Annotated in this window: 55 protein-coding genes (2 of these 55 only partly in view); 5 read left to right on the top strand and 50 right to left on the bottom strand. The window is 71.3% G+C overall.

Annotated features, from left to right (window positions below; all coding sequences use genetic code 11):
* The 14 genes from gltB to ABRP24_RS09825 all read right to left on the bottom strand — a co-directional run.
* On the bottom strand, positions 1–2,670 hold the 5' portion of the coding sequence (gene gltB / locus ABRP24_RS09760; RefSeq protein ID WP_371836748.1) for a glutamate synthase large subunit. 1,935 nt of this gene lie to the left of the window's left edge; the window shows 2,670 of its 4,605 coding nt (coding positions 1–2,670); the start codon lies at positions 2,668–2,670; the stop codon falls past the left edge of the window.
* A 218-nt stretch (positions 2,671–2,888) separates the two neighbouring features.
* Complete coding sequence (gene lgt, locus ABRP24_RS09765) at positions 2,889–3,875, bottom strand: prolipoprotein diacylglyceryl transferase (RefSeq protein ID WP_349848618.1); 987 nt, start codon at positions 3,873–3,875, stop codon at positions 2,889–2,891.
* A gap of 96 nt (positions 3,876–3,971) precedes the next feature.
* Positions 3,972–4,766, bottom strand: coding sequence for a tryptophan synthase subunit alpha (gene trpA, locus ABRP24_RS09770; RefSeq protein ID WP_349848620.1), 795 nt, complete (start codon positions 4,764–4,766; stop codon positions 3,972–3,974).
* Positions 4,763–5,977 carry a tryptophan synthase subunit beta gene (gene trpB, locus ABRP24_RS09775; RefSeq protein ID WP_071244754.1) on the bottom strand — a complete coding sequence of 405 codons (1,215 nt, stop codon included), beginning with the start codon at positions 5,975–5,977 and terminating at the stop codon, positions 4,763–4,765. The genes trpA and trpB overlap by 4 nt, the downstream gene beginning before the upstream one ends.
* A gap of 127 nt (positions 5,978–6,104) precedes the next feature.
* On the bottom strand, positions 6,105–6,890 hold the full coding sequence (gene trpC, locus ABRP24_RS09780; protein WP_301630504.1) for an indole-3-glycerol phosphate synthase TrpC: 786 nt from the start codon (positions 6,888–6,890) through the stop codon (positions 6,105–6,107).
* Positions 6,891–6,909: 19 nt separating this feature from the next.
* On the bottom strand, positions 6,910–7,149 hold the full coding sequence (locus ABRP24_RS09785; RefSeq protein ID WP_017887200.1) for an HGxxPAAW family protein: 240 nt from the start codon (positions 7,147–7,149) through the stop codon (positions 6,910–6,912).
* A complete protein-coding gene (locus ABRP24_RS09790) occupies positions 7,146–7,844 on the bottom strand; it encodes a Trp biosynthesis-associated membrane protein (protein WP_349848623.1) in 699 nt (232 codons plus the stop codon). The genes ABRP24_RS09785 and ABRP24_RS09790 overlap by 4 nt, the downstream gene beginning before the upstream one ends.
* Complete coding sequence (locus ABRP24_RS09795; protein ID WP_138803567.1) at positions 7,841–9,385, bottom strand: anthranilate synthase component I; 1,545 nt, start codon at positions 9,383–9,385, stop codon at positions 7,841–7,843. Before ABRP24_RS09795 ends, ABRP24_RS09790 begins: the two co-directional genes overlap by 4 nt.
* Positions 9,382–9,780: a phosphoribosyl-AMP cyclohydrolase gene (gene hisI / locus ABRP24_RS09800; protein WP_349848625.1), complete on the bottom strand. Its 399-nt coding sequence runs from the start codon at positions 9,778–9,780 to the stop codon at positions 9,382–9,384. The genes ABRP24_RS09795 and hisI overlap by 4 nt, the downstream gene beginning before the upstream one ends.
* Before the next feature lie 25 nt (positions 9,781–9,805).
* Complete coding sequence (hisF, locus tag ABRP24_RS09805; protein ID WP_111056405.1) at positions 9,806–10,576, bottom strand: imidazole glycerol phosphate synthase subunit HisF; 771 nt, start codon at positions 10,574–10,576, stop codon at positions 9,806–9,808.
* A complete protein-coding gene (gene hisG, locus ABRP24_RS09810) occupies positions 10,573–11,412 on the bottom strand; it encodes an ATP phosphoribosyltransferase (RefSeq protein WP_349848628.1) in 840 nt (279 codons plus the stop codon). The genes hisF and hisG overlap by 4 nt, the downstream gene beginning before the upstream one ends.
* A 70-nt stretch (positions 11,413–11,482) precedes the next feature.
* Entirely contained in the window at positions 11,483–11,746 is a 264-nt protein-coding gene (locus ABRP24_RS09815) for a phosphoribosyl-ATP diphosphatase (RefSeq protein WP_111084162.1), read from the bottom strand.
* A 101-nt stretch (positions 11,747–11,847) separates the two neighbouring features.
* A complete protein-coding gene (gene rpe, locus ABRP24_RS09820) occupies positions 11,848–12,507 on the bottom strand; it encodes a ribulose-phosphate 3-epimerase (RefSeq protein ID WP_259572441.1) in 660 nt (219 codons plus the stop codon).
* 47 nt (positions 12,508–12,554) lie between these two features.
* Positions 12,555–13,157, bottom strand: a complete 603-nt coding sequence (locus ABRP24_RS09825; protein ID WP_349848631.1) for a TetR/AcrR family transcriptional regulator — start codon at positions 13,155–13,157, stop codon at positions 12,555–12,557.
* 62 nt (positions 13,158–13,219) lie between these two features.
* On the opposite strand from ABRP24_RS09825, the gene ABRP24_RS09830 reads away from it, so the two are divergent.
* Positions 13,220–13,864, top strand: coding sequence for an NAD(P)H-binding protein (locus ABRP24_RS09830; RefSeq protein ID WP_349848633.1), 645 nt, complete (start codon positions 13,220–13,222; stop codon positions 13,862–13,864).
* 27 nt (positions 13,865–13,891) lie between these two features.
* Here the strand turns inward: ABRP24_RS09830 and ABRP24_RS09835 are convergent, their stop codons facing one another.
* Both ABRP24_RS09835 and fmt read right to left on the bottom strand, forming a co-directional pair.
* Entirely contained in the window at positions 13,892–15,460 is a 1,569-nt protein-coding gene (locus tag ABRP24_RS09835; protein ID WP_349848635.1) for a transcription antitermination factor NusB, read from the bottom strand.
* Positions 15,457–16,392 (bottom strand): methionyl-tRNA formyltransferase, encoded by a 936-nt coding sequence (gene fmt, locus ABRP24_RS09840; RefSeq protein WP_349848637.1) that lies wholly within the window; start codon positions 16,390–16,392, stop codon positions 15,457–15,459. The genes ABRP24_RS09835 and fmt overlap by 4 nt, the downstream gene beginning before the upstream one ends.
* Before the next feature lie 134 nt (positions 16,393–16,526).
* Between fmt and ABRP24_RS09845 the strand changes: the two genes are divergently transcribed.
* Positions 16,527–16,982 (top strand): DUF4383 domain-containing protein, encoded by a 456-nt coding sequence (locus tag ABRP24_RS09845; protein ID WP_349848639.1) that lies wholly within the window; start codon positions 16,527–16,529, stop codon positions 16,980–16,982.
* 124 nt (positions 16,983–17,106) lie between these two features.
* On the opposite strand, the gene ABRP24_RS09850 is transcribed toward ABRP24_RS09845, so the two are convergent.
* From ABRP24_RS09850 to ABRP24_RS09960, 23 genes are all read right to left on the bottom strand, one after another.
* A complete protein-coding gene (locus ABRP24_RS09850) occupies positions 17,107–19,089 on the bottom strand; it encodes a primosomal protein N' (RefSeq protein ID WP_349848641.1) in 1,983 nt (660 codons plus the stop codon).
* An 8-nt stretch (positions 19,090–19,097) separates the two neighbouring features.
* Positions 19,098–20,309, bottom strand: coding sequence for a methionine adenosyltransferase (metK, locus tag ABRP24_RS09855; protein ID WP_349848643.1), 1,212 nt, complete (start codon positions 20,307–20,309; stop codon positions 19,098–19,100).
* Between the two features lie 5 nt (positions 20,310–20,314).
* Positions 20,315–20,578, bottom strand: a complete 264-nt coding sequence (gene rpoZ / locus ABRP24_RS09860; RefSeq protein WP_017887186.1) for a DNA-directed RNA polymerase subunit omega — start codon at positions 20,576–20,578, stop codon at positions 20,315–20,317.
* A 27-nt stretch (positions 20,579–20,605) separates the two neighbouring features.
* Entirely contained in the window at positions 20,606–21,529 is a 924-nt protein-coding gene (gmk, locus tag ABRP24_RS09865) for a guanylate kinase (protein ID WP_349848645.1), read from the bottom strand.
* On the bottom strand, positions 21,526–22,410 hold the full coding sequence (gene pyrF, locus ABRP24_RS09870; protein WP_349848647.1) for an orotidine-5'-phosphate decarboxylase: 885 nt from the start codon (positions 22,408–22,410) through the stop codon (positions 21,526–21,528). Before pyrF ends, gmk begins: the two co-directional genes overlap by 4 nt.
* 11 nt (positions 22,411–22,421) lie before the next feature.
* Positions 22,422–25,715: a carbamoyl-phosphate synthase large subunit gene (carB, locus tag ABRP24_RS09875; protein ID WP_110858972.1), complete on the bottom strand. Its 3,294-nt coding sequence runs from the start codon at positions 25,713–25,715 to the stop codon at positions 22,422–22,424.
* Complete coding sequence (gene carA, locus ABRP24_RS09880; protein ID WP_071244767.1) at positions 25,715–26,914, bottom strand: glutamine-hydrolyzing carbamoyl-phosphate synthase small subunit; 1,200 nt, start codon at positions 26,912–26,914, stop codon at positions 25,715–25,717. The genes carB and carA overlap by 1 nt, the downstream gene beginning before the upstream one ends.
* Positions 26,911–27,474: a hypothetical protein gene (locus tag ABRP24_RS09885; RefSeq protein ID WP_051596738.1), complete on the bottom strand. Its 564-nt coding sequence runs from the start codon at positions 27,472–27,474 to the stop codon at positions 26,911–26,913. Before ABRP24_RS09885 ends, carA begins: the two co-directional genes overlap by 4 nt.
* Positions 27,471–28,829 (bottom strand): dihydroorotase, encoded by a 1,359-nt coding sequence (locus ABRP24_RS09890; RefSeq protein ID WP_349848651.1) that lies wholly within the window; start codon positions 28,827–28,829, stop codon positions 27,471–27,473. The genes ABRP24_RS09885 and ABRP24_RS09890 overlap by 4 nt, the downstream gene beginning before the upstream one ends.
* Positions 28,826–29,800 (bottom strand): aspartate carbamoyltransferase catalytic subunit, encoded by a 975-nt coding sequence (locus ABRP24_RS09895; RefSeq protein WP_173034010.1) that lies wholly within the window; start codon positions 29,798–29,800, stop codon positions 28,826–28,828. The genes ABRP24_RS09890 and ABRP24_RS09895 overlap by 4 nt, the downstream gene beginning before the upstream one ends.
* A complete protein-coding gene (gene pyrR / locus ABRP24_RS09900) occupies positions 29,800–30,366 on the bottom strand; it encodes a bifunctional pyr operon transcriptional regulator/uracil phosphoribosyltransferase PyrR (RefSeq protein ID WP_349848653.1) in 567 nt (188 codons plus the stop codon). Before pyrR ends, ABRP24_RS09895 begins: the two co-directional genes overlap by 1 nt.
* Before the next feature lie 57 nt (positions 30,367–30,423).
* Complete coding sequence (gene nusB / locus ABRP24_RS09905) at positions 30,424–30,876, bottom strand: transcription antitermination factor NusB (protein WP_027465744.1); 453 nt, start codon at positions 30,874–30,876, stop codon at positions 30,424–30,426.
* Between the two features lie 11 nt (positions 30,877–30,887).
* A complete protein-coding gene (efp, locus tag ABRP24_RS09910) occupies positions 30,888–31,451 on the bottom strand; it encodes an elongation factor P (protein WP_027465745.1) in 564 nt (187 codons plus the stop codon).
* A 110-nt stretch (positions 31,452–31,561) separates the two neighbouring features.
* Positions 31,562–33,253 carry an AarF/UbiB family protein gene (locus tag ABRP24_RS09915; RefSeq protein ID WP_349848656.1) on the bottom strand — a complete coding sequence of 564 codons (1,692 nt, stop codon included), beginning with the start codon at positions 33,251–33,253 and terminating at the stop codon, positions 31,562–31,564.
* A 328-nt stretch (positions 33,254–33,581) separates the two neighbouring features.
* Positions 33,582–34,679: a 3-dehydroquinate synthase gene (gene aroB, locus ABRP24_RS09920; protein WP_027465746.1), complete on the bottom strand. Its 1,098-nt coding sequence runs from the start codon at positions 34,677–34,679 to the stop codon at positions 33,582–33,584.
* Positions 34,676–35,323: a shikimate kinase gene (locus tag ABRP24_RS09925; RefSeq protein ID WP_349848658.1), complete on the bottom strand. Its 648-nt coding sequence runs from the start codon at positions 35,321–35,323 to the stop codon at positions 34,676–34,678. The genes aroB and ABRP24_RS09925 overlap by 4 nt, the downstream gene beginning before the upstream one ends.
* A complete protein-coding gene (gene aroC, locus ABRP24_RS09930; protein WP_027465748.1) occupies positions 35,320–36,540 on the bottom strand; it encodes a chorismate synthase in 1,221 nt (406 codons plus the stop codon). Before aroC ends, ABRP24_RS09925 begins: the two co-directional genes overlap by 4 nt.
* Positions 36,541–36,583: 43 nt before the next feature.
* Positions 36,584–38,008, bottom strand: a complete 1,425-nt coding sequence (gene mltG, locus ABRP24_RS09935) for an endolytic transglycosylase MltG (RefSeq protein WP_349848661.1) — start codon at positions 38,006–38,008, stop codon at positions 36,584–36,586.
* A gap of 231 nt (positions 38,009–38,239) precedes the next feature.
* Positions 38,240–38,683 (bottom strand): Holliday junction resolvase RuvX, encoded by a 444-nt coding sequence (gene ruvX / locus ABRP24_RS09940; protein ID WP_259410961.1) that lies wholly within the window; start codon positions 38,681–38,683, stop codon positions 38,240–38,242.
* Between the two features lie 8 nt (positions 38,684–38,691).
* The gene (gene alaS, locus ABRP24_RS09945) at positions 38,692–41,349 is read right to left on the bottom strand and encodes an alanine--tRNA ligase (RefSeq protein WP_111023067.1); all 2,658 of its coding nucleotides are present in this window, start codon (positions 41,347–41,349) and stop codon (positions 38,692–38,694) included.
* A 59-nt stretch (positions 41,350–41,408) separates the two neighbouring features.
* Positions 41,409–41,591: a hypothetical protein gene (locus ABRP24_RS09950; protein WP_027465751.1), complete on the bottom strand. Its 183-nt coding sequence runs from the start codon at positions 41,589–41,591 to the stop codon at positions 41,409–41,411.
* A 123-nt stretch (positions 41,592–41,714) separates the two neighbouring features.
* On the bottom strand, positions 41,715–42,344 hold the full coding sequence (gene rpsD / locus ABRP24_RS09955; protein WP_017887166.1) for a 30S ribosomal protein S4: 630 nt from the start codon (positions 42,342–42,344) through the stop codon (positions 41,715–41,717).
* A 234-nt stretch (positions 42,345–42,578) separates the two neighbouring features.
* The gene (locus ABRP24_RS09960) at positions 42,579–43,931 is read right to left on the bottom strand and encodes a replication-associated recombination protein A (RefSeq protein ID WP_083404133.1); all 1,353 of its coding nucleotides are present in this window, start codon (positions 43,929–43,931) and stop codon (positions 42,579–42,581) included.
* 129 nt (positions 43,932–44,060) lie between these two features.
* Between ABRP24_RS09960 and ABRP24_RS09965 the strand changes: the two genes are divergently transcribed.
* Both ABRP24_RS09965 and ABRP24_RS09970 read left to right on the top strand, forming a co-directional pair.
* Positions 44,061–44,873: a peptidylprolyl isomerase gene (locus ABRP24_RS09965; RefSeq protein ID WP_027465753.1), complete on the top strand. Its 813-nt coding sequence runs from the start codon at positions 44,061–44,063 to the stop codon at positions 44,871–44,873.
* Between the two features lie 113 nt (positions 44,874–44,986).
* Positions 44,987–46,219 carry a DUF349 domain-containing protein gene (locus tag ABRP24_RS09970; protein ID WP_173034022.1) on the top strand — a complete coding sequence of 411 codons (1,233 nt, stop codon included), beginning with the start codon at positions 44,987–44,989 and terminating at the stop codon, positions 46,217–46,219.
* A 99-nt stretch (positions 46,220–46,318) separates the two neighbouring features.
* On the opposite strand, the gene ABRP24_RS09975 is transcribed toward ABRP24_RS09970, so the two are convergent.
* Genes ABRP24_RS09975 through ABRP24_RS09995 form a run of 5 tightly spaced genes read right to left on the bottom strand, consistent with a single transcriptional unit; the run spans position 46,319 to position 49,584 of the window.
* The gene (locus tag ABRP24_RS09975) at positions 46,319–47,281 is read right to left on the bottom strand and encodes a bifunctional riboflavin kinase/FAD synthetase (RefSeq protein WP_111056390.1); all 963 of its coding nucleotides are present in this window, start codon (positions 47,279–47,281) and stop codon (positions 46,319–46,321) included.
* A gap of 8 nt (positions 47,282–47,289) precedes the next feature.
* On the bottom strand, positions 47,290–47,745 hold the full coding sequence (locus tag ABRP24_RS09980; protein ID WP_027465756.1) for a hypothetical protein: 456 nt from the start codon (positions 47,743–47,745) through the stop codon (positions 47,290–47,292).
* A 45-nt stretch (positions 47,746–47,790) separates the two neighbouring features.
* Positions 47,791–48,156, bottom strand: a complete 366-nt coding sequence (locus ABRP24_RS09985; protein WP_017887160.1) for a hypothetical protein — start codon at positions 48,154–48,156, stop codon at positions 47,791–47,793.
* A complete protein-coding gene (gene truB / locus ABRP24_RS09990; protein ID WP_301565445.1) occupies positions 48,153–49,115 on the bottom strand; it encodes a tRNA pseudouridine(55) synthase TruB in 963 nt (320 codons plus the stop codon). Before truB ends, ABRP24_RS09985 begins: the two co-directional genes overlap by 4 nt.
* Positions 49,116–49,137: 22 nt before the next feature.
* Entirely contained in the window at positions 49,138–49,584 is a 447-nt protein-coding gene (locus ABRP24_RS09995; protein ID WP_051596740.1) for a hypothetical protein, read from the bottom strand.
* Between the two features lie 52 nt (positions 49,585–49,636).
* Between ABRP24_RS09995 and ABRP24_RS10000 the strand changes: the two genes are divergently transcribed.
* A complete protein-coding gene (locus ABRP24_RS10000) occupies positions 49,637–50,563 on the top strand; it encodes an A/G-specific adenine glycosylase (protein WP_371836749.1) in 927 nt (308 codons plus the stop codon).
* Here ABRP24_RS10000 and rbfA read toward each other — a convergent pair.
* The 6 genes from rbfA to ispG form a co-directional block, all read right to left on the bottom strand.
* Positions 50,560–51,033: a 30S ribosome-binding factor RbfA gene (rbfA, locus tag ABRP24_RS10005; RefSeq protein ID WP_071244776.1), complete on the bottom strand. Its 474-nt coding sequence runs from the start codon at positions 51,031–51,033 to the stop codon at positions 50,560–50,562. The genes ABRP24_RS10000 and rbfA overlap by 4 nt on opposite strands.
* A 113-nt stretch (positions 51,034–51,146) precedes the next feature.
* Positions 51,147–53,996 (bottom strand): translation initiation factor IF-2, encoded by a 2,850-nt coding sequence (gene infB, locus ABRP24_RS10010; RefSeq protein ID WP_138803585.1) that lies wholly within the window; start codon positions 53,994–53,996, stop codon positions 51,147–51,149.
* A 74-nt stretch (positions 53,997–54,070) separates the two neighbouring features.
* Positions 54,071–54,382 carry a YlxR family protein gene (locus ABRP24_RS10015; protein WP_031259737.1) on the bottom strand — a complete coding sequence of 104 codons (312 nt, stop codon included), beginning with the start codon at positions 54,380–54,382 and terminating at the stop codon, positions 54,071–54,073.
* A gap of 68 nt (positions 54,383–54,450) precedes the next feature.
* Complete coding sequence (gene nusA / locus ABRP24_RS10020) at positions 54,451–55,446, bottom strand: transcription termination factor NusA (protein WP_027465762.1); 996 nt, start codon at positions 55,444–55,446, stop codon at positions 54,451–54,453.
* Positions 55,447–55,649: 203 nt separating this feature from the next.
* Positions 55,650–57,401: a proline--tRNA ligase gene (locus ABRP24_RS10025; protein WP_027465763.1), complete on the bottom strand. Its 1,752-nt coding sequence runs from the start codon at positions 57,399–57,401 to the stop codon at positions 55,650–55,652.
* Between the two features lie 42 nt (positions 57,402–57,443).
* On the bottom strand, positions 57,444–57,671 hold the 3' end of the coding sequence (gene ispG, locus ABRP24_RS10030; RefSeq protein WP_173034028.1) for a flavodoxin-dependent (E)-4-hydroxy-3-methylbut-2-enyl-diphosphate synthase. The gene runs 927 nt beyond the window's last position; 228 of the gene's 1,155 nt are visible here — the last part of the coding sequence; its start codon lies off the right edge, out of view; it ends in the stop codon at positions 57,444–57,446.

Genomic DNA, 57,671 nt, shown 5'->3' on the forward strand with positions numbered 1-57,671 from the left:
CTCGATCGACTCGACCTCGTCGAGCGCGATGGGCTTCCGGGCGCCCTGCTTGAACCGGAACAGCCCGCGGAGCGTCATGAGCTGCTCGGACTGGTCGTCCACGGCGCTCGAGTACTCGCGGAAGATGTCGTACCGGCGGGCACGCGTGGCGTGCTGCAGGCGGAACACCGTGTCCGGGTTGAACAGGTGCGGCGGGCCCTGACGGCGCCACTGGTACTCGCCACCGATCTGCAGCCGCTCGTGGGAGAGCACGGCACCGTCCTGCGGGTACGCCTGGGCGTGCCGCTCGGCGTTCTCCTTGGCGATGACGTCGATGTCGACGCCGCCCAGGATCGACGAGGTGCCCGTGAAGTACCTGTCGACGAACTCCTGGCTGAGCCCGACGGCCTCGAACGCCTGCGCACCGGCGTAGCTGGACACCGTGGAGATGCCCATCTTCGACATGATCTTCAGCACGCCCTTGCCGAGCGCCTTGATGACGTTCTTGACGGCCTGCTCCGGGGTGATCCCGGGGATCATGCCGGCGCGGACCAGGTTCTCGCAGGTCTCCATCGCCAGGTACGGGTTGATCGCCGAGGCGCCGTACCCGATGAGGGTCGCCACGTGGTGGACCTCGCGCACGTCGCCGGCCTCGACGATGAGCCCGACCTTCATGCGCTGCTCGGTGCGGATCAGGTGGTGGTGGACCGCGGCGAGGAGCAGGAGGCTCGGCACCGGTGCCTGCTCGGAGTTGCCGTCGCGGTCGGACAGCACGATGAACTGCTTGCCGGACTCGATCGCGGCGTCGACCTCGTCGCACACGGCGGCGATGCGCTTCTGCATCGCCTTCTCACCGGCGTCGACGCGGTACAGGCCCTTGATCGTGACGGTCAGGTGGCGACCCGACTCGGTCTCGAAATGCTGGACTTTGGCGAGCTGGTCGTTGTCGATCACCGGGAAGTCGAGCGTGATCTGCTTCGCGTGCTCGGGACCGGCGGAGAGCAGGTTGCGCTCCGGACCGAGCCCCATCCCCATCGAGGTGATGACCTGCTCACGGATCGAGTCGAGCGGCGGGTTGGTCACCTGCGCGAACTGCTGCGTGAAGTAGTCGAAGAGCAGTCGCGGACGCTCCGACAGCACGGCGATCGGGGTGTCCGAGCCCATCGCACCGAGGGGTTCGGCCCCCGCTGCCGCCATCGGGCGCAGCAGTATCCGGACCTCTTCTTCGGTGTACCCGAACGCGCGCTGCCGGCGGGTGACCGAGGCCGGGGTGTGCACGATGTGCTCGCGCTCCGGCAGGTCGTTGAGGTTGATGCGGCCGGCTTCGAGCCAGTCGCCCCAGGGACCCGAGGCGGCGAGTTCGCGCTTGACCTCGTCGTCCTCGATGATGCGGCCGGCCTCGGTGTCCACCAGGAACATCCGGCCCGGACGCAGGCGCCCCTTGCGCACGACCTTGGCGGCCGGCACGTCGATGACCCCGGTCTCGGAGCCCATCACGATGAGGCCGTCGTCCGTGACCAGGAAGCGTCCGGGGCGCAGGCCGTTGCGGTCGAGGGTGGCGCCGACGAGCGAGCCGTCGGTGAAGGTGATCGCGGCGGGGCCGTCCCACGGCTCCATGAGCATCGAGTGGTACTCGTAGAACGCGCGGAGGTCCGGGTCCATCCCGACCTGGTTCTCCCACGCCTCTGGAACCATCATCGACACGGCGTGCGGCAGGGTCCGGCCGGTCAGGGTCAGCAGCTCGAGGACCTCGTCGAACGAGGCCGAGTCGCTCGCCCCCGGGCTCACGATGGGCAGGAGCGGGGCCATGTCGCCGAGCAGTTCGCTCTCGAGCTGCGACTGGCGGGCGCGCATCCAGTTGCGGTTGCCGCGCACGGTGTTGATCTCACCGTTGTGGGCGATCGTCCGGAACGGCTGCGCGAGCGGCCACGACGGGAACGTGTTGGTGGAGTAGCGCGAGTGCACGATCGCGAGCTTCGACGCGAAGCGCTCGTCGCTGAGGTCCGGGTAGAACGGCTCGAGCTGCAGCGTCGTGACCATGCCCTTGTAGACCATGGTGCGGCTCGACAGCGACACGAAGTACAGGTCGTTGTCGTGCTCGGCGCGCTTGCGGAGCCGGAAGGCCTGGCGGTCCAGCGCGATGCCGCTCCACGAGGCACCGTGCACGTCGTGCCGGATGGAGGCGACGAACAGCTGCTCGAACGCCGGCATCGCGGCACGGGCGAGCGTTCCGAGGACCTCCGGACGCACCGGGACCTCGCGCCACCCGAGGACCTTCAGGCCCTCTTCGCGGGCGAGCCGCTCGACGGCACCCTTCACCGCGTGGCGCGCGTCGTCGTCCAGGGGCAGGTAGGCGGTACCGACGGCGTACTCCCCCGCGGCCGGCAGCTCGAAGGGCACGACGGCCCGGAGGAACTCGTCGGGCACCTGGCACAGGATGCCCGCGCCGTCACCGGTGCCCGCGTCGGAGCCCACGGCACCGCGGTGCTCGAGGTTCCGGAGCGCACCGAGCGCCGCGTCGACGATGTCGTGACCGGGTGTGCCGCGCAGGGTCGCGACCATCGCGAGTCCGCAGGCGTCCTTCTCGTTCGCCGGGTCGTACATGCCCGTGGCGTCCGGGATCGCGGAGAAGCGGCGGTGCGGCGGCACGAGGCTCGTCGGTGCCGAGGGCTGGGTTGGCTGGAGCGCCATGGGGAACCGTCCTCACGAGGAAGTGGAACAGGGACAGCGGTGGCCCGGTGGTGCGTTCCGCCCGAGCGGGCGGGACTGGTGCCCGTGCCCGCCGTCAGTGAGTTGCCCTGCCGGCCGGCGAGGTTGCTGGGCCCCGCTTGTGGCGGAGACCGTCTGGTGCTGCTGCTGGTGCTGCACGTGACCGGTGGTCGTCGGGAGCGGGTGCTCCCACCACGGGATCAGCGAGTGGTCGTGACCGGTTCGTCGCTCGAGACGCCGTCTGCTGCGTCGTCGTCGTGCTCCGAGAAGGTGTCCTCGGAGTCTACAACGGAGGTCGGACGGGGCCCGCGACCCGGCAGGTACGGGCTCGGCTCCTTGCCGGTGTGCCGGCGGCTCTGCACCACGAAGATCAGGATGCCGATGACGACCGCGGCGAGGGCCACCCACACGTTGGTGCGGACCCCGAAGAAGGTCTCGCTCGTGTCGACGCGGATGGACTCGAGCACCGAGCGTCCGGCGCCGTACCAGATCAGGTACAGGCCGAGGACCTTGCCCCACTGCAGCGTGAACTTGCGCGCGAGGAACAGGATGACGACGACACCGAGGACGTTCCAGATGATCTCGTAGAGGAACGTCGGGTGGAACAAGGTGCCCTCGGGCAGACCCTTCGGGAACGCGGCGTTGCTCGAGTCGATCTCGAGGCCCCAGGGAAGGCTCGTCGGCATGCCGAAGAGTTCCTGGTTGAAGTAGTTGCCCAGGCGGCCGAACGCCTGTGCGAGCAGGACGCCCGGAACTACGGCGTCGATGAACGACGTGAAGCGCAGGCCCACCTGGCGGCAGCCGATCCACGCGCCGACCGACCCGAGGATGAGCGCGCCGAAGATGGCGAGCCCGCCCTCCCAGATGTACAGGAAGGACAGCGGGTCGATGCCGGGGCCGAAGTAGTCGGACACGTGGGTGAACACGTGGAAGAGGCGACCGCCGATGATGCCGGCGGGCACGGCCCAGATCGCGATGTCGATGATGATCCAGCGCTCGACGCCGCGGGCGTTGAGTCGGCGGTTCGCCAGGACGACCGCGGCCACGATCCCGATCAGGATGCAGATCGCGTACGCGTGGATGCGGAAGTCGAGGGGCAGCGACCAGCCGAACGCGTCGCGCAGCCAGGCGGTCAGGTCGAAGTACTGCCAGGCGGTGCTCGGGCTCGGGATGCTCAGGAGGGGCATGGAGGTGCTGTCGCCTTTCGGAACTGACGGGGCGCGGTCGACGTGGCGTCGGCCTCGCTCACTGTAGCGCGGGTCGCGGGCCCGACAGGAACTGGACTAGCGGCGGCGGGCGCCGGTGGCGAGGTCGGCGGCACGGTCGGCCACACCCTGCACACCGAGGTCGGCCAGCGCGCGGACGAACGCGGACCCGACGATGGCGCCATCGGCGTACTCGAGCACCTCGCCGACCTGCTCGGCCGTCGAGATCCCGAGACCCACGCAGGTGCGCTCGACCCCGGCGTCGCGCAGACGCGACACCACCGTGCGTGCGGCGACGTCGACGCCGGCCCGGGCACCGGTCACACCCATCGTCGAGACGGCGTAGACGAACCCACGGCTGGCCTCGACCGCCTGGCGCATGCGCTCGTCCGACGAGGACGGTGCGGCGAGGAAGACCCGGTCGAGCCCGGTGCGCTCGGAGGCCTCGGTCCACGCGGAGGCCTCGTCGGGGATGAGGTCGGGCGTGATGAGGCCGGCGGCTCCGGCGGCGACGAGGTCGTCGGCGAAGCGGTCCACGCCGTAGCGCAGCACCGGGTTCCAGTACGTCATGACGAGCACCGGCACGTCGGCCCGCTCGGTGATCTGCTGCACGGCGTCGAAGACCTGTGCGACCCGGAAGCCGTTCGCCAGGCTCTCCTCGGCCGCCCGCTGGATCACGGGGCCGTCCATCACCGGGTCGGAGTACGGCAGGCCGAACTCGATGACGTCCACGCCGTTCTCGGCGAGGGCGACGGCGGCGTCGACGCTGGTCTGCAGGTTGGGGTACCCGGCGGGCAGGTAGCCGACGACGGCTCCGGCGCGCTCGGCGTTGGCGGTGTCGATCGTCGTGGCGACGGTCCGGTTCGTGATCACAGCTGCACCGCGTTCTCGTCGAGGATGCCGAAGTAGCGACTGGCGGACGCGACGTCCTTGTCGCCCCGGCCGGACAGGTTCACGAGCACGACGCCCTCGGGGCCGAGCTCCTTGCCGAGCTTCATGGCACCGGCGAGGGCGTGGGACGACTCGATCGCCGGGATGATCCCCTCGGTCTGGCTCAGCAGGCGGAACGCCTCCATCGCCTCGGTGTCGGTGATCGGCTGGTACTTCGCGCGGCCGATCGACGCCAGGTACGCGTGCTCCGGTCCGACGCTCGGGTAGTCGAGTCCGGCGGAGATGCTGTGGCTCTCGATCGTCTGGCCGTCCTCGTCCTGCATCAGGTACGACTTCGCGCCCTGCAGCACGCCCTCGCGACCGAGCGTGATGCTCGCCGCGTGCCGACCGGTCTCGACGCCGTCGCCGCCGGCCTCGAAGCCGTGCAGTGCGACGGACTCGTCGTCGAGGAACGCCTCGAAGATGCCCATCGCGTTCGATCCGCCGCCGACGCAGGCCGCGACGGCGTCCGGCAGGCGCCCGACGCGGTCGAGGACCTGCTGGCGCGCTTCCTCGCCGATGACCTTGTGGAACTCGCGCACCATCTCGGGGAACGGGTGCGGACCGGCGACCGTGCCGAGCAGGTAGTGCGTCGACTCGACGTTGGCGACCCAGTCGCGCAGGGCGTCGTTGATGGCGTCCTTCAGGGTGCGCGAACCGGTCTCGACGGGGATCACCTCGGCGCCGAGCAGGCGCATCCGCGCCACGTTGAGGGCCTGTCGCTCGGTGTCCACGGCGCCCATGTAGACGACGCACTCCATGCCGAACAGTGCGGCAGCGGTCGCGGTGGCGACGCCGTGCTGGCCGGCACCGGTCTCGGCGATCAGGCGGGTCTTGCCGAGCCGACGGGCGACGAGGGCCTGGCCGAGGACGTTGTTGATCTTGTGGGACCCGGTGTGGTTCAGGTCCTCGCGCTTCAGGATCACCCGGGCACCACCGGCGTGCTTCGCGAACCGCGGCACCTCGGTGATGATCGACGGGCGCCCGGTGTAGTCGCGCTGCAGCTCGTCGAGCTCCGCACGGAACGCCGGGTCCGCCCAAGCCTGACGGAAGGCGGCCTCGAGCTCGTCGAGCGCGAGGACGAGGGACTCGGGGACGAAGCGTCCGCCGAAGTCACCGAAGTAGGGGCCGTGCAGGTCGCGGAGTGAGGTCACGATGTGTCTCCCGGGACGAGTCCGACGCGGCCGGTGGGCCGCGTCGGACGGGTGGAACGTGCGGCCGCGGTCGGCGGCCTCGATGCGTGGGCGGTCCGGGCCGCTGGTCAGCGGCCCGGTGGGCCGGTCAGGCCTGGTCGGCGGCGTCGACGAACGACGCCAGAGTCGCGGCGGGGTCGTCACCCGTCACGAGCGCTTCGCCGACCAGCACGACGTCGGCACCGGCTGCCCGGTAGTGGGCGACGTCGGCCGGACCGGAGACCGCGGACTCGGCGACCCGCACGACCCCGGTGGGGATGCGGTCGGCGAGCGACCCGAACAGGTCGCGGTCGAGCGAGAAGTCGGTCAGGTCACGGGCGTTGACGCCGAGGATGCGGGCGCCGGCGTCGAGGCCACGCGTGACCTCGTCACCGGAGTGCGCCTCGACCAGCACGCGCATGCCGAGTTCTTCGGCCAGGGTGTGCAGTTCGACCAGGCGGGCCTGGTCGAGCGCCGCCACGATGAGCAGCACGACGTCGGCTCCGGACGCCCGGGCCTCGATCACCTGGTACGGGTCGGCGATGAAGTCCTTGCGGAGCACGGGGACCCCGACGCGGGCCTTCACGGCTTCGAGGTCGGCGAGGCTGCCGAGGAACTTGCGGCCCTCGGTCAGGACGCTGATCGTCGAGGCCCCGCCACGCTCGTAGTCGGCGGCGAGGGCAGCCGGGTCGGCGATCGCGGCCATCGACCCGCGGGACGGGCTGGCTCGCTTGACCTCGGCGATGATCTTCACCCGGTCGCCCGGGCTGAGGAACGCGAGGGCGTCGAGCGGCGACGCCACCCGGTCGAGGTCGCGTTCGACGTCCGAGTACGGACGGTCGACACGACGGGCGGCGGCGTCCTCGAGCGCGCCCGCGACGAGGGTCTCGAGCACGTTCGGCATCGGGAGACCCCTACTCGCCGTGGTGCTTGGGGACGAACTTCGGACCGTCGACGCCGTAGCCGGCCTTCTTCATCACGCCACCGACGATGAGGCCGATGAGGACGACGCCAGCGGAGGCCCAGACGCCCCACGGCTGGTCGAACCAGAAGAACAGCGTGCCTGCCGCGAATCCGATCAGCATGATCACGACGGCGGTCCAGGCGGCCGGCGAGTGGCCTTCGCCGAGTTCTGCGGGCTCAGTGTTGCTCACGGTGCTCCTCGTTCTGCTCCGGCGTCGTCGGTCGAGCGACGCCCTGTCGATCCTACCGTGTCGTCACTCGGCGCCCCCGCGCCCGCGCCGTCGGCGGTGGTCGGGTCCACGCCCGCGCTCAGGTCGTCCCAGTCGACGACCGCGTCGCGCTGGACGGGTGCTGCCGCGCGTGCCGCCGCGGCGGCTCCGGCGGTCGCGGCGCCGTACTTCCGGCTCGGGCCGGGCCAGGCGCGCTGGACCACGATGACGACCACGCCGAGCAGCACGGCGAGGACGCCGCCCGCGATCCCGACGGCGGGCCACGGGCTCACGGAGACGCTCGACACGACACCGCGGACGGCGCCGAGGTCACTGACCCCGGCGACCTCGCCGACGGCACCGCGTGCAGCGGCGATCGGGTCACGGAGTGCGTTGATCCCGCTGACGACGACCCCGAGGCCGAGCAGGATCTCGACGGCGGCGAGCACGATGCGCAGCACCCGTCCGGCGATGGTCATCGCCAGGAAGAGCGCGAGGCTCGCGATCGCCAGCGCCGTGTACTGCGGCACGACCGCCGCCCCATCGGCCGAGACCGTCGAGGTGACGGCGGCGCCCGCGTGCAGGCGCACGGTGAACCAGGTCTGGGTCCAGGCGAGCATGATGACGCCGGCGACCAGGAGCCCGGCGACGACCACGATCGGACGCGAGCGCTTCACGAGCGGACCTCGCGCATCCGGTTGGCCGTGGCGACGGCACGCAGCGGGGCGGCGGCCTTGTTGACCGCCTCGACGTGCTCGGTCTCCGGGTCGGAGTCCGCGACGAGTCCAGCACCGGCCTGCACGCGGGCGACGCCGTCCTTGATCAGGGCGGTGCGGATCGCGATCGCCAGGTCGGCGTCACCGGCGAAGTCGAAGTACCCGACGACACCGGCGTACGCACCGCGCTTCGCCGGCTCGAGCTCGTCGATGATCTCGAGCGCACGCGGCTTCGGTGCACCCGAGAGCGTGCCGGCCGGGAACGTTGCCCGGAACACGTCGATCGCCGAGGCGTCGGGACGCACCCGCCCCTCGACGCTCGACACCAGGTGCATGATGTGGCTGAACCGCTCGACGGTCATGAACTCGGTGACGCTGACGGTGCCCGGCTCGCACACCTTCTGCAGGTCGTTGCGGGCGAGGTCGACGAGCATCAGGTGCTCGGCGCGCTCCTTCGGGTCGCCGAGCAGGTCCTCGCCGAGGTGGACGTCCGCTTCCGGGGTCGCACCACGCGGGCGGGACCCGGCGATCGGGTGCGTGATGGCGCGGTCGCCCTGCACCTTGACCAGAGCCTCTGGTGAAGCGCCGACGATCCAGAACCGCTCGTCGGCGGTGTCCGCGAGGGCGAGGAAGTACATGTACGGGCTCGGGTTCAGTGTCCGGAGCACCCGGTAGACGTCGAGCGGGTCGGCCGTGACCTCGTGGTCGAACCGCTGCGAGATGACGACCTGGAACACGTCACCGTCGCGGATGAAGCCCTTCGAGCGCTCGACGGACGCCATGTAGTCGGCCGGGCTCGTGCGGTGGGTCGGGGTCGGCTCGGCGATCTCGAACGCCTCGGCGACGGTCGCGACGCTCGGCTGCACCAGGTCGCCCTGCATGCGGTCGAGGCGCTGCTGCGCGTCCGCCCAGAGGGTGTCCGCGTCGTCGGTGCCGTCGTTCAGCACGCTCGCGACGAGCAGCACGAGACCGGTGCGGTGGTCGAGCGCGGCGAGTTCGGAGACGAACGACAGCGCCTGTCCGGGGACGTCGAAGTCGGCCGGCGGCACGTTCGGCAGGTGCTCGAGCTGGCGCACGGCCTCCCACCCGATGAAGCCGACGGTGCCGCCGACGAGGGGCGGCGAGCCGGGCACGCGGGGCGTCGCCCAGCGCTCGTGCAACCGTGCGAGGACCTCGAGGGGGGCGCCGTCGAGCGACCCGACGGCGCGCTCGGCGTCGATCCCGGTGTCGATCCAGGCCGCTCGGTCGCCGTCCTGCGTCAGGACGCCGAAGCTCCGCACACCGACGAACGACCAGCGTGACCACAGGCCGCCCTGACCGGCGGACTCGAGCAGGAAGGACCCGGGGCGGCCGTCGGCGAGCTTGCGGTAGACGCCGACCGGCGTCTCGCTGTCGCCGTACAGCGCGCGGACGACCGGCAGGACGCGGTGGTCGCCGAGCAGGCCGTCGAACTCCGGTCGGGAGGTCGTGTGCGGGGTCTCGGAGATCGTCGCGGTGGTCATCGGGTCGGCTCCACGGCCGTGTCCGCCGGGGCAGACATGGTCACGGGCGCGAGCGGGTCGACGTCGAAGCACCGGTGCGCACCGGTGTGGCACGCCGCCCCGACCTGGTGCACCGTGACGAGGAGCGTGTCGTCGTCGCAGTCCAGCGCGGCACCACGGACGTACTGGGCGTGTCCCGACGTGTCGCCCTTCCGCCAGTACTCGTTCCGCGACCGCGACCAGAAGGTCACACGGCCTTCGGTGAGGGTGCGGCGGAGGGCTTCCCGGTCCATGTAGCCGAGCATGAGGACGTCCTTCGACGATTCCTCCTGCACGATGGCGGGGAGCAGGCCGTCCGCACCGAAGTGTGCGCGGTCGAGGACCGCCTCGGTGTCGGTGCTGGTGCTGTCGGTCATGAGGCTCCTAGCCTACGGCGGCGGATCAGCGGACGGTGTGGCCGGTCGCGCGGAGCGCGGCCTTCACGTCCCCCACGGTCATCTCGCCACGGTGGAAGACACTGGCGGCGAGGACCGCATCCGCTCCCGCGTCGACGGCCGGGGCGAAGTGCTCGACGCGACCCGCGCCTCCCGAGGCGATCACCGGGACGGACGAGACGGCGCGCACCGCGGCCACCAGTTCGAGGTCGAACCCGTTCTTCGTGCCGTCGGCGTCGATGGAGTTGACGAGCAGTTCCCCCGCGCCGCGCTCGACGGCCTCGCGTGCCCACGCGATGGCGTCGAGGTCGGACTCGGTCCGCCCGCCGTGGGTGGTGACCACGAAGCCCGATGGCATCCGGTCGGATCGCTTGACGTCGAGCGACAGCACGACGGCCTGGGCACCGAACCGGTCGGCGATCTCGCCGATGAGCTCGTGCCGGGCGATCGCTGCGCTGTTCACGCCGATCTTGTCCGCGCCGCACTGCTGCAGGCGCGAGACGTCGTCGACGCTGCGCACCCCACCACCGACGGTGAGCGGGATGAAGACCTGCTCGGCCGTCCGGGTCACGGTGTCGTACATCGTCGCCCGGTTCTCGACCGTGGCGCCGACGTCGAGGAAGGTCAGCTCGTCGGCACCCTGCTCGTAGTACCGAGCCGCGAGCTCGACGGGGTCACCGGCGTCCTGGAGGTCCAGGAAGTTGACGCCCTTGACGACGCGGCCGCCCTTGACGTCGAGGCACGGGATGACCCGGACCGACACGCCACCGGCGGTCACAGGCGTGCCGCGTGGATCGGGCTGACGAGGATCGCCCGGGCGCCGAGGTCGTAGAGCGCGTCCATGATGAGGTTCGCGTCGTCGCGCGGGATCATCACGCGGACGGCCGCCCAGTCGCGGTCGTGCAGCGGCGACACGGTGGGCGACTCGATGCCGGACGCCACCGCCGTCGCCTGCTCGAGCAGGGCCGTGGGGACGTCGTAGTCGAGCATCACGTAGCCACGGGCGACGAGCACGCCCTGCAGGCGTCGGCGGAGCACGTCGATGCCGGGGATGGTCTCGTCGGTGGAGACGAGCACCGCGGTCGACTCGAGGATCACCGGGCCGAAGATCTCGAGGCCCGCCTGCCGGAGCGTGCTGCCCGTCGACACGACGTCGGCCACGGCGTCGGCGACCCCGAGCCGGACGGCGCTCTCGACCGCGCCGTCGAGCTTCACGAGCGTGGAGCTGACCCCGTGCTCGGCGAGGAACGCACCGACCAGTCCGGGGTAGCTCGTGGCCACCCGCACGCCGTCGAGGTCCTCCAGCGAGGCGAACCGACCCGGGGTGCCGGCGAACCGGAAGGTGGAGTCGGCGAAGCCGAGCGCGTCGACCTCGTGCGCCTCGGACCCGGAGTCGAGCAGCAGGTCGCGGCCGGTGATGCCGACGTCGAGTGCGCCGGAGCCGACGTAGGTCGCGATGTCCCGCGGGCGGAGGAAGAAGAACTCGACGCCGTTGCGCTCGTCGAGCAGGTGCAGCGCCTTCGGGTCGCGGCGACCGGCGTACCCGGCCTCGCGCAGCATGTCGGACGCGGTCTCGGACAGGGAGCCCTTGTTGGGCACGGCGATGCGGAGCATCAGGGGGTCTGCTTTCTGGTCGGGGTCGTGGCGGATCGAGGTCGGTGCGCGGGCGGTGCCCGAGCGCGTCCTACAGATGTCGCCAGATGTCCGCCGGGGACAGCCCCTTCGCGACCATGAGGACCTGCAGGTGGTACACGAGCTGCGAGATCTCCTCCGAGGTGCGCTCGTCGCCCTCGTACTCGGCCGCCATCCAGACCTCGGCCGCTTCTTCCACGATCTTCTTGCCGATCTGGTGCACGCCGGCGTCCAGTTCGGCGACGGTGCCGGAGCCCTCGGGGCGCGTGCGCGCCTTCTCGGTGAGCTCCTGGAACAGGTCGTCGAACGTCTTCACGGGGTCCAGGCTACCGGTCTCCGCCGACGCTGCCGACGCACCGTCCGGACGGGAGGCAGTGGTCGCCTCGGTGCCGCCGGTGCGCTCCGGCGCTCCCCCGGTCACGAGCGCGCCCGAGCGGCGGCCTCGCGCAGGTCGGCGATGCGCGCGGCGGGTTCGCCGCCGTACACCGCGGAGCCCGCCACCAGGGTGTCGGCACCGCTCCGGACGGCCTCGGGCACGGTGTCGACCGCGATCCCGCCGTCCACCTCGAGCCAGACGTCGAGCCCGGACGCGTCGACGGCGGCGCGGGCGTCGGCGAGCTTCGGCATCACGGACGGCATGAAGGACTGGCCGCCGAACCCGGGCTCGACCGTCATCAGCAGGATCATGTCGTAGGCGTCGAGGTGGTGCAGCACCTGCGTGATCGGGGTGCCGGGCTTCACGGCGATCGCCGCGCGGGCACCGTTCGACCGGATCGCCGCGGCGGTCGCCACCGGGTCGTCGGCTGCCTCGAAGTGGAACGTGACGCTCGACGCGCCCGTCTCGGCGTACTTCGGCGCATTGCGGTCGGCGTCGGTGACCATCAGGTGCACGTCGAGCGGCACCGGCGACACCTGCTGCAAGCGCTGCACGATCGGCAGCCCGAGCGTCAGGTTCGGGACGAAGTGGTTGTCCATCACGTCGACGTGCACCAGGTCGGCGGTCTCGATGCGCTGGAGTTCGCGCTCGAGGTTCGCGAAGTCTGCGGACAGGATGCTCGGCGAGATGCGGATCGTCACCGGGCAAGCCTACCGGCGCGAGCCTGCCGGGCCGCTCCGTGGCGACGTCAGCGCCCGCCGACCACCCGGGTGCCGAGCTCCGAGCCGAGCATCGTCTCGAGCGCGGCGTCGACGAGCCGTTCGCCCTGCATCCGGTCGATCCGGTGCGAGACGACCAGGGTGGCGATCCCCTGCATGGTCGCCGCGAACAGGAGCTTGAAGAGGAGTCGGGCGTCCGCACCGTCGTCCCCCGTCGTCGCGGTTCCCACGGCACCCTCGAGCACCGCGAACAGCGACTCCGCGGCAGCCTGCACGGGGCCTGTCCGGCCGGTCGTCTTCGCGTGGAACATGAGGTCCATCAGCGCCGCGTCGTCGATTGCGAAGTCCACGTACGCCAGGGCGACCCGGCGGAACCGGTCCTCCAGCCCGTCGGCACCCGACAGTGCCCGGCGCACGGCAGCGGTCAACCGGTCGAAGCCGAGTTCGGCGAGGGCGTCGAGGAGCGCCTGCCGATCGACGAAGTGACTCCGGGGGGCGCCGTGACTGACCCCGGCGCGGCGGGCGAGGTCGCGGAGCGAGAGTCCGTCGATCCCTGACTCCCGAAGCACCGCGACGGCCTCGTCGAGGAGCACCGCCCGCAGGTTCCCGTGGTGGAAGGGCCGCTCGGTCATGGGGACATCCTAGTCCCGAACTAGGCATTGACTATTTTCTAGGCAACGCCTATTTTGACGACATGCCTTCGGAACAGACCCTCCTCGTGTTCGGCGCGACCGGCCAAACCGGCCAGCACTTCACCCGACTCGCACTCGACGCCGGGCACCGCGTCCGAGCAGTCGCACGGACGCCGTCGAAGCTGGCTGTCCAGCACGACGACCTGCAGGTCGTGCAGGGCTCGGTCGCCGACGACCTCGACCTCGATGCACTGCTCGACGGCGTGACGGGCGTCGTCGTGATGCTCGGGGACGTCGCCGCGCAACGCGAGCGACCCGTCAACACGCAGTTCGTCCGCGCCCTCGTCCCCGCCATGCGCCGGAACGGCACCCGGCGCCTGCTGTACCAGGCCGGTGGGCTGAGCGCCCCTCCCGGCAAGCGGCTCGCCCCCGTGCTCCGCCTCGTCCGATCGACGCTTGCGCGGGACTACCGCGGCCAACACGCGGACAACGAGGCGGTCATGCGCTACCTCGACGCCGAAGCGCAGGACATCGCCTGGACCGTCCACCGGGCTGGCATCGGCTCGGACGACCCCACGAAGGGCGAGCTCCGCCGGTCGGCGCGGCGGATCAGCATCGGCACGTTCCGGGACTGTGCCGCGTACAACCTACGGGCGCTGTTCGACGACTCGGCCGTGCACACCTGCGAGGGCAGCGTCTACCAGTGAGGAGCCTGAACGCCGTGGGCCGGGGCCTCAGTCGACGCGACGGAACAGCGCGATGAACATCGCGTCCGTCCCGATCCGGTGCGGCCACAGCTGCGCCGTGGCACCGTCCGCGATCTCGGGGTCGCGCGCGGCGACAACCCGGACGATCGTGGCGGTGTCGAGCTGCTCGAGCCGGTCCCCGTGCCGCCCCATCAGCGCGTCGACCTGCCCGCGGGTCTCGGCGAGGTGCGGCGAACACGTCACGTACGCCAGGGTCCCACCCGGTGCGAGCACCCGGACGGCGGCGTCGAGCAGTTCGGTCTGCAGGGCAGCGAGCTCCTCGACGTCCTCGGGGAGCTTTCGCCAGCGTGCTTCCGGTCGGCGACGCAGCGCGCCGAGCCCGGTGCACGGGGCGTCGAGCAGGATGCGGTCAAAGGTCATCCCGGTGCCGTCGCGTCCGTACCGACGGGCGTCGCCCTCGACGACCCGCACGTGGTCACCGAACACGCCGAGGGCGTTCCGCACGAGTCCGGCGCGGGCGGGCACGAGCTCGTTGGCGACCAGGGTCGCCCCGCCCTGCTGCGCCTCGGCGGCGAGCAGCGCGGCCTTGCCGCCGGGCCCGGCGCACATGTCGAGCCACCGCTCCCCCGCACGCACGTCCGACGAGCGGCTCAACGCCAGCGCGGCGAGCTGCGAGCCCTCGTCCTGCACGCGCAGGCGTCCGGCGGCGACGCCCGGCACGCGCGCCGGGTCGCCGCTGATGCCGCGGATGCCGACGGGCGACACCGGCGCGGCATCCGCCTGCACGACGGGCTCCTCGGCCCGGACGGGAGGCACGGTGCCGGTCGCGCCGTCGGCCTCCGGTTCGTCGTCGGCGGGCACCAGGGCCGCGGGCACGTCGTCCGCACCGGTCGCGTCGGCGAACGCGGCATCGGTGTCGTCGTCCGGAGCGGTGCGGGCGGTCGCGGTGGCGATGTCCTCGTCGGTGGCGAGGCCGGGCAGGGCCGCGAGCTGCACCCGGGGTGCGGCGTTGTCGGCGGCGAGCAGGGCGGCGAGCTCGTCGCGGGAACGTTCGGCGGCCAGGGCGTCGCGGAGCGCCGAGACGACCCAGACGGGGTGCGACCAGCGGGTGGCCAGCAGGGCGTCCCCGGCGCGACCCTCGGTGATCAGGGCGTCCCACTCCTGGTCGGTTCGGGCGGCGATCTTGCGCATCACGGCGTTCACGAACCCGGTCGCGCGGCGGGCACCGACCTCGCGGGCGAGCTCGACCGTGGCGTCGACGGCGGCGTGCGTCGGCGTGCGCATGGCGAGCAGCTGGTGGGCACCGAGGCGCATCACGTCGAGGACGTCCGCCTCGATGTTCTCGGCCCGGCGACCGGAGGCCAGCGCGATGATCACGTCGTAGCGGCCGAGCATCCGGATCGACCCGTAGGTGAGCTCGGTCGCGAACCCGGCGTCGCGGGCGGTGAGCCCGGCGCGGCGGATGCGCGTCGGCAGCAGCAGGTTCGCGTAGGCGTCGTCGACCTGCACGGCGCGGAGCACGTCGAACGCCACGCGGCGGGCGCTGGCCGGACGCGGGCCGCGGCGGGCACCCTGGGGCTTCGTCTGGGGGCTCATGCGAGGACCTTCCCGTCCAGTTCGCCGAGGCCACGGGCCCAGGCGGCGGCGTCCATCGCCTTCTTGCCGGCCGGCTGCACCTCGAGCAGCACCAGCGGGGTGTCGGCGGTCCCGACCAGCAGCCGACCGCCGTGGAGTGCGAGCGCACCCGGCGCGAGCGACGGGGCGGGGTCCTGCGTGCCTCCCGGCTGGAGGGTGCTGCGGAGCAGCTTCACGCGGGTCTCGCCCAGGTGGGCGTACGCGCCGGGCTCGGGCGTGACCCCGCGCAGCCGGGCGTGCACGACGGTGGCGGGCGCGGCGAAGTCGATGCGGCCGTCGTCGATCGTGAGCTTCGGGGCGACCGTGGGCTCGCCGGACTGCTCGGTCGCGACGGCGGTGCCGGCGGCGATGGCGTCCACGACGTCCGCCACCACGTCGGCGCCGACCTCGGCCATCGCCGCGAGGACCTCGCCCGAGGTCGCCTCGTGGTCGATCTCGAAGGGCCGCGCGGCGTAGACCGGACCGGCGTCGAGCGCCTCGACCAGCTGGAAGACCGTCGCGGCGGTCCGGGTGTCGCCGGCCATCACCGCACGCTGCACGGGAGCAGCACCGCGGTACGCCGGCAGGTCGGAGAAGTGCAGGTTGATCCAGCCGTGCCTCGGGGCGTCGAGCGCCGGGCGGCGGAGCAGTGCACCGTAGGCGACGATCACGCCGAGGTCGACGTCGAGGTCCGCGATCCGGGCGGTGACGGTGTCGTCGACGCGCGAGGCCTCGATGACCGGCAGACCGAGCTCCGCGGCGACGACGGCCACCGGGGTCGGGGTGAGGACACGCTTGCGGCCCTGCGGAGTGGCCGGCCGCGTGAGCACCGCGACGATCTCGTGGTCGGACGCCGCCAGACGGCGGAGGGTGGGGACGGCCGCAGCGGGGCTGCCGGCGACGACGAGACGCATGGGTTCGATCCTCCCACGCGCGAGCCACTGCGCCTTGCCCGGTCGCCGGCATCACGGTGCGCGTTCCGGCTCACCTTGGGGACAGCAGAGCATCGGCTGCGTACGGTCTGAACCACATCAGGAGAGGAAACCCCATGAGCGACGTCACCACCGCCACCAACCGCTACGCCGGTTCGTCCGTCCAGAAGGCCGCCCTCGTGGTCGGCATCGTGTTCCTGCTCGTCGGGATCGCCGGGTTCATCCCCGGCATTACGACCGGCGACCTGGCCGGGGCCGGACACGAGTCGATGGGCATGCTGCTCGGCATCTTCCAGGTGTCCGTGCTGCACAACATCGTGCACCTGCTGTTCGGCGTCATCGGGCTGCTCGCCGCCAACCGTGCCTCCGGCTCGCGGATGTACCTGGTGATCGGCGGGATCGTCTACTTCGTGCTGTGGATCTACGGCCTGTTCACCGCCGGCCACAGCTCGGGTGCGAACTTCGTGCCGCTGAACAACGCCGACAACTGGCTGCACCTCGTCCTCGCCATCGGCATGGTCGCCCTCGGCGTCGTGCTGCCGCGCGAGCGTCGCCGGCCCGCCAACGCCTGACCGACCCGCACCAGCCGGTCGCCGCACGGCGGCAGACCCCGAACGACACCGCCGACGTCCCAAGACGTCGACGGTGTCGTTCTGCATCTGGGCCACCAGTCGTGCCCAAGCGGGCCCGACGGCGTCAGACCTCGGAGAACGGTTCGGCGTCGTCCAACCGCACCCGCAGCGTCGGAGCGGCGCGTCGGCGGTTGCCGCCCTTGAGCACCCGCCGGGTCGACGAGCGCCGGATCACCTCGGCCTTGAGCGTCGCCGCGACCTCGGCCCCGTGCGCGTACGGGAACCGCACGATCGCCCGGACCGTGCCCGGCAGGGCGTCGTCCTCGACCGGGACCGGGCCGAGCACCGGACCGACGACGGCGTCGCCGAGCGCTTCGACCGCCGCGGTGACGGCTTCGTCGGTACCGGTCATCGTCGCCACCCGGACCGCCGGTGGGAAGTGGAGTTCGCGGCGGTCGGTCAGCTCGTCGTGCGCGGGTCCGTCGAGTCGCCACAGGGCCATCGCCGAGGCCAGCCGACCGCCGATCCCGACCAGGTACACCTCGGCCCCGGGAGACGACTTCGCCGCCGCGTTCGTCCAGAAGCGCAGGACGTCCTCCTGCACGCGCAGCCCCTCGCGGGCGAGCATCTTCTCACCGTCCAGCAGCAGCACGCAGGCGTAGCCCCCCGGCACCGACGGCTCGGCCCCACGGGTGGCGACGACGACGGACGGGCGGGCGGGGACCTCGTCGAGCGGGCGAGAGCCGTCGGCGACGACGATCCGCGTGCCGGGGAACGCCCGCCCGAGTTCGTCGGCGGTCCGTTGCGCTCCCTGACCGACCGGCTTGACGGTGCCGTTGCCGCACGTCGGGCAGCGGAACCCGACGGCCAGGGCGCCGCAGAAGCGGCACTGGGGAGTGGCGCCACGGTGCGGGCTGCCGAGCGGCCCGCCGCAGACCCGGCAGTGCGCGCGTTCGCCGCACTCGGCACAGACCAGCCCGGTGCCGAAGCCGGGGCTCGCGACCTGCACCAGGACGGCACCGTGCTGGCTGGCCTCGCGCGCGGCACGCCACGCAGAGCTCGGGATGCGCGCCTGCGCGGCGAACCCCTCGGCCCCGGTCTGCTGCACGGTGGGGATGACCTTCGGGGTCTTCACGCGGTACGGCACGACGTCCTGCAGCCAGTGCAGCTCGACCAGGCGCTGCACGTCGGTGCTGCGCGCGTGTGAGACGAACAGCAGCGCGGCACCGGACTGGGCGGCCCGCACCAGGGCGACGTCGCGCGTGTGCACGTAGGGCGCCCGCTGCTCGATGAACGAGGCGTCGCCGTCGTCCCACATGGCGATCAGGCCGAGCTCCGTCGCCGGTGCGTACATCGCCGTGCGGTTGCCGATCGCGACCACCGGGTGCGTGCGGGCCTGCAGCAGTGCCTTCGCGCGCTGCCCGTTCGTCTGCTTGGCGTCGAAGCGCACCACCCGCTCCGGTGGCAGCACGGCGAGCAGGGCACGCTCGAGGTCGATGACGTCGCGGAAGTCCGGAACGGCGATCACCGCGGACTGCTCGGCCGCCACCGCGTGCGCGGCTGCCTGGGCGAGCGTCGCGGCCCACCCCGGGACCCAGACCGGCGCGTCCGCGTCACCCAACGACACGGGCTGGGGCACGGCGGCGACCGCAGCGCGTCCGTGCTCCGTCACCACGGCCTCCAGGACGCCGTCGGCGTAGCCGGTGACGGGCGGGGCGGTCACCGGCGGCGGCGACCACGCGGTGTCCCGGGCGAGCCAGGCCTTCTCGGCGCGCACCTGCCGCGGGGGCACGGCGAGGCGCAGCACGTCGGAGGCGACACCCGCGGCCCGGTCGGCGACGGCGCGTGCGAGGGTCCAGATCTCCGGCGCCAGGACGGGCACCGGGGACAGGACGGCCTCGATCTGGCTCAACTCACCCGGGTACTCACCCTCGGTGACGATCTCGACGACGTAGCCGTCGGACATCCGTGCCCCGGTGCGCAGCGGCACCTTGACGCGGACCCCCGCGACGCAGTCGTCCTCGAGCTCGGCCGGTACCCGGTAGTCGAACAGACGGTCCAACTGCGGGAGCGGCGAGTCGAGGACGACGCGCGCGACGGTGGTCACGCGGTGCTTCAGACGGTCGCGGCGACGAGTCCTGCGGCGGCCCGGAGTTCCTCGACACGGTCGAGCTGCTCCCACGTGAACCCGGGGAGCTCGCGGCCGAAGTGGCCGTAGGTCGCGGTCTGCGCGTAGATCGGTCGGAGCAGGTCGAGGTCGCGGATGATCGCGGCCGGACGCAGGTCGAACACCTGGCGGATGGCGGCCTCGATCGTGGCGTCGTCGACGTGTCCGGTGCCGAAGGTCTCGACGTAGAGCCCGACGGGCTTCGCACGGCCGATCGCGTACGCGACCTGCACCTCGAGCCGGTCGGCGAGCCCCGCGGCGACCGCGTTCTTGGCGACCCAGCGCAGCGCGTACGCCGCCGAACGGTCGACCTTCGACGGGTCCTTGCCGCTGAACGCGCCGCCACCGTGACGGGAAGCCCCGCCGTAGGTGTCGACGATCACCTTGCGGCCGGTCAGCCCGGCGTCGCCCTGGGGGCCGCCGATCTCGAAGCGACCGGTCGGGTTCACGATGACGTCGACGTGCGACGAGTCGAGGTCGACCAGGTCGAGGACCGGACGGATCACGTGCTCGGTGATCGAGGCGGTGAGCTCGTCGAGCGTGACGCTCGGCGAGTGCTGCGTGGAGAGCACGACGGTCTCGACGGTCTTCGGCACGACGCCGTCGTACCCGATGGTGACCTGGGTCTTGCCGTCCGGGCGCAGGAACGACAGCTCGCCCGACTTCCGGACCGCGGCCAGGCGCTCGGCCAGGCGGTGCGCCAGCCAGATCGCGACCGGCATGTACTCGGGGGTCTCGTTCGTCGCGAAGCCGAACATGATGCCCTGGTCGCCGGCGCCCTGACGGTCGAGCGGGTCGACCGCACCGGTGCGGGAGTCGAGCGACTCGTCCACACCCTGCGCGATGTCCGGCGACTGCGCACCGATCGAGACCTCGACACCACAGGTGGCACCGTCGAACGAGACGTCCGACGAGTTGTAGCCGATCCCGGTGATGACGTCACGGACGAGCTTGGGGATCTCGACGTAGCCGGAGGTCGTGACCTCGCCGGCGACGTGCACGAGCCCGGTGGTCACCATCGTCTCGACGGCGACGCGCGCGTTCGGGTCGACCGCCAGCAGTGCGTCGAGGATGCTGTCCGAGATCTGGTCGCAGATCTTGTCGGGGTGCCCCTCGGTCACCGACTCGGACGTGAAGAGGCGGAGAGCAGCTGCAGTCACCGGGATCAGTCGGTGGGCTGCTGCTGCTTGGTGACGGTGAGCTTGTCCTCGTTGATCTCGTGGAGCGCGACGGACAGCGGCTTGTCGTCGATCGTCGAGTCGACGAGCGGTCCGACGTTGTCGAAGAGCGAGCCCTCGTGCAGGTCGGCGTAGTAGTCGTTGATCTGGCGGGCGCGCTTGGACGCGAAGATGACGAGCGCGTACTTCGACTCGACCTTGCTGAGCAGGTCGTCGATGGGCGGGTCGATGATGCCCTGGGGGTTGGCCATGGTGTCTCCTCGAAGTCAGTGCACCCGTCAGGGCGCAGAGAACAAGTCTACGACCTCACGTGCCGCGGTGCCGACATCGGAGTTCACGATCCGCACGTCGAACTCGTCCTGGGCGGCCAGCTCGACCTTCGCGGTCTGGAGGCGACGGGCCTGTTCCTCCGCGGATTCGGTCCCGCGGCCGATGAGCCGGCGCACCAGTTCCTCCCACGTCGGGGGCAGCAGGAACACGAGCACCGCCTCGGGCATGGCGTCGCGGACCTGCCGGGCGCCCTGCAGGTCGATCTCGAGCATGACCTTCTCGCCGGCGTCGAGCGCGCGGTCGATCGGCGGGCGCGGGGTGCCGTAGCGGTACGAGTTGTGGACGGTCGCCCACTCGAGCAGCTCACGGTCGCGGATCATGCGGTCGAACTCGTCGTCGTCCACGAAGTAGTAGTGCACGCCGTCGACCTCGCCGGGGCGCGGCTTCCGCGTGGTGGCGGAGACGCTGAGGTTGACGTCCGGGTAGTGCTGTCGGATGTGCGCGCTGACCGTGCCCTTGCCGACCGCGGTGGGTCCGGCGAGCACGACGAGCTTCGAGGCACCACGCTTGCGACCGCGGGCGGCGAGCCAGTCGGCCAGGGCCGCGCGCTGCCGGGTCCCCAGGCCACCGAGGCGCTTCGACCGTGCGATCCGCAGGGACCCCATGATCGCCTCGGCTCGCGCGGGGCCGATGCCCGGCAGGCTCACCAGCAGGTCACGGACCCGCAGCGAGCGTTCCGCCGAGGTCGTCTCGACCAGCGAGTCGTCCCACGCGGTACGGGCGACGTCGAGTGCGGAGCGCTCCCCCGACGCGATCGCGGCCTTCACCGCGGCCCGGGCGCGTCGCGCGGCGACGGCGGCCTTCGCCGCGGCGACGCGGTCGACCTCTGGCGGGGTGCGGTGGGCGGGCAGGCCCTCGTGGTCGTCGGTCACGCTGCCGCCGCCAGTGCGGTGCGGATGCGATCGGCGCGGTCGGCGACGAGCGCCGCGGCACCGTCCGGACCGTCGGTCAGCAGGCCGCGCGACTCGCTCACGAGCACCTGCTCGGCACGCGCGCCGTACAGCGCACGGAGGTCCTCGATGCGGGCGCCCTGGGCACCGAAGCCCGGAGCGAGGACCGGCGCCGTGCCGATCGCGTCCGCGTCGATGCCGAAGTCGTCGAGGTGAAGGGTCGCGCCGAGCACGAGCCCGACGTCGCCGAGGGCCTGATCGCCCACGGACCGGTTGTCGTCTGCCACGTCCAGAACGATACCGGCCGCGACCGTCCGGCCGGTACGCGGTCCCTCGGCCAGCACCGCGGTCTGCAGCACCCGGGCCTCGGGGTTGCTCGTCGCCGCGAGCACGAAGACCCCGGCACCGTTCCGGCGCGCGACGTCGATCGTGCCCCGGAGCGAGCCGTACCCGAGGTACGGCGACACGGTCATCGCGTCGGCCGCGAACGGCCCGTCGCGGTCGAGCCACGCGAGCGCGTAGTCGTCACCGGTGGTCCCGATGTCGCCCCGCTTCACGTCGGCGACGACCAGGAGGCCCGCATCGCGTGCCCGGCGGATCGTCGCGTCGAGCGCACGGTAGCCAGCCACCCCCGCCGCCTCGAAGAAGGCGACCTGCGGCTTCACGATCGCCGCGCGGCCGGCGGCCGCGTCGACCAGCGTCGCGCCGAACGCCGTGAGGCCCTGCTCGTCGCGGGCGAGCCCCCACGCCGCCAGGGTGGCGGCGTGGGGGTCGATCCCGACGCAGAGCGGTGAGCGCTCCCCCATGGCGGACGCGAGGCGGACGCCGAAGGAGGCCGGGCCTCCAGACCGGGGCGTGTCCACGCCGGCAGCCGTCACCAGGTCGCGCGCTCGCGCGCGTAGTCCTGCAGGCTGCGGACGTTGAGCGGCGAGCCGATCGTCTCGATCGCCGCGACGGCCGCCCCGATCTGCGCGATCGTCGTGAAGAGGGGCTTGTCCGCCGCCACCGTGGCCGCACGGATCTCGTACCCGTCCGCACGACCGGCGGCACCCGACGGCGTGTTGATGACGATGTCGACCTCGCCCGTGGCGAGCAGGTCGACGACGCTCTCGCCGCCCTGGCTGTACTTGCCGACGATCCCGACCTCGATGCCGTTGCGGCGGAGGATCTCCGCCGTGCCCTCGGTCGCGATGATCGTGAAGCCGAGCTGCTGCAGGCGGTGCACCGGCAGCACGATCGCACGCTTGTCGGTGTCGGCGACGCTCACGAAGACCGTGCCGCTGGTCGGCAGGCCGCCGTACGCGGCGTCCTGCGACTTGAGGAAGGCCCGCGGGAAGTCGCGGTCGATGCCCATGACCTCGCCGGTGGAGCGCATCTCGGGGCTGAGCACCGAGTCGACGACCTGGCCCTCGCGGGTGCGGAAGCGACGGAAGGGCAGCACGGCCTCCTTCACGGCGACCGGCGACTGCGCGGGCACGAACGCGCCGTCACGCTCGGGCAGCATGCCCTCGGCGACGAGCTCGGCGACCGTGGTGCCGGTCATGATGCGGGACGCGGCCTTGGCCAGCGGGATGCCGAGCGCCTTCGAGACGAAGGGCACCGTGCGGCTGGCGCGCGGGTTCGCCTCGAGGACGTAGAGCACGCCGGCGCCGATGGCGAACTGCACGTTGAGCAGGCCCTGCACGCCGATGCCGCGGGCGATCTTCTCGGTCGCGTCGACCACGCCCTGGATCTCCGCGCGGCCGAGGCCGACCGGAGGCAGGGTGCACGCCGAGTCGCCGGAGTGGATGCCGGCCTCTTCGAGGTGCTCCATGATGCCGCCGATGTACAGCCGCTCGCCGTCGAAGAGCGCGTCGACGTCGATCTCGACGGCGTCGTCCAGGAACCGGTCGACGAGCAGCGGGAGCTCCGGCCCGATGATCGCCTGGTCGGCCATCCGGTCGAAGTAGTCCGCGAGCGACGGGGAGTCGTAGAGGATCTCCATGCCGCGGCCGCCGAGCACGAACGACGGGCGGACGAGGACGGGGTACCCGATCTCCTCGGCCACCGTGGTCGCGCTCGCCAGGTCGTGGGCCGTGCCGTTCCGCGGTGCGAGCAGACCGGCGGCGTCGAGGATGGCGGAGAACTGTCCGCGCTCCTCGGCCGAGTCGATCGCGGTCGGGCTGGTGCCGAGGATCGGGATGCCAGCCGCCTCGAGCGGCTTCGCCAGGCCCAGGGCCGTCTGACCACCGAGCTGCACGACGACGCCGACGAGCTCGCCGGACGCCGCCTCGGCCTCGATGACCTCGAGGACGTCCTCGGCGGTCAGCGGTTCGAAGTACAGGCGGTCCGAGGTGTCGTAGTCGGTCGACACGGTCTCGGGGTTGCAGTTGATCATGATCGTCTCGAACCCGGCGGCGCTCAGCGCGAAGGACGCGTGCACGCAGGAGTAGTCGAACTCGACGCCCTGTCCGATGCGGTTCGGGCCGGAGCCGAGGATGACGACCTTCTTGCGGTCGCTCGGGACGACCTCGGTCTCGGTGTCGTACGACGAGTAGTGGTACGGCGTCAGGGCCGGGAACTCGCCGGCGCAGGTGTCGACCGTCTTGAAGACGGGCCGGATGCCCTGGGCGTGCCGCTCGTCACGGACCTGCTGCTCGGAGACCGGTGCCGCGTCCGAGCTGCGCAGGCTCGCGATCTGGGTGTCGCTGAAGCCGTGCTCCTTCGCCCAGCGCAGGGTGTCCGCGTCGAGGGACTCGGCGGCACGGACCTCGTCCGCGACCTCGTTGATGAGCACGATCTGGTCGATGAACCAGGGGTCGATCTTGGTGGCCTCGAAGACCTCGTCCGCGGTGGCACCCGCGACCAGGGCCTGCTGGACCGTCACGATGCGACCGTCGGTCGGGATCGACGACTTCGTCAGCAGGGCGTCCTTGTCGAGCTCGGCCGCCGGGGTGTCCCAGTGGAAGCTCGACCCGCGCTTCTCGAGCGAGCGCAGCGACTTCTGCAGTGCGGTGGCGTAGTTCCGGCCGATGGCCATCGCCTCGCCGACGCTCTTCATCGTCGTGGTGAGGGTGGCGTCGGCGGCCGGGAACTTCTCGAACGCGAACCGCGGGGTCTTCACGACCACGTAGTCGAGCGTCGGCTCGAAGCTCGCCGGGGTGACCTTCGTGATGTCGTTCTCGATCTCGTCGAGCCGGTAGCCGATGGCGAGCTTCGCCGCGATCTTGGCGATCGGGAAGCCCGTGGCCTTCGACGCGAGGGCCGACGAGCGGGACACGCGGGGGTTCATCTCGATGACGATGACGCGGCCGTTGGACGGGTCGACGGCGAACTGGATGTTGCAGCCGCCGGTGTCGACACCGACGCGACGGATGATGTCGATGCCGATGTTCCGCATGTTCTGGTACTCGCGGTCGGTCAGGGTCAGCGCGGGGGCGACCGTGATCGAGTCACCGGTGTGGACGCCGACCGGGTCGACGTTCTCGATGGAGCAGATGACGACGGTGTTGTCGTAGTTGTCGCGCATCAGCTCGAGCTCGTACTCCTTCCAGCCGAGGATGGACTCCTCGAGCAGGACCTCGGTCGTCGGGCTGGACTGCAGCCCGTCGCCGACGAAGCGGACGAGTTCGGCCTCGTTGTAGGCGAAGCCCGAGCCGAGGCCGCCCATGGTGAAGGACGGGCGGACGACCAGCGGGTACCCGAGGTCCTTCGCGAACTCCTTCGCTTCTTCGAGCGTGTGCGCGATGTGGCTGCGGGCGACGTCGGCACCGGACTCGAGCACGAGCTCCTTGAAGAGCTGGCGGTCCTCGCCGCGCTGGATCGCCTCGACCTTGGCACCGATGAGCTCGACGCCGTGCTTGGTGAGGATGCCGGCCTCGTCGAGCGCGATGGCCGCGTTCAGGGCCGTCTGGCCGCCGAGGGTCGGCAGGACGGCGTCCGGCTTCTCGATGCGGATGATCTCCTCGAGCGACGCGTTCGTGATCGGCTCGATGTAGGTCGCGTCGGCGAAGTCGGGGTCGGTCATGATCGTCGCCGGGTTCGGGTTGACCAGGATGACCCGGACGCCCTCGGCCCGGAGGACGCGGCACGCCTGGGTGCCGGAGTAGTCGAACTCGGCGGCCTGACCGATGACGATCGGGCCGGAACCGATGACGAGGACGGAGTTGATGTCTGCGCGCTTGGGCATCAGTTCGCTTCCTTGGTGATGTCTGCTGCGGGGGTCGTGGCATCGGCGGTGGCCGCGTCGAGCGGCTCCCCGTCGCGACGCTCGCGCACCATGTCCGCGAACCGGTCGAAGAGGTACATGCTGTCGTGCGGTCCGGCGGCGGCCTCGGGGTGGTACTGCACGCTGAACGCCGGCACGTCGAGCGCGCGGAGGCCCTCGACCACGTTGTCGTTCAGCGAGTAGTGCGAGACCTCGACCCGACCGAACCCGGCCGGGGACTCGAGGACCTCGCCGAGGGGCGCGTCGACCGCGAAGCCGTGGTTCTGGCTCGTGATCTCGACCTTGCCCGTGGTCGTGTCCAGCACCGGCTGGTTGATGCCGCGGTGACCGAAGGGCAGCTTGTAGGTGCCGAAGCCGAGCGCACGGCCGAGCAGCTGGTTGCCGAAGCAGATGCCGAAGAACGGCCGGCCGGTGCGCAGGCTGTCCTGCAGCAGTTCGACCTGCGCGTCCGACGCGGCGGGGTCGCCGGGGCCGTTCGAGTAGAACAGGGCGTCCGGTGCGAGGGCTTCGAGCTCCGGCGCGGAGATGTCCTGCGGCACGACGTGCACCTCGAAACCGCGGGCGGCGAGGTACCGGGTGGTCGAGGCCTTCACGCCGAGGTCGAGCACGGCCAGGGTGCCGATCTGCTCGCCCTCGGCGGGGACGACGTAGGTCTCCGGGGTGGACACGACCGCCGAGAAGCTCGCGCCGGCCATCGTCGCCTGCGACACGACCGCGTCCAGCTGCTCCGACTCCGGCAGTGCCGCGTCCGCACCGCTGAAGACGCCGCCCTTCATGGCGCCGGCGTCACGGATGCGGCGGGTGAGCGCGCGGGTGTCGATGCCAGAGATACCGACGATGCCGTCGCGCACCAGGTGGTCGTCGAGCGTGGCGTTCGCGCGGTGGTTCGACACCACGCGACTGGGGTCGCGCACGACGTACCCGGCCACCCAGATGCGACGGGACTCGGGGTCCTCGTCGTTCACGCCCGTGTTGCCGATGTGCGGCGCGGTCTGCACCACGATCTGCCCGGCGTAGGAGGGGTCGGTCAGCGTCTCCTGGTAGCCGGTCATGCCGGTCGCAAAGACCACCTCACCGAGCGTGCGCCCACGGGCGCCGTAGGCCCAGCCGTCGTACCGGGTGCCGTCTTCGAGGACCAGGACGGCCCGTTCGCGTGTCATGCTTTCTTCCCTTCGCCCGCGGTTCGCGGAGCATCGGCCGCAGTCGCCTGCGGCCCGGTCTCGGTCAGTCCCTGCAGGGCGTGCAGCGCGGCTGCGTCGCCCTCCGGGAACCGGAAGTAGGTGTCCAGGTCCGTCGCACCTGCGGCGCCGGTCGCCGTCCATCGCAGACGGACCAGTCCCCCGGGTTCGACCACTCGGTCGATCGCCCACGTGGAGCGGTCGGCGCCGCGGACCGCGTCACGCGCGATCCAGCGGTCGTCCGTGCCGGCGAGGCGCATCACCACGCCGGTCGCGTGGACCGTCACCCCGCCGCGGCCGCGGAACCCGAGGCCGCCTGCGGTGATGCGTTCCAACGGCTGGTCGGCACGGGTCGTCGCGACGGTGAACCCGTCCCACGACCCGACCGCAGGTGCCAGATCGGCCGGTACCCGGACCGGAGGCACGGCTTCCGCCTGCTTCCTGGTCCGCGTCCGCCAGGTGCGCGCCATCGCCACGAACAGGGCGGCGACCGCGAGCAGGATCACCGCGCCGAGGAGCCAGCGCTGGGCGTCGCCGCTCATGCGCGCGCCCCCGTCCGGAGCGCCGCGGCGTGCGCCGCGATCGTCTCCGCGTCGACGACCCGGCCGTCGAGCACCGTCGCGTACCCCTGGTGGAAGGTGGCGACGACCCGGCCCGGCAGCGTCATGCCGAGGTACGGCGAGTTCTGCGACTGCCCAGCGAGGTCGGTGACCGCGAACTCGCGACTGGCCGACGGGTCGTAGAGGGTGATCTCGGCGGGGGCTCCCGCGGCGATCCGCTGCCCGTGCCCCTCGACCTGGCCGATCCGCGCCGGTGCCTCGGACAGCACCCGCGCGACGTCGGCCCAGTCGAGCCGGCCGTCGTCGACCACCGCGGCCTGCACCACGCTCAGCGCGGACTCGAGGCCGACCATGCCGTTCGCAGCGGCGGGCCACTCGCAGCACTTCGCCTCGGCGGTGTGCGGTGCGTGGTCGGTCGCGACGATGTCGATGGTGCCGTCGGCCAGGGCCGCGCGGAGCGCCTCGACGTCCTCGCGGGCGCGGAGCGGCGGGTTCACCTTGTAGCGGGCGTCGTACCCGGGGGCACCGTCGTGGCCGGCGATGAGGTCCTCGGTGAGCACCAGGTGGTGCGGCGTGACCTCGGCCGTGACGTCGATGCCGCGGGACTTGGCCCACCGGATCACCTCGACGCTGCCGGCCGTCGAGACGTGGCAGACGTGCAGGCGTGCTCCGACGTGGTCGGCGAGCAGGACGTCGCGAGCGATGATCGCCTCTTCCGCAACGGCGGGCCAGCCGGCGAGGCCGAGCTCCGAGGACAGTCGGCCCTCGTTCATCTGCGCGCCGATGGTCAGCCGGGGCTCCTGGGCGTGCTGCGCGAGCACCCCGCCGAAGCCCTTGATGTACTCGAGTGCGCGGCGCATGAGCAGCGGGTCGGCCACGCAGGAGCCGTCGTCCGAGAAGACGCGGACCTTCGCCCGGGAGGTCGCCATCGCGCCGATCTCGGACAGGTGGGTGCCCTGCAGCCCCTGTGACACGGCGCCGATCGGGCGGACCGTCACGTAGCCGGCGTCGTCCCCGAGGGCCTGGACCTGCTCGACGACCCCGGCGGTGTCCGCGACGGGGCTCGAGTTCGCCATGGCGTTGACGGCGGTGAACCCGCCGGCAGCCGCGGCACGCGACCCGGTGAGGACCGTCTCGGACTCCTCGTGACCGGGCTCGCGCAGGTGCGTGTGGAGGTCCACGAGACCGGGCAGGGCGATGAGGCCGTCAGCGTCCACGGTGGTGGCGCCGGCCGTGTCGAGACCGGTCCCGACCGCGGTGATGCGCCCGCCCTCCAGACGGATGTCGGCACGCGAGCCGTCGACCAGCTGCGCGCCACGGATCAGGTGAGCGGTCATGCGGCGGACTCCTTCGCGTCGGTGCCGTTGCCGGCGCTGCCCGTCAGGGCGAGGTAGAGGACGGCCATCCGGACCGAGACGCCGTTCTCGACCTGCTCGACGACGGTCGAGCGGGGGTCGTCGGCGGCGACGCCGGCGATCTCGAGTCCGCGGTTCATCGGACCGGGGTGCATGATCAGCGTGCGCTCGGACAGCCGCCCGAAGCGCGCCGCCGTCAGGCCCCAGTGCCGCGTGTACTCGCGCGGGTTCGGGAAGAAGGCGTCGTTCATGCGTTCCTGCTGGATGCGGAGCGTCATGACGACGTCCGGGTCCTCGGCCAGGGCGGTGTCGAGGTCGTGGTGCACCGCGGCGCCGAACGGGGTCGGGGTGGCGGGCAGCAGTGTCGGCGGCGCGGCGAACGTCACGCTCGCCCCGAGGGTGCGGAGCAGCCACGCGTTCGACCGGGCGACCCGGCTGTGCAGCACGTCGCCGATGATCAGGACGCGCACGCCGTCGAGGCCCTGGCCGCGCGAGCCGGTGCCGTGCAGGCGGCGGCGCATGGTGAAGGCGTCGAGCAGCGCCTGCGTCGGGTGCTCGTGGGTCCCGTCACCGGCGTTGACCACGGGGACGTCGATCCAATCGGCGTCGGCGAGCACCCGCGGGGCGCCCGAGGCACCGTGGCGCATGACGATGCCGTCGATGCCCATCGCGCCGAGGGTCTGCACGGTGTCCTTCAGGGATTCGCCCTTCGAGACGCTCGAGCCCTTCGCGGCGAAGTTCAGGACGTCGGCGGACAGGCGCTTCGCCGCGGCCTCGAACGAGATGCGCGTGCGCGTGGAGTCCTCGAAGAAGAGGTTCACCACGGTCTTGCCGCGCAGGGCCGGGAGCTTCCGGACCTCGCGCGTGTTGACCTCGGCCATCTCCTCGGCGACGTCGAGGATGTGGACGGCCTGGTCGCGGGACAGGTCGGCGGTGGAGAGCAGGTGCCGCATCACGCCACCCCCTGCTCGATGAACACGGTGTCGTCGCCGTCGGTCTCGGCCAGGTGCAGCGTGACCCGCTCGTCGGACGCGGTCGGCAGGTTCTTGCCCACGTGGTCCGCACGGATCGGCAGCTCGCGGTGGCCGCGGTCGACGAGCACGGCGAGCCGGACGGCACGCGGCCGTCCGATGCCTTGCAGCGCGTCGAGCGCGGCGCGGACGGTGCGGCCGGAGTAGAGCACGTCGTCGACGAGCACGACGACCTTGCCGTCGATGCCGCCGGCGGGGATGACCGTCCGGTGCGGCGCGCGACCGATGCCGCGGCCGAGGTCGTCCCGGTGCATGGTGACGTCGAGCGTGCCGACACGCTCCGTCCCGATGCCGCCGGCGGCCGAGGACCACTCCGGCTCGATGCCGGCCAGGATCCGGCCGAGGCGCTCCGCCAGGACGGCACCCCGGGTCGGGATGCCGAGGAGCACGAGGTCCGAGCCCCCGTGGTTGGCTTCGAGGATCTCGTGCGCGATGCGTGTCAGGGCACGCGTGATGTCGGGCTGTTGCAGGACCGTTCTGGTTCCCACGTCGACCCCCTTCCCCGCCTCACTGGACGGCATTAAAGGATGCTGACGTGGTCAACCCTACCGGGACTCCTGGTCTCCTGCGACCGTCCGACCGGACGGTGCGCGACCGCCGGCGACGGCCCCGAGCACGCCGTTGACGAAGCCCGCCGAGTCCTCGGTGGACAGCGACTGCGCGAGCTCGACCGCCTCGGCGATGGCGACGGCGTCGGGGACCTCCGGGTTGAACCGGAGCTCCCAAACGGCCATCCGCAGGATGCAGCGGTCGAGGACCGGCATCCGGGCGATCGACCAGCCCTGGGCGTGGTCGACGATGACGGAGTCGATCTCGTGACGGGCGTCGTCGACACCCGTGACGATCTGACGCGCGTAGTCCCAGCTGGAGGCACGCTCCGGCTGGTCCAGGTGCCGGACCGTCTCGGTGGCGAGCACGTCCGCGATCGGCAGCTCGCGCACCTCGGCCACGTACAGCATGTCGAGGGCGCGCTTGCGGGCCTTCGAACGAGCACTCATACGGTCAGCGCCTAGGAGTTGACGCGGCCGAGGAAGCTGCCGTCGCGCGTGTCGATCTTCACCAGGGTGCCGCTCTCCAGGTACAGCGGGACCTGGATGCGGTGGCCGGTCGCGATGATGGTCGCGTCCTTGGTGCCACCGGAGGAACGGTCGCCCTGCAGGCCGGGCTCGGTCTCGACCTCGGTGACGATCGACGTCGGGAGCTCGACGTACAGCGGGTTGCCCTCGTTCATCGCGATGGTGACCATCGCGGACTCGAGCAGGTAGTTCTTGGCGTCGCCGACCACGGTCGCGGAGACCGGGATCTGGTCGTACGTGTCGGTGTCCATGAACACGTAGGAGTCGCCGTCCTCGTAGAGGAACTGGTAGTCACGACGGTCGACGGTCGCGGTGTCGATCTTCGCGCCGGCGTTGAACGTGCGGTCGACGACCTTGCCGGAGACGACGTTCTTGAGCTTCGTGCGGACGAACGCGCCGCCCTTGCCCGGCTTGACGTGCTGGAACTCGACGACCGACCACAGCTGGCCGTCGATGATGAGAACGGCGCCGTTCTTGATGTCTGTGGTACTGGCCATGAGTCGTCGGTGTCCCGTTCGGTCGTGTTGTGAAGTGTCCTCGGGCCGCGGACGGCCCCGGACGAGTGTAGCGGACGCCCGCCCGGCGGCCGGAGCGGTGCGCGCCGCGGTCAGCGTCGCCGTCGGGCGAGCCAGGCGTCGATCGCCGCCCAGCCGAGCAGCACCACCGCCCCTCCCCCGAGCAACCCGCCCGCGACCCCGGTGGACAGGGCCGCCGTCGGTCGCGCCGGCAACGCCAGGTAGACGATCGCCAGGATCCCCGCCCCCGCGCCGAGCAGCACGAGCAGGATGCGCCGGATCATGCCGGACACGAGCTGCCGGTCGCGGCTGTCCGCGAAGAGCCGGATGTTCACCGTGAACCGTCCGGTCTCGATCGCCTCGCCGATGCGGTCCACCCGGCGGGGCAGGCGACGGGCGGCCGACACGACGCCGAGCAGTTCCTTCGCCGCGAGGTCGCGGAGCTTGCCGGGCCGGAGCTGGTCGGTGATCTGCTCCCGGGCGAGTCCGCGGGACTCCTCGAGCAGGTCGAACGACGGTGCGAGCGTGCGGAGGGTGCCCTCGAAGATGGCCAGGGCACGGGCCGCGGCGACGAAGTCCGGCGGCGGCTTCAGCCGGTACCGCCCGAAGACCTCGACCGCGTCGTCCACGGTGTCGACACCGATGCGTGCACCCGGGCCGAGCTCGTCCGCGACGAAGCGGGCGATGTCCCGACGGAAGTCGGGCTCGTCGTGCGCATCGCGCACGGGGGCCATCCGCAGGACCGCATCGGCGATCCGCGACGTGTCGTCCTGCAGGTAGGCGGCCAACAGGTCCTGGACCGTGTCCCGGAGACCCGGGTCGAGCCTCCCGACCGATCCGAAGTCGATCAACGCGGGCCGCCCGTCGGGGAGCACCAGGACGTTCCCCGGGTGCAGGTCCGCGTGGTACAGGCCGTCGAAGACGACCTGGCGCAGGAAGGCGCGGAGGATCGCGCGCATCGGCGCGTCGAGGTCGCGCTCGGAACGCTCGGCGCGGATCGCGCTGAGGGTGTCGCCCTCCAGGAACTCCATCACGAGCACACGCCGGCCGGACAGGTCCGGGTAGGGGTCCGGGAACCGGACCTCGTCCGGACGCGCGCTGCGGGCCTGGGCCGCACGCAGCGCCGTGAGGTTCCGGAGCTCGGAGACGAAGTCGACCTGCCGGATCAGGTCGTCCGCGTACTGGCCGGCGATGTCCTGCACCCCGACCTGCCGCGCCTCGGTCGACCACCGGGCCATGAACCGGACGACCCGCAGCGCGATGTCGACGTCGCGGCGCACCGCGGCGTCGATCCCCGGCCGCTGCACCTTCACGGCGACCGCGGTGCCGTCGGGCAGCCGGGCGCGGTGCACCTGCGCGATGGACGCCGCTGCGACGGGCGCCGGGTCGAAGGTCGCGAAGACCTGGTCGACCGGGGCACCGAGCTCCTGCTCGAGGAGCGCACGGACCTCGTCCGCCGGCGCCGCCGTGACGTTCCGCTGCAGGTGTGCGAGTCCCTCGGTCCACTCCTCGGGCAACAGGTCGTCGCGGGTGGAGAGCAGCTGGCCCATCTTCACGAACCCGCCACCGGCTTCCTCGAGCGCCCGGCGCAGGTGCTCGGCCTGGTCGCGACGCAGGTCCGAGGTGGCCGGGTCGTGCGAGAAGTCGAGACGACGGAACGGCACCAGGTGGTGGCGGCGGGCGATCGAGAGGAGTTCGGTGAAGCGCCGACCACGGGAGCGCAGGGTGCCGGTGTCGGCATCGCGCGGGCCGGAGAGGTCGCTCAGTCGGGGTGGGGTGGGCACGCCCGCCAGTCTGCTCCCCGGTGCTGGGTCCGCAGCGTGCGGGTGGCCCGGTCCGTCGCGTCGCCCCATCCTCCTCCACAGCCTGGAGGCCCGGCGCGGCTTCCACAGGTCGGCGCGGGCCCGGCGCGGGGCTCGGCATAGGAGCGGACACTCGTGCTGTGGAGACAGCACTGATCGCGGCGTGCATCGCCGCCGGAGCGGCGATCGTCGCGGCCGTCGTCACCTGGTCCGGGGCGTGGCCTGGCATCGGTTCACCTGGGTCACCGTCTCGACGAGTGTCACCTGGTGGTGGCGCAGGACGCGACGGGTCCTGCGCTGACCGGCGTGGCTAGACGCCGACCTCCTGGTAGGCGGTGAAGAGCAGGTGGTCCTCGGGGCCCTCGAGCACGACGGGCTTGCCGACGCCGTCCAGGATGATGAACCGCAGCATGCCGGCACGGGCCTTCTTGTCGCGGCGCATCGTGGCGAGCAGCCCCTGCCACCGACCGACACCGTACGAGGTCGGCAGGTCGAGCGACTCGAGGATCGCCCGGTGCCGGTCGACCGTGGCGTCGTCCAGGTGGCCGGTGAGTCGGGCGAGTTCGGCGGCGAACACCATGCCGACCGACACCGCCGCCCCGTGGCGCCACTGGTACCGCTCGGCGTGCTCGATCGCGTGCCCGAGGGTGTGCCCGTAGTTCAGGATCTCGCGTCGGCCCTGCTCGGTGAAGTCGTCCGAGACGACCTCGGCCTTGAGCGCGATGGCGAGCTCGACGACCCGCCGGAACTCCGGCGTCGTCGGGTCGGTCACCCGGTCGACGTCGGCCTCGACGATGTCCAGGATCTCGGGCACGGCGATGAACCCGGCCTTCACGATCTCCGCGAAGCCGGTCAGGATCTCGTTGCGCGGCAGCGTGCGGGCGAGGTCGAGGTCCACGACGACGGCGCGGGGGGCGTAGAAGGCGCCGACCAGGTTCTTGCCCTCGTTCGTGTTGATGCCCGTCTTCCCGCCGACGCTGGCGTCCACCATGCCGAGCACGCTGGTCGGGACGGCCACGTACGGCACACCGCGCAGCCAGGTCGCGGCGACGAAGCCGGCCAGGTCGGTGACGGCACCGCCACCGAGGCCGATGACCGCGTCGGTGCGGGTGAAGTCGGCCTGTCCCATGATCTGCCAGCAGAACGCCGCGACCTCGACGCGCTTGGCGCCCTCGGCATCGGGCACCTCGGCGATCAGGGCTTCGAGCCCGGCCTCGACCAGCAGCGCCCGGAGCTCGTTCGCCCGGGCACCGAGCGTCGGCGAGTGCACGATGAGGACCTTGGCGACACGCGGGCCCAGGATCGCGGGCAGGGCGCCGAGCAGGTCCGTGCCGACGGCCACCGTGTAGCCGTCGTCACCGCCGACCCGGATCTCGGTGGTCCCGGCGGGCAGGGTCGACTCGGTCACGGTGCTCCTTCGGTGCTGGTGGTGCTGCTGGTCGTGCTGCCGGGCGCGGCGGTGGTGCCGCTGCGCTCGGTGGTGCCTGCGTCGCTGCGCTCGGTGGTGCCGGCGTCGCTGCGCTCGGTGGTGCCGGCGTCGCTGCGCAGCCACGTGACGACCTCGTCGACCACGCGGGACATCGGCCGGCGGGACGTGTCGACCACGACGTGCGCGAGCTCGGCGTAGGTGGCGGCCCGCTCGTCCATGATCGTCTGCCAGGCGTCGATCCCGCCGTTCGCCAGCAGGGGCCGGTCGGACCCGGCGATGCGGTCGGCGACGGCCTCGGGCGACACGGTGAGCAGGACGATGCGCGCCCCGCTCAGGGCCTGCCGGGTGTCCGCGTGGGTGACGGCTCCCCCGCCCACGGCGATCACGCCGCCGGTGGCGAGCGCTGCCCGGACGGCCTCGGCTTCGAGGGTGCGGAACGCCGGCTCACCGCGGTCGGCGAAGATCCCGGGGATCGGTCCGTGCTCGCGCACGATGACCCGGTCGGTGTCCGTGAACGGGACGCCGAGGGCCTTCGCCACCCGCTTGCCGACGCTCGACTTGCCGGCACCCATCGGGCCGATGACGACCACGGGCGCGTCGGCGCGTCGGACGTCGGTGCTCACAGGTCGGTCGAGGTCGCCGACGGTTCGGTCCGGCGCGTCCGCAGGGTCTCCGGGATCGCCGCGAGGTAGGCGTCGAGGTTGCGCTTCGTCTCGACGACGTTGTCGCCGCCGAACTTCTCGAGCACCGCGTCGGCGAGCACCAGGGCCACCATCGCCTCGGCGACGACGCCCGCCGCGGGCACGGCACAGACGTCCGAGCGCTGGTGGTGCGCCGAGGCGTCCTCACCGGAGACGACGTCCACGGTGTGCAGGGCGTGCGGGATGGTCGCGATCGGCTTCATGCCGGCGCGGACCCGCAGCACGGTGCCCGTGGACATCCCACCCTCGGTCCCACCGGCGCGGTCGCTCGTGCGGTAGATCTCGCCGTCCTCGCGGTACAGCTCGTCGTGGGCGGCAGAGCCCCGGCGCCCGGCGGTCGCGAACCCGTCGCCGACCTCGACGCCCTTGATGGCCTGGATCCCCATGATCGCCGCGGCAAGGCGGGCATCGAGCCGGCGGTCCCAGTGCACGTGCGAGCCGAGGCCCGGCGGGACGCCGTAGAACAGCACCTCGACGACGCCGCCGAGGGTGTCGCCGTCCTTCTTCGCGGCCTCGACCTCGGTGACCATCCGTGCGGAGGTCTCGGGGTCGAAGCAGCGCAGCTGGTCCTCGTCGAGGCGGTCCACGTCGTCGGGCAGCGGCAGCTCCGTGCCGTCCGGGACCCGGACGGTCCCGACCTGCAGCGTGTGCGCCACCGAGCGGATGCCGAGTTCGGCCAGGAACGACTTCGCGACGGCGCCGAGCGCCACACGGGCAGCGGTCTCGCGGGCGCTCGCGCGCTCCAGGATCGGGCGGGCCTCGTCGAAGCCGTACTTCTGCATGCCGACCAGGTCGGCGTGACCCGGACGCGGTCGGGTGAGCGGGGCACTCCGCCCGCGGGACATCTCGGTCGACTCGATCGGCTCGGGGTTCATGACCTCGACCCACTTCGGCCACTCGGTGTTGCCGATGCGGATCGCGATGGGGCTGCCGAGCGAGTAGCCGTGCCGGACGCCGCCGGACACGTGCAGCTCGTCCTGCTCGAACTTCATCCGCGAGCCACGGCCGTAGCCGAGCTTTCGGCGCGCGAGATCGGCACGGATGGACTCGAACGACACCGGGACACCCGCGGGCAGGCCCTCGAGCATGGCGATCAGTTCGGGTCCGTGGGACTCACCAGCAGTCAACCAACGAAGCATGCGGCAATCCTCCCACAGCGCACCGCCGTGCGACGTCGCCGTCCTACTGGTAGTCGGGGTGCGCCCGGAGCCACGCCTGGAACTGCTTCACCGCGACGAGGTGCTCGTCGTAGGTGTTCGAGAACACCGTCTCGCCGGTTTCCAGGTTCACCGTCACGAAGTACAGCCACTTGCCCGGGGCCTCGTTCGTCACGGCCTTGATCGCGATGTCACCGGGGTTCGAGATCGGTGCCGGCGGCAGCCCCTCGTGCACGTACGTGTTGTACGCGTTCGACTCGTCGGCCCGTTCGGCGTCGGTCGTCGTCACGGTGTGCGTGTTGCCCGTGCCGTAGGCGACGGTGGCGTCGGACTGCAGCTTCATGCCCTGGTCGAGGCGGTTCTGGAACACCCGCGCGACCTTCGGGTAGTCGGCCGCGAGACCGGCTTCCTTCTGCACCAGCGACGCGAAGACGATGGTGCGCTCCTGGTCGGCCTCCTTGACGCCGGCGGCGGACAGGCGCTCCTTCATGGTGTCGACCATCGACTTGAAGTACTGCTCGGCGGTCCAGCCCGGGTTGATCGGGTAGGTCGCGGGGAAGAGCCAGCCCTCGAGCGTCGTGACGCCGGACGGCAGGTCGTAGGCCGACAGGTCCTTCGCGGCCGCGTCGACCTCCTGCTTGGTCAGGCCGGCCTTCGAGACCATCCCGGCCTCGATGTCGGCGAGGGCGGTGCCCTCCGGGATGATGATCGACGCCTGCACCCGGTTCTTCGTGTCCTGCAGTGCCGCGAGCGCGGACTTCGAGCTCATCTGCTTCTTCAGCGCGTACGAACCGGGCTGGAACTGCACGTCCGGCGAAGCCAGCAGGAGCTTGTAGAACACCTTCGAGTCCTTGACGACGCCGCTGCGCTGCAGCGTCGCGGCGACGTTCTCGCCGATGTCGCCCTGCTTGATGGTGATGGTCACCTTCGAGGTGCCGTCGCCGGTGTAGTCGTCGGGCTCCTGCGCGCCGCTGATCGCCGCGATGAGCTGCTGGATCTTGGGGGCGGCGAAGGTGTACGCCCCGACGCCGACGGCGAGCACCACCGCGACGATGACGAGTCCAGCGACGAGCGGTCCGCGTCGGCGCTTCGGCCGTGGCTCCCGGGGCGGCCTGGAGGCGCGTCCTCCCCCGCCTCGTCCCCCGCGGCCACCGCCTCCCGCGGCGCCACCGCCGCCGGTCACGTCACCGTCGTCCGTCCCGTCGGCCCCGGATCCGCCGCCCGAAGCGGTCGCCGCGGGCTCGGTCGGCAGCTCGCCGGTCAGCAGTGCGGCGACCTCGGGGTGCAGGTCTTCGGGGCGGGTGGCGATCGGCGCGTCGGCGGGTGACGCGGGGCGTTCGTCGCGTGCGGCTGGCGGGGGATCGGTGGGCCGCTCGGGGACCGGCGACTCGTCGGTCGCTGCGACTCGGGCTCGTTCGGCCTCGAGGGCGCGGGCTTCGCGTCGGGACATCGGAGGTACCGGCGGTGGGGTCACCTGACCAGCGTCGTCGCGGTCATCGGTGCCTGTCGTGCGGTCGGAAGTCGCCTTCCGCCGCTCGGCGTCGTTGCCGGGCGCGATGATCGCGTTCCAGTCCAGATCGTCTGCCAACGTCCTCGGTCTCTCGGTCGGGAACTCCACCTGGGCACCGTCGTCCTCGCAGCTGACGACGAGAGCACCCATGTGCGGTACCGGGCAGCCCTGTCAGGGAAGCGTGGCGCCCGGAGGGGCACCGGCACTGCGCTCGTGGTCGAGCGCGTGTTGCAGAATGATAACAGCGGCTGCTTGGTCGATCACGGCCCGGGACTTCTTCGTGTTCTTGCCGGCCTGGTGCAGCCCCCGCTGGGCCGTCACGGTCGACAGTCGTTCGTCGACCAGGCGCACCGGCCGACGCGCCGCGATCCGGGCGGCGAAGACACGGGCGTCCTCGGTGGAGGCCGTGTCCCCGCCCGACATCGACAGGGGCAGCCCGACGACGACCTCGAGCACGTCGTACTCGTCCGCGAGCTCGAGGATCCGCTGGAGGTCCTTCGAGTCGTCACGACGGACGGTCTCGACCGGCGTCGCCAGCAGGCCGTCGCGGTCGCACACGGCGACCCCGATCCGGGCGCGTCCGACGTCCACGCCGAGGCGACGCCCGGACCGGATGCCCACGGTCAGCCCGCGAGCCGTGCGGTCACGGCACGCAGCGCAGCGGGGAGCGCGGCCGCGTCGGTCCCGCCGCCCTGCGCCAGGTCCGGCTTGCCGCCGCCACCGCCACCGAGCACGCCGGCGGCCTCCTTCGCGAGGGGGCCCGCCTGCACGCCCGCAGCACGAGCGGCGTCGTTGGTCGCGACGATCACGATCGGCTTCCCACCGACGACCGCCCCGAGCACGACCACGGCCGCGCCGTCACCGAGCTGGCCCCGCACGCCGGTGGCGAGCGAGCGCAGGTCGTCGCCGGACTGCAGGCCGTCGACCGTCTCGGCGACCACGGTGGTGGCACCGACGGTCGTGGCGTTGCGGGCGATGGCGGGCACGCGCTGCTGCAGGTTCGCAGACTCGTACTCGGCGAGCTTCTTCTGGGCGGACCGGAGGTCCTCCATCAGGTTCTGGACGCGGGCCGGCAGGTCGGCACGGGGGGCCTTGAGCGCGCTGGAGAGCTGCGACACGATCGTGCGCTCGACGGCGAGGTCGCGGAACCCCTCGAGCCCGACCAGTGCCTCGACTCGGCGGTTGGTCGAACCGACGCTCGACTCCCCCACCAGGTTGACGAGCCCGATCTGCGCGCTCGAGGCGACGTGCGTGCCACCGCAGAGCTCGCGGGACCACGGGCCGCCGATGTCGACCATGCGGACCTCGGCGCCGTACTTCTCACCGAACAGGGCCTGTGCCCCGAGGGCCTTCGCCTCGTCGATGGGCAGGATGCGCGTGGAGACCTCGAGGTCGGTGCGGATCGCGGTGTTCACGACCTCCTCGATCTCGGAGCGCGTCTCGAGCGAGACCGGCTGCGACCACGAGAAGTCGAGGCGCATGTAGCCGGACTTGTTGTACGAGCCGGCCTGCAGTGCCTCCGGCCCGAGGATGTCGCGGAGGGCCGCGTTGACCAGGTGCGTCGCGGAGTGCGCCTGGGTCGCACCGCGGCGGTACTCCGCGTCGACGACGGTGCTCGCGGCGTCGCCGACGCCGACCTCGCCGGAGCGGACCTGCACGGTGTGGCTCCACAGTCCGGAGACCGGTCGTTGGACGTCGAGGACCTCGAGGTCGAACCCGTTCCCGACGATCGAGCCCTGGTCGGCGTCCTGGCCGCCCGACTCGGCGTACAGGGAGGTCTCGCCGAGGATGACCTCGGCGATGTCACCGGCGACCGCACGGTCGACGCTCACGCCGCCGACGATGATGCCGAGCACGCGCGTCTCGGCCTCGAGCGCGTCGTAGCCGAGGAACGTCGTCTCGCCCTTCGCCCGGAACGCGCTGTACACGCTCAGGTCGGCGATCGCGGTCTTCTTGCTCTTCGCGTCGGCCTTCGCCCGGGCACGCTGCTCGGACATCAGGGTCTCGAACGCCGTGCGGTCGACGTGGACGCCGGCTTCCTCGGCCATCTCCATCGTCAGGTCGATGGGGAACCCGAAGGTGTCGTGCAGCAGGAACGCCGTGTCGCCGCCGATCGACGGGGCGCCGTCCTGCTTCGCGCGCTCGACGGCGACGTCGAGGATGGTCGTGCCCTGTGCCAGGGTGCGGAGGAAGGTCTCCTCTTCCGCGTAGGCGATGCGGGAGATCCGGTCGTAGTCGGACGCCACCTCGGGGTAGGCGTCGCGCATGGCGTCGCGGGACGCCGGGAAGAGCTCGGGGAACGTGGGGGCCTCGACACCGAGCAGGCGCATCGCGCGGACGGTGCGACGGAGCAGCCGACGGAGGATGTACCCGCGGCCCTCGTTCGACGGGCTCACGCCGTCGGCGATGAGCATCAGCGAGGAACGGACGTGGTCGGCGATGACGCGCATCCGCACGTCGTCCTCGTGCACGGCACCGTAGCGCCGGCCGGAGATCTCGGCCGCACGGTCGAGCACCGGGCGCACCTGGTCGATCTCGTACATGTTGTCGACGCCCTGCTTGATGAAGGCGACGCGCTCGAGCCCCATGCCGGTGTCGATGTTCTTGTTCGGCAGCTCGCCGGTGATCTCGAAGTCGTACTTCGACCGCACGTCGGCGATCTGGTACTGCATGAAGACGAGGTTCCAGATCTCGACGTACCGGTCGTCGTCCGTCGCCGGGCCGCCGTCGATGCCGTACTCGGGGCCACGGTCGAAGAAGATCTCCGAGCAGGGACCCGCCGGTCCGGGCTGTCCGGTCGACCAGTAGTTGGTGTCCTTGCCGAGGCGCTGGATCCGCTCGTCGGGCAGCGAGGAGTGCTGCTTCCAGAAGCCGATCGCCTCGTCGTCCTCTTCGTAGACGGTGACCCAGAGGTCGTCCGGCGAGAAGCCGAGCCCGCCGTCGGTCTCCGGCTTGGTCAGGAACTCCCAGGCGAACTGGATCGCCTGCTCCTTGAAGTAGTCGCCGAACGAGAAGTTCCCGTTCATCTGGAAGAACGTGCCGTGGCGAGGGGTCTTGCCGACCTCTTCGATGTCGTTCGTGCGGATGCACTTCTGCACGCTCGTCGCCCGCGGGAACGGCGCAGGGATGAGACCGGTCAGGTACGGGATGAACGGCACCATGCCGGCGACCGTGAAGAGGAGCGACGGGTCGTCGGAGACGAGGGACGCGGACGGGACGACGGTGTGGCCGCGGTCACCGAAGTACTGGAGCCAACGGCGGCGGATCTCTGCGGTCTGCATGGTGCTTCCTGGGTTCAGGTCGTGGGTGGAGGAGGGTCGTGGCTGCTCGGTCGGAGCGCTCAGACGTCGGTACGGAGCTCGGCCTCGCGCGACCGGTAGCCGTCCGCGACGGCTCCCGTGAAGGCCTTCGTCTTGGCGTTCACCTCGGCGAAGAGCCGGGCGCCACCGGAGGTCTGGGCGACCCGGTGTGCGACGGCGAACCCGATGACGATGCCGACGGCGACGAAGAACAGCTGCTTCACGGTGCCTCTCCCTCTGTGCACCCGGGCGGTGCATGCCCGGACAAGCTTAGTCGCCGGTGCCGGAACGCCGAACGGCGGGTCGCCCTCGAGAGGACGACCCGCCGTTCGGGTGTGATCAGTGGATCAGCGAGCTGCGTAGTACTCGACGACGAGCTGCACTTCACACGTCACGGGGACCTCGGCGCGCTTCGGGCGACGCACGAGGCGGGCCTGGAGCTTCTCGATCTCGACCTCGAGGTAGCCCGGGACCTTCGGGAGGACTTCCTGGTGGCCACCGGCAGCGGCGACCTGGAAGGGCTCCATCGACTCGGACTTCGCCTTGACGTGGATCAGCTGGCCCTCCTTGACGCGGAAGGAGGGGCGGTCGACGAGCTTGCCGTCGACCAGGATGTGGCGGTGCACGATCAGCTGACGTGCCTGCGCGGTGGTGCGGGCGAAGCCGGCACGGACCACGAGGGCGTCGAGGCGCTGCTCGAGGAGCTCGACCAGGTTCTCACCGGTCAGGCCCTTCGTCTTGCGGGCCTCTTCGAAGACGATGCGGAGCTGCTTCTCGCGGATGCCGTACTGGGCGCGCAGACGCTGCTTCTCACGGAGGCGGACGGCGTAGTCGCTGTCCGCACGACGGCGCGTACGGCCGTGCTCACCGGGCCCGTAGGGGCGCTTCTCGAGGTAACGGGCAGCCTTCGGCGTCAGCGGGATGCCGAGTGCGCGCGACAGGCGGGTCTTGCTGCGGGTACGTGACTTGGTAGACACAGGGTCCTTTTCTCTGTTCGAACTGAATACTCACCGGAGGCCGGGCACGCGAGTGCCGGTGGCCCCGACGACGGGATCCAGAGGGATGAGCCTGTGGGATCGGACGGCTACAGTCCGAACCTCTGCCCCCGTACCACCGGAGTGGCACTCTGTCCTCGACGCAGCCGTGCTCGAGGACCAGGACGTAGGCCCGGCAATGCTAGCAGCATCGGGGCGAGCGCAGAAGCACCGACGCTAGTGGCCGCGTGTGATCTTCCGGAGTCGTTCGAGCCGCGGCCCGACCTCGCGCTCGTAGCCGTTGGCCGTCGGCGTGTAGTACTCGGTGCCCTCGAGTGCGTCCGGCAGGTACTGCTGCTCGGCGACTCCGTGCTCGGCGTCGTGGGAGTAGACGTACCCCTTGCCGTGCCCGAGGCGCTTCGCCCCGGCGTAGTGCGCGTCGCGCAGGTGCATCGGGACCGTGCCCATGCGCCCCGCCTTGACGTCGGCCATCGCCTGGTTGACCCCGTTGTAGGCGGCGTTCGACTTCGGCGCCGTCGCCAGGTAGACGACCGCCTCGGCCAGCGGGATCCGCCCCTCGGGCATCCCGATGAGCTGGACGGCCTGGGCCGCCGCGACCGCGATGGGCAGCGCCTGGGGATCGGCCATGCCGATGTCCTCGGACGCGGAGATGATGATCCGGCGCGCGATGAACCGGGAGTCCTCGCCGGCCTCAATCATCCGGGCGAGGTAGTGCAGGGCGGCGTCGACGTCGCTCCCCCGCACCGACTTGATGAACGCGCTGATGACGTCGTAGTGCTCGTCACCCTGTCGGTCGTAGCGCAGCAGGGCCCGGTCGACCGCAGCCGCGACGGTGTCGGCGTCGACGACGGGCACGGTGTCGTCGTCCTCGTCCTGCGCGGCGGTGGCCGACGCCGCCGCGGCCTCGAGCGCCGTCAGGGCACGTCGGGCGTCACCGGACGCGAGCCGGATGATCGCGCTGCGGGCTTCGTCACCGAGGACGACGGCACCGCCGAGCCCGCGGGGGTCCTCCACGGCGCGGTCGACGAGCATGCCGAGGTCGGGATCGGTGAGCGGTTTGAGCGTCAGGAGCAGCGAGCGGGACAGCAGGGGCGAGATGACCGAGAACGACGGGTTCTCGGTGGTGGCGGCGATCAGGATGACCCACCCGTTCTCGACACCGGGCAGCAGGGCGTCCTGCTGGGCCTTGCTGAACCGGTGGATCTCGTCGAGGAACAGCACCGTGGTCGACCCGTACAGGTCGCGGTGGGTCAGCGCCTTCTCCATGACCTCGCGCACGTCCTTCACGCCGGCGGTCACGGCGGAGAGCTCGACGAACTCGCGACCGGACTGCCGTGCGATCGCCTGCGCCAGCGTGGTCTTGCCGGTGCCGGGCGGTCCCCACAGGATCACGGAGACCCCGCCGGGGTTCTCACGCGTGCCGGTGGCGAGCTGCACCAGGGGCGACCCCCGGCCGAGCAGGTGCTGCTGACCGGCGACCTCGTCGAGGCTGGTGGGGCGCATCCGGACGGCGAGCGGGACGGAACCCTGCGCGAGACCGGCGCGACCACCCGTCGTGGGTGCGTGCATTCCCGAACGATCCGCTGCCATCCTGCAATCGTAGGCCGGTCCACCGGCTCAGGCCGCGCCTCCCGGCTGGTGACGGCGACCGTTCGGCTACGCTCGTTGCACACTGCGACGAGAGGGCAGACCAGCACCGTGGCACCGAAGAACCCAGCGCGTGACAACCGTGAGGCGCGCGAGCGCCTCCGCCTCTACCAGGCCCGCCAGGGCCTCCACGAGCGGCAGCGACGCCGCCGCGTGCGGGACAACCTGATCGGCGCCGGTGCCCTCGTCCTCGTCGCGGCCCTCGCCACCGGGTCGCAGCTCGCCTTCGCCGGATCGCGGGGGTCGGACGCCCCGGCCCCGAGCGCCTCCGCGTCGTCGACGGCCACGCCGTCGGCCAGTGCCACGGCCGGCAACACCGGCGACGTGCCGAGCAAGTCGATCGCCAAGGGCGCGACCTGGACCGGCACCCTCACGCTCAACAAGGACATCGACCTCGGCATCGAGCTGGACGGCGCGAAGGCGCCGCAGGCCACGAGTGCCGAGATCTCGTTGATCCGTGAGCAGTTCTACAACGGCACCACCTGCCACCGGCTCGCCGACAGCGACGGACTGAAGTTCCTGCAGTGCGGCTCCGCGAACGGCGACGGCACCGGCGACGCCGGCTTCGAGTACGGCCCGCTCGAGAACGTGCCGGAAGACGGCGTCTACGGGAAGGGCACGATCGCGATCGCACGGTCGGACTCCCCGTACTCGCAGTCGACGCAGTTCTTCATCGTCTACGGGGACACCACGCTCGACGGCTCGACGGGCGGCTACACGGTCGTCGGCAAGGTCACGAGCGGGCTGTCCGAGCTCGAGTCGAAGATCGCCGCGAAGGGCATCGCGTCTCCCGGCAGCGACGGCACCGGCGAGCCGAAGGTGGCGACGAAGATCACCGACGCGACCATCGCGGAGCAGAAGTAGTCCACAACCCGTCGCACCGGTCGGGCGGCGGAGCCCGTCCGTGCAATAGGCTGACGACCTGACCGTGCCGACGGTGACGTCGGCGATGCACGACCACGATCGAGGCGAGACCTGTGGGATCTGACGAAGCAACGACCTGGGGGCGGGTCGACGAGAACGGGACCGTGTACGTCCGGTACGAAGAGACCGAACGTGCTGTCGGTGAGTACCCGGACGCCACCCCCGAAGAAGCCCTCGCCTACTTCGCGCGGAAGTACGCCGACCTCGAGGGGCAGGTGAAGATCGCCGAGCAGCGCGTCCAGCGCGGTGCGTCGGCGAACGACGTCGCCCGGACGGTCGAGCACCTGACCGCCCTGGTCGCCGACGCGCGCGTGGTGGGTGACATCAAGTCGCTCGAGACCCGCGTGGGTGCTCTCACCGAGCAGCTCGGCTCGCTCACCAAGGAGCAGGCGGAACAGGCGCAGCAGGCGCTGCAGGACGCCCTGGCGCACCGCACCGCCCTGGTCGAGGAAGCCGAGGCACTCGCCGCGGTGGACCCCGCACGCGCACAGTGGAAGCAGATCACGGCGCAGCTCGACGACGTGTTCGCGCGCTGGCAGCAGCACCAGCACGACGGGCCGCGGATCCCCAAGAACGAGGCCAACGACCTCTGGAAGCGGTTCCGCGCAGCGCGGTCCACCGTCGACCAGCACCGTCGTGCCTTCTACTCCGAGCTGGACGCACAGCACCGTGACGCCCGGACCCGCAAGCAGGAGCTCGTGGCGCAGGCCGAGGCCCTCGCACCCCGCGGCTCCGATGCGATCCCGGACTACCGCCAGCTGCTCGACGACTGGAAGAACGCCGGGCGTGCCGGCAAGCGGCACGACGACGCACTCTGGGCGCGCTTCAAGGCCGCCGGAGACGTCCTGTTCGAGCAGCGCCACGCCGAGAGCGCAGCCGAGAACGAAGAGTTCTCCGCCAACCTCGAGGCGAAGCAGGCCCTGCTGACCGAGGCCGAGCCGCTCCTGCAGGCGACCGACCGGGTCGCCGCGCGCAAGACCCTCACCGGCATCCAGCGTCGCTGGGACGAGATCGGCAAGGTGCCCCGCGGTGACGTCCGTCGGGTCGAGGACCGCCTGCGTGCCATCGAGGACCACGTCCGTGGGCTCGAGGACGCGCACTGGAAGGAATCGAACCCGGAGCGCAAGGCCCGTCAGAACGGCCTCGCGAGCCAGCTGGAAGACGCGATCGGCAAGCTCCAGTCCGAGCTCGCCGCGGCGCAGGCCACCGGCGACGCCCGGAAGATCAAGGACGCGCAGGAAGCCCTCGACGCCCGCAAGATCTGGCTCGACGCCCTGGGCGGCTGAGCCTCCGCACCACGAACGACGCCCCCGTGACCGATCGGTCACGGGGGCGTCGTCGTACCAGGGGCACCAGCGGGCGAACCAGGCCAGCGTGCCGGCAGGTCAGACCGGAGCGGGCAGTCCGAGCAGCAATCGGATGTCGAGGTCGTCCTGCCGCATCTGCGCGGCGAGCTCGTCCATCGACGAGAACTTCACCATGCCGCGCACGTACGACACGAACAGCACCGAGATCCGATCGCCGTACAGGTCGATGTCGACGTCGAGCAGGTGCGCCTCGATCTGCTTCGCCGGCACGCCCTCGAACGTCGGGTTGTTGCCGACCGACACCGCTGCCGGGTAGACGGTGCCGTCGTGCAGCACCCGGGCGGCGTAGACGCCGTCGGCGGGGACGAAGCCCTCGCACGCCGGGTCGAGGTTCGCGGTGGGGTACCCCATCGCCCGGCCGCGCTGGTTGCCGTGCACCACGACGCTCCGCACGGCGTGCTCCCGCCCCAGGAGTCGTGCGGCCTCGGCCACGCGACCCTGGCCCAGGAGCTCCCGGATCCAGGTGGAGGACACCCGGCGCTCACCGTCGGGTCGGACGTCGTCGATCAGGTCCACGTCGTCGATGAGCTCGACCGTGAACCCGTGCTGCTCCCCCAGGGCACGCAGCAGCGCGACGTCGCCGGCGCCCTTCGCGCCGAAGCGGAAGTCGCTGCCGACGAAGACGAGCCGGGCGTGCAGGGTGTCGACGAGGATCTCGGACACGAACGCCTCGGGCGACTTCGACTGCAGTTCCTGGTCGAAGCGGAGCAGCAGGGTGGCGTCGACCCCGGCGTCCTCGAGCAGTTCGCGGCGCTGCGCGGTGCTCGTCAGGGCCGGCGGGACGTGCGGCGGGTCGATGACGTTGAGCGGGTGGCGGTCGAACGTGACCACGGTGGCCACGAGGTCGTGCTCGCGGGCGGCACGCTCGAGGTGTGCGATGACGGCTCGGTGCCCGACGTGCACGCCGTCGAACTTGCCGATGGTGACCGCACTCGGCCCGAACCCGTCCGCCACGTCGGCGGTGTCCTCGTAGAACTGCACGGTGGCTCCTACTCGCTCGCCGGGGCGGTGGACGAGGACGCAGCCGGTGCCGTCGACTCGGTGACGGCGGTGCGGTGGTGCTTGCGGAGCCACCAGAGCCCGGCGATCGGCAGCACGAGCGGCGCGAAGGCGTAGCCCATGCCGTAGTACGACCAGATGGTGTCGTCGGGGAACAGCTGGCGGTCGAACAGCGACAGGGTGCCGATGACGAGCACGCCGGTCATCTCGAACACGATCGTGACGCAGGCGACCCGGTACCAGAACCGACCGGGCACGATGAGGGCGATCATCGCGACGATGTAGACGACGGCAGCGATGGCACTGAGCGTGTAGGCGAACGGTGCGAACGAGAACTTCTCGATGATCTGCACGACGCTGCGTCCGGTCGCCGCCAGCGCGAGGATGCCGTACACGGCGATGAGGACGCGGCCGATGCCGGTCGCGAGTGAGGATCTGGTCGCCATTGCACCGATTCTACCGACGCGCGGCTCCGCGCATGACCTCCGGCGTCAGTTCAGCGCGAACCAGATCTGGTACATCCGGTAGACCATCACCGCGACGGTGAAGGCACCGGCACCGAGCACCACGGTGCTCCACTTCGTGCGGTCGATCAGTGCCCACACGACCGCGGCCGGTGGGACGAGCAGCACCGACACGGCGTACACCCCGAACTCGAGCGCGTTGCCGTCGGGCGGACTGCCCGTCGCCGGCAGCACGATCGAGATGACGCCCTGCACCAGGAGCAGCAGTTCGATGAGCACGAGGGCGCCGACGGTGTAGTCGTTCGGCTTCCAGCCGATGAACCCCACGACGACCGCGAAGAGCCCCACCACCACGGCGAGCACCAGCTGCACCCACATGAACCACTCGATCACGCGCGGGCTCCGGTCTGCGAGGAGGACGACGCACCGGGCGTCGGGAAGTTCGTGATGACCCGGAGCAGTCCACGGCGGACGGAGACGAGGCCGACCAACCGGTCGTCGGACGCGGTGACCGCTGCCACCGGACCGTCCGAGTCGGGGTGCTCGGCCGCGACGCGCTTGCCGTCGGTGAGGTCCTTCGCCGAGGCTGCGTCGAGGGTCACGGACGAGAAGAGTCGCCGGGCGATGTCCGCCGGACGTGCGAGCGCGGCGCGGACGTCGACGGCGTCGTCTTCGAGGTCGACGGCGTCCTGCACGTCGAACGGTCCGACGCGGGTCCGCCGGAGCGCGACGAGGTGTGCCCCGGTGCCGAGGGCAGCGCCGACGTCACGGGCGAGCGCGCGGACGTAGGTGCCCGACGAGCAGGTCACGACGACGTCGAGGTCCACCACGGCGACGTCGGTGCCGTCGACGGCGACGGTCCGCTCGTTCCGCGTCGTCACGTCGAACTGCGAGACGGTCACCGTGCGGGACTTGAGCTCCACCGCCTCGCCCTTGCGCGCCAGGTCGTAGGCGCGGCGCCCGTCGACCTTGATCGCACTGACCGTGGACGGGACCTGGTCGATCACGCCCCGCTGTGCTGCGACGGCGGTCTCGACGGCGTCGTCCGAGACGTCGGCAGCGGCCACACCGACAGCAGCGGTCGGCGTGCCGTCGGCGTCGTCGGAGTCCGTCGAGACGCCGAGCCGGATGGTCGCGGTGTAGGTCTTGTCGAGGCCCACCAGGTGCGTCAGCAACCGGGTGGACGGCCCGATGCCGAGCAGCAGCAGCCCGGTGGCCATGGGGTCGAGGGTCCCGGCGTGGCCGACTTTCTTCAGGCCGAGGCGCCGTCGGGCGATGGAGACCACCCGGTGGCTGGAGATCCCCTGCGGTTTGTCGACGAGGAGGATGCCGTCCGGCGCGGTTTCGAGCACCAGGCGAGATTACCAGCGCCGGTCAGCAGGCGTCGTTCCACTCGCGGCGGGGGTGCTCGGGATCGGTGACGTCGAGCACGGCGGAGGCTGCGATCTTCACGTCGGCGCGGCGCTCGAGCCGACCGGACTCCTGCTCCACCCACAGCGACCAGCGCCACAGGGTGCGCACCCCGGGGGCCAGGACGCCCCGTCCGTGCACGATCAGGACACCGTCACCGGCTCCGGTCGTGCGGAAGGGCGTCACCAGGTCGGACCGCAGCGTGTCCTGGTCGGCGGACGGCGCGGCGGCCGCCATCGCGGAGACCCCGTGCTGCTCGAAACCGGTGACGAGCGCGGCCGCGACCCGTTCGAGGTCGGTGCCGTCCTGCCCGTCGACGCCGATGACGGTGCGGTTCGTGCCGACCTGCGCAATCGCCTCTGCGGCGATCGCAGCCATCGTGTCGGTCTCTTCGGGTGCCCAGCGTGCCATGCGTCCACCGTAGGCTGTCGAGGTGAACGCGAGTCGGGCCTCCAGACCGGATGTGGACAAACCGACCGCGCGACGCGGTGTGCAGGAGCCGGCCACGCCGGAACGGCCCGACATCGCGACCCCGCTGATCGCGTGGTTCCGGCAGCAGGCGCGGGACCTGCCGTGGCGCCGCCCCGGCTTCCCCGCGTGGGGGACGCTCGTCAGCGAGATCATGCTGCAGCAGACGCAGGTCGCGCGCGTGATCCCCCGTCTGGAGGCGTGGCTCACCCGGTGGCCGACGCCTCGCGACCTCGCGGACTCGCCGCCCTCCGAGGCGGTGCGCGCCTGGGATCGGCTCGGCTACCCGAGACGCGCGCTCGCGCTCCACGCGGCGGCGACCGCGATCGCGACCCACCACGGCAACGTCGTGCCGCGCGACGTCGACGCGCTGCTCGCACTGCCGGGCATCGGCGACTACACCGCGCGGGCCGTCGCGGTCTTCGCGTACGGCGACCGGCACCCGGTCGTGGACGTCAACGTGCGCCGTGTGCTCGCTCGTGCCGTCCTCGGCCAGGGCGAACCCGGGCCGGCGAAGGCGAAGCAGGACCTCCCGCTGATGGAGTCCGTGCTGCCGGCGGACCGCGACGACGCAGCTGCCACGAACGCGGCCGTGATGGAGCTCGGCGCGCTCGTGTGCGTGTCCCGCTCCCCCGCGTGCGATGCGTGCCCGATCGCGGACCGCTGCGCGTGGCGTGCGGCCGGGTACCCGGAGCACGACGGGCCGCGGGCTCCGCGGCAGGCGAGGTTCGCCGGCAGTGACCGCCAGGTGCGTGGCCTGATCATGGCCGAGCTGCGCGCCAGCGACGTGCCGGTCACCCGGTCCGAGATCGAACCGGTGTGGCCGGACGCCGACCAGCGCGACCGGGCGCTCGCGTCGCTCCTGCGTGACGGACTGGCCGTCGGGGACGACGCGAGCGGCTACCAGCTGCCCGGGATTTAGGAACGCGGCTCGGCGGAGCCGTCGGTCTCGGCGGCGTCGTCGGTGTCGTCGTCCTCGTCGCGCTTGTACGGGTCGGCGTCGCCGGCGTACGTCGCGCCGACCGAGGCTGCCCGCACCTGCTCGTCACGCACCTGGGCCTGCACGAGCAGGTCCTCCATGTGCGCTGAGGTCTCGGGCAGGGCATCGGCGATGAACTCGAGCGACGGCGTGAGCCGCGCGGTGATGTTCTTGCCGACCTCGGACCGGAGCATGCCGGTCGCGGCCTTGAGCGCCGCGGCGGAGTCCGCACGCTCTTCGTCGGTGCCGTACACGGTGTAGAAGATCGACGCGTGCTGCAGGTCACCGGTCACACGGACGTCGGTGATCGTGACGAACCCGAGTCGCGGGTCCCGCAGACCCTTGTCGAGTCGACGTGCGACGACTTCCTTGATGCGGTCCGCCATCTTGCGTGCGCGCTGCGGATCGGCCATTGGGTGCCTCCTGAGGCAGTGGCGGGACGCTTCCCGCCGGTGGTCCTGCGTGGGAAAGGGGTCGGGCCCCGGCCTCCCACACGGGGAGGCCGGGGCCCAGAGGAGTCACGCGATCAGTCGCGCGGCTTCTCGACGAGTTCGGTCGTCTCGACCTCGTCGCCGATCTGGATGTCATTGAACTTGCCCAGACCGATACCGGCTTCGAAGTCCGTGCGGACCTCGGTCACGTCGTCCTTGAAGCGACGCAGCGACTCGATGGCCAGGCCATCGGCGATCACCACACCCTCGCGGATGACGCGCGCCTTGGCGTTGCGCGTGATCGTGCCGGAGCGGACGATGACACCCGCGATGTTGCCGAACTTCGAGGAACGGAACACCTCGCGGATCTCGGCGACGCCCGACTGGACCTCTTCGTACTCGGGCTTGAGCATGCCCTTGAGGGACTGCTCGATGTCGTCGAGTGCGTTGTAGATGACCGAGTAGAAGCGCACGTCGATGCCTTCACGCGCCGCACGTTCACGGGCCTTGACGTCCGGACGGACGTTGAAGCCGATGACGATGGCGTTGTCGATCGTGGCGAGATCGATGTCCGACTCCGTGATCGCACCGACACCGCGGTGCAGGATGCGGAGCTGGACGCTGTCGTCGACCTCGATGTCCAGGAGCGACTGCTCGAGTGCCTCGACGGCACCGGAGACGTCACCCTTGATGATGAGGTTGAGCGACTCGACCTTGCCCTCTTCGAGCGCACGGGTGAAGTCCTCGAGCGAGATGCGCTTGCGCGACTTCGCCAGCAGGGCGTTGCGCTCGGCGGCTTCACGCTTCTCGGCGATCTGACGAGCCGTGCGGTCCTCTTCGGTGACGAGGAAGGTGTCACCGGCGCGGGGCACCGACGACAGACCCTGCACCTGGACCGGGCGGCTCGGCGTCGCGGCCTTGACCGCGACCCCGTTCTCGTCCGTCATCGCACGGACTCGGCCGTAGGCCGTGCCCGCCACGATGGCGTCACCGACGTGGAGCGTGCCGGACTGGATGAGGACCGTGGCGACTGCACCGCGACCCTTGTCGAGCCGGGCCTCGATCGCGACACCACGGGCGTCCTTGTCGGGGTTCGCACGCAGGTCGAGACCGGCGTCCGCGGTGAGCAGCACGGCGTCCAGGAGCTCCTGGATACCGATGTTCTGCCGCGCCGACACATCGACGAACATGACGTCGCCGCCGTACTCCTCGGCCACCAGGTTGTACTCGGTGAGCTGCTGGCGGACCTTGGCGGGGTTCGCGCCTTCCTTGTCGATCTTGTTGACCGCGACGACGATCGGCACACCGGCCGACTGCGCGTGGTTCAACGCCTCGATGGTCTGGGGCATGATGCCGTCGTCCGCCGCGACCACGAGGATCGCGATGTCCGTCACCTGGGCACCACGAGCACGCATGGCCGTGAAGGCCTCGTGACCCGGGGTGTCGATGAAGGTGATCGGGCGGTCGATGCCCTCGTGCTGCGCGACGATCTGGTACGCACCGATGTGCTGGGTGATGCCACCGGCCTCGCCCTCGACGACCTTCGAGTTGCGGATCGCGTCGAGGAGGCGGGTCTTGCCGTGGTCGACGTGACCCATGACGGTGACCACCGGCGGCCGCTGCTGCAGCACGTCGTCGTCTTCGTCCTCGAGTTCTGCGTCGAGGTCGATGTCGAAGCCCTCGAGGAGCTCCTTGTCCTCGTCCTCGGGCGAGACGATCTGGATCTTGTAGCCCAGCTCGTCACCGAGGACCTCGAACGTGGCCTCGTCCAGCGACTCGGTCGCGGTCGCCATCTCACCGAGGTGGAACAGCACCGTCACAAGGTTGCCGGGCATGGCGTCGATCTTGTCCGCGAAGTCCGAGATGCTCGCACCACGACGGAGTCGGACGACCGTGTTGCCGTCGCCGCGAGGGACCTGCACACCGCCGAGCGACGGTGCCTGACGCATCTCGTACTCGGCGCGCTTCGTCCGCTTCGACTTGCGGGCACGGCTCTTGCCGCCACCGCGACCGAACGCACCGGCGGTACCACCACCGGGGCCGCGACCACGGCCACCGCCACCGGCGGGACGCGGGCCGCTGAAGGCCGGACGCGGGAAGCCGCCACCGGCACCGCCGCCGGCACCCGGACGGGCACCGGGGCCGCCACGGCCACCACCCTGGCCCGGGCGCTGCCCGAAGCCGTTGGGACGGTTGCCCTGACCGGGACCACCCGGACGCGGAGCACCCGGACGGGGCGTGCCCGGACGCGGGGGCTGCGGACGCGGGATGCCACCGCCACCGGCTGCGCCGGCGGCCGGGCGCTGGCCCATGCCCTGGTTGGACGAGTACGGGTTGTTGCCGGGGCGCGGCGGGCGCGAGCCCATGCCCTGGTTCGACGAGTACGGGTTGTTGCCCGGACGTGCACCGGGCTTGGGGCCACCCGGCTTCGGACCGGCGGCCGCGGGAGCCTTCGGGCTGGTGCCCGGCTTCACGGCGTCGGACTTCGGCGCCGCTTCGGTCGTCCCGCCAGCCTCGGCGGCCTGCTTCTCAGCGGCCTGCTTCTCGGCGCGGGCCTTCTGCGCGGCCTCGGCCTCGGCCTGTCGCTGGGCGACGGACTTCGGTGCGGCCGGCGCGGGCACGTCGGCAGCGGGTGCTGCCGGGGCCTCGGGCTCGGGAGCCGGTGCCGGACGAGCCGGACCCGGACGGGGGCCGCCGGGCTTGGGCGCACTCGACTTCGGCGCGCTGGCCTTGGCGGGTGCGCTCGGCGCGGAGGCCGAGGCGGCGGGCTTCGCCGCGGGGGCGCCGTCTGCCTGGAGGGCGGCACGGAGCTTCCGTGCCACGGGGGGCTCGATGCTCGAGCTGGCACCCCGGACGAACTCGCCGAGCTCCTTGAGCTTCTCGAGTGCGGTCTTGCTGTCGACGCCGAGTTCGCTTGCGATCTCGTGTACGCGTGGTTTAGCCACTGTTCTCCTTCACGGGTCCCACCCCGTGAAGGGGCAGGACTCAATGGATGACGGGTCTCATTTCGAGCCGCTCATCAGTTGTCCATAAGCCGTTCAGCCTGTTCTGTCATGTCCGGGCGCTCGGCCGGTTCCTGTGGGAGACCGACGATGTGGTCGAGCACCGCGGACGTGTCGGGATCGCGATCCAACCGGAGCGCACGGCGGAAAGCCCTGCGCTTGACGGCCAGATCGTAGGCATCGACGGTCGGTGTGAGCCATGCTCCCCGCCCCGGCATGACTGCCTTCGGATCCGCCACCACACGACCGTCGCTCAGGGCGACGACTCGGAGGAGGGAGGATCGGGAAGCGCGACGACGACTGCCGATGCACGTTCTGACGGGAACCACTCTACTCCTTGCCTCGGACGTGCGCGATCCGGCGCGCCCTCGCAGGGCGCGCCGGGAGCGAAACCGTCCTAGTCCTCGCCGTCCAGGATGGAGTCCGGCTGGATGTCGATGCGGGCACCGGTGAGCTTCGCGGCGAGGCGGGCGTTCTGCCCTTCCTTGCCGATCGCGAGCGACAGCTGGTAGTCCGGCACGAGCGCGCGGACGGCCTTCGTCGAGGCGTCGAGAACGAACGCGCTCGTCACCTTGGCGGGCGACAGGGCGCTCGCGACGAACGACGCCAGGTCGGACGAGTAGTCGACGATGTCGATCTTCTCGGCACCGAGCTCGTTCGTGACGGCCCGGACACGTGCGCCGAGCTCGCCGATGCAGGCACCCTTCGCGTTCACGCCGGGCTCGTTCGCCTTGACGGCGATCTTCGTGCGGTGTCCGGCCTCGCGGGCGAGCGACGTGATCTCGACGACACCGGACGCGATCTCCGGGACCTCGAGCGCGAAGAGCTTGCGGACCAGACCCGGGTGTGTGCGCGACACGATGATCTGCGGGCCCTTGTTGCCACGGGCCACGCTCGTCACGTAGACGCGGATGCGGGAGCCGTGCGTGTAGGACTCACCCGGCACCTGCTCTTCGGGTGGCAGGATCGCCTCGATCGTGCCGAGGTCGACGTGCACCATCTTCGGGTTCGGGCCCTGCTGGACCACGCCCGCGACGATGTCGCCTTCCTTGCCGCGGAACTCGCCGAGGATCTTGTCGTCACCAATGTCGCGCAGGCGCTGGTTGATGACCTGCTTCGCCGCGAAGGCCGCGATGCGACCGAAGTCGCTCGGCTGGTCGACGGCTTCACCGATGACGGTGCCCTCGTCGTCGAGCTCGGGGACGTAGACGCTGACCTCGCCGGACTTGCGGTCGAGCTCCACACGCGACTGCGCGTGGGCCGGCTCGCCGTTCTCGTCGGCGTGCTTCTGGTAGGCGGTCAGGATGGCAGATTCGATGATCTGGACGAGCTCGTCGAACGGGATCTCCCGCTCGCGCTCCATGAGTCGCAGGACTGCGAGATCGATCTTCACCGAGGTGCCTCCGTATTCAGATGAGTCGCTCCTGCGGGGTGGAACTGCGCAGAAGTCGGCCACAAGCGTACCCCAGAACCAGGAGACGGACAGGAGGTCCGTGGCGGCGTCGCACCCCTCCCTCGCAGGCTCGGTCGGCGCGCCCCGCGTGACGCTGGCGCGTCACCGCTGAGCGGGGCGCGCCCGTCCGTCAGGGGGCGCGTCTAGATCGCGCGGACCGCGTCGAGCAGGTCGGCCACCGGCACGTCGCGGCGGTCGCCGGTCGCGCGGTCCCACAGCTCGACGACGCCCTCGGCGGCGCCGCGGCCGGCGACGACGACGATCGGCATGCCGAGCAGTTCGGCATCGCGGAGCTTCACGCCGGGCGACACCTTCGGGCGGTCGTCGTACAGCACGTCGAATCGCTCGCCCTCGAGCTCGGCGACGACGGAGGCCGCCAGCTCGTAGGCGACCTGGTCACGGCCGGTGGCGACGATGTGCACGTCGAACGGCGCGACGTTCTTCGGCCAGACCAGGCCCTTCTCGTCGTTGTGGGACTCGGCCAGGATCGCGAGGATGCGGGTCACGCCGATGCCGTACGAGCCCATCGTGACCGTGGCGAGCTTGCCGTTCTCGTCCTGCACCTTGAGACCGAGCGCCTCGGCGTACTTCCGACCGAGCTGGAACACGTGCCCGATCTCCATGCCGCGCGCGGTCTCGAGCGGGCCGGAGCCGTCCGGGGACGGGTCACCGGCGCGGACGTCGGAGACCTCGACGACACCGTCGGCCACGAAGTCACGGCCGGCGACGAGGCCGGAGACGTGCACGCCGCGCTCGTTGGCGCCGGTGATCCAGCTCGTGCCGTCGACCACACGGGGGTCGACGAAGTAGCGGAGGCCGGTGGCGCTGTCGGCGCCGAGGACCTGCGGGCCGATGTAGCCCTTCACCAGGCCGCGGTGCTTCTTGAAGTCGTCGTCGCCGGCGGCCTCGACCTCGGCCGGGGCGAACGACACCTCGGCGCGCTTCAGGTCGACGTCGCGGTCACCGGGCAGGCCGACGACCACGACCTCGCGCGTGCCGTCGAGGTGGGTGAGCGCGAGGACGACGTTCTTCAGCGTGTCGGCCGCGGTCCACGGGGCGCCCTCGCGCGGCGCCACCTGGTTCGCGTGGGCGACGAGCGTGTCGATCGTCGGGGTGTCCGACGCCGGCAGCAGCACGGGCTCGGGCTGACCCTCGATCGGCAGCGACTCGGGAACGGGGGTGACGTAGGCCTCGACGTTGGCCGCGTAGCCGCCGGCGCTGCGGACGAAGGTGTCCTCGCCGACGCCGATCGGGTGCAGGAACTCTTCCGACTTGGAGCCGCCCATCGCGCCGGCGTCGGCCTTGACGATGACGTAGTCGAGGCCGAGGCGGGCGAAGATCTTCTCGTACGCGTCGCGCATGACCTGGTAGCTGCGCTCGAGGCCCTCGTCGGTGAGGTCGAACGAGTACGCGTCCTTCATGGTGAACTCGCGGCCGCGCAGGAGTCCGGCGCGGGGCCGGGCCTCGTCGCGGTACTTGTCCTGGATCTGGAACAGCGTCACCGGCAGGTCCTTGTACGACGAGTACAGGTCCTTCACCAGGAGCGCGAACATCTCCTCGTGCGTGGGCGCGAGCAGGTAGTCGGAGCCCTTGCGGTCCTGCAGGCGGAACATGCCGTCGCCGTACTCGGTCCAGCGGTTCGTCGCCTCGTACGGCTCACGCGGCAGCAGCGCCGGCAGCAGGACCTCCTGCGCGCCGGCGGCGACCATCTCGTCGCGGATGATCGCCTCGATCTTGGCGCGCACCCGGAGTCCGAGCGGCAGCCAGGCGAAGATCCCCGGGGACTGGCGACGGACGTACCCGGCGCGGACGAGCAGCTTGTGGCTCGTCACCTCGGCGTCGGAGGGGTCGTCGCGGAGCGTACGGAGGAACAGATGCGAAAGCCGTGTGACCACGGGGCAAGCCTAGTGGCGGCGGGCAGGGAGCGGTGGTCGCGCCTACGGCGCCATGATCACCTGGGGCGTGCCCGTGGCGGCGGCCGGACCCATCTCGTCCGCGATGCGGTTCGCCTCGTCGATGAGCGTCTGGACGATCTCGGCCTCGGGCACGGTCTTGACGACCTGGCCCTTGACGAAGATCTGCCCCTTGCCGTTGCCCGAGGCGACACCGAGGTCGGCCTCGCGCGCCTCGCCCGGGCCGTTCACGACGCAGCCCATGACGGCGAC

This window comes from Curtobacterium sp. WHRI 8282 (assembly GCF_040223925.2).
Classification (GTDB): domain Bacteria; phylum Actinomycetota; class Actinomycetes; order Actinomycetales; family Microbacteriaceae; genus Curtobacterium; species Curtobacterium flaccumfaciens.

Excerpts from the sequence above, each read along its gene's own strand:
- lgt (WP_349848618.1), bottom strand. The coding sequence starts at position 3,875 with ATGCCCCTCCTGAGCATCCCGAGCCCGAGCACCGCCTGGCAGTACTTC.
- ABRP24_RS09795 (WP_138803567.1), bottom strand. The coding sequence starts at position 9,385 with ATGACCACCGCGACGATCTCCGAGACCCCGCACACGACCTCCCGACCG.
- hisI (WP_349848625.1), bottom strand. The coding sequence starts at position 9,780 with ATGACCGACAGCACCAGCACCGACACCGAGGCGGTCCTCGACCGCGCA.
- hisG (WP_349848628.1), bottom strand. The coding sequence starts at position 11,412 with ATGCTCCGCATCGCCGTGCCCAACAAGGGCTCCCTGTCCGAGACCGCG.
- ABRP24_RS09825 (WP_349848631.1), bottom strand. The coding sequence starts at position 13,157 with ATGACCGAGCGGCCCTTCCACCACGGGAACCTGCGGGCGGTGCTCCTC.
- ABRP24_RS09830 (WP_349848633.1), top strand. The coding sequence starts at position 13,220 with ATGCCTTCGGAACAGACCCTCCTCGTGTTCGGCGCGACCGGCCAAACC.
- ABRP24_RS09835 (WP_349848635.1), bottom strand. The coding sequence starts at position 15,460 with ATGAGCCCCCAGACGAAGCCCCAGGGTGCCCGCCGCGGCCCGCGTCCG.
- fmt (WP_349848637.1), bottom strand. The coding sequence starts at position 16,392 with ATGCGTCTCGTCGTCGCCGGCAGCCCCGCTGCGGCCGTCCCCACCCTC.
- ABRP24_RS09845 (WP_349848639.1), top strand. The coding sequence starts at position 16,527 with ATGAGCGACGTCACCACCGCCACCAACCGCTACGCCGGTTCGTCCGTC.
- rpoZ (WP_017887186.1), bottom strand. The coding sequence starts at position 20,578 with ATGGCCAACCCCCAGGGCATCATCGACCCGCCCATCGACGACCTGCTC.
- carB (WP_110858972.1), bottom strand. The coding sequence starts at position 25,715 with ATGCCCAAGCGCGCAGACATCAACTCCGTCCTCGTCATCGGTTCCGGC.
- carA (WP_071244767.1), bottom strand. The coding sequence starts at position 26,914 with ATGACACGCGAACGGGCCGTCCTGGTCCTCGAAGACGGCACCCGGTAC.
- ABRP24_RS09885 (WP_051596738.1), bottom strand. The coding sequence starts at position 27,474 with ATGAGCGGCGACGCCCAGCGCTGGCTCCTCGGCGCGGTGATCCTGCTC.
- ABRP24_RS09890 (WP_349848651.1), bottom strand. The coding sequence starts at position 28,829 with ATGACCGCTCACCTGATCCGTGGCGCGCAGCTGGTCGACGGCTCGCGT.
- ABRP24_RS09895 (WP_173034010.1), bottom strand. The coding sequence starts at position 29,800 with ATGCGGCACCTGCTCTCCACCGCCGACCTGTCCCGCGACCAGGCCGTC.
- nusB (WP_027465744.1), bottom strand. The coding sequence starts at position 30,876 with ATGAGTGCTCGTTCGAAGGCCCGCAAGCGCGCCCTCGACATGCTGTAC.
- efp (WP_027465745.1), bottom strand. The coding sequence starts at position 31,451 with ATGGCCAGTACCACAGACATCAAGAACGGCGCCGTTCTCATCATCGAC.
- aroC (WP_027465748.1), bottom strand. The coding sequence starts at position 36,540 with ATGCTTCGTTGGTTGACTGCTGGTGAGTCCCACGGACCCGAACTGATC.
- mltG (WP_349848661.1), bottom strand. The coding sequence starts at position 38,008 with ATGTCCCGACGCGAAGCCCGCGCCCTCGAGGCCGAACGAGCCCGAGTC.
- alaS (WP_111023067.1), bottom strand. The coding sequence starts at position 41,349 with ATGCAGACCGCAGAGATCCGCCGCCGTTGGCTCCAGTACTTCGGTGAC.
- ABRP24_RS09960 (WP_083404133.1), bottom strand. The coding sequence starts at position 43,931 with ATGCACGCACCCACGACGGGTGGTCGCGCCGGTCTCGCGCAGGGTTCC.
- ABRP24_RS09980 (WP_027465756.1), bottom strand. The coding sequence starts at position 47,745 with ATGGCGACCAGATCCTCACTCGCGACCGGCATCGGCCGCGTCCTCATC.
- ABRP24_RS09995 (WP_051596740.1), bottom strand. The coding sequence starts at position 49,584 with ATGGCACGCTGGGCACCCGAAGAGACCGACACGATGGCTGCGATCGCC.
- rbfA (WP_071244776.1), bottom strand. The coding sequence starts at position 51,033 with ATGGCCGATCCGCAGCGCGCACGCAAGATGGCGGACCGCATCAAGGAA.